The organism is Neobacillus terrae, assembly GCF_011393025.1.
GTDB classification, from domain to species: Bacteria; Bacillota; Bacilli; order Bacillales; family Cytobacillaceae; genus Neobacillus_A; species Neobacillus_A terrae.
In genome coordinates this window covers 1-45205 of the sequence record NZ_JAAOEO010000027.1, presented here as the reverse complement: position 1 = coordinate 45205, position 45205 = coordinate 1, and the positions used below count along the sequence as shown (strand labels likewise).

The window sequence follows — 45205 nt, the reverse complement described above, 5'->3', positions numbered from 1 at the left end:
GGGCGCTGGAGCTGGATTACAATAACCTTGTTCGGAGTTTTCCACAAGGTGAAAATCTATAATTTCCTAACCGACAAAAAAGAGCATCCTTTGGATGCTCTTTTTGTAAAGGTTTCAATTATACATTTCGATTTGGATCAGAATCATCAGCATTTAGGATGTCCGACGGGCGGTTCTCACCTATTGCCTGAGGACCTTCATCATCTTTTTTTGTTGTGATATTTACCTTCACATCATCTGACTTTTTTAATCCAAGGGATTTTTTATAGTCAGGGGATGTTCTGTCAGGCAAAACACCGTTTTCCACAAGATAATTAATTTGTTCAGCATCAAGTGTTTCAACATCAAGAAGTGTATTCGCAATTAAATCAAGTTTCTCGCGATTTTCATTAAGGATCTTCTTGGCTCTTTCGTAAGATTCCTTAATAATACGCTGAATTTCAAGGTCAATTTCATAAGCAATGGCATCAGAGTAATTCTGCTCATTATTAATATCCCTGCCAAGGAAAACCTGACCCTGGGCTTGCCCGAATTGAAGCGGTCCAAGCTTATCACTCATACCGTATTCAGTTACCATTTTTCTTGCAATGCCTGTTGCGCGCTGGAAGTCATTATGTGCACCGGTACTTACTTCACCAAACACAATTTCTTCCGAAACACGACCACCAAGAAGGCCGACAATTTTATCAAGTAATTCAGGCTTTGTCATGAAATAGCGGTCTTCCCTAGGAAGCATAACAGCATAGCCGCCTGCCTGGCCACGAGGAACAATGGTTACTTTATGAACCATATCAGCTTCATTAAGTATTAAACCAATTACTGTATGACCAGCTTCATGGAATGCCACAATATTACGTTCTTTTTTGGAGATAACGCGGCTCTTTTTAGCCGGACCTGCTATAACGCGGTCAGTTGCCTCATCCAAATCTTCAATTTCAATCTTTTTCTTATTTTGCCTTGCTGCTACTAGTGCTGCTTCGTTCAGAAGATTTTCAAGATCTGCACCAGAAAAGCCTGGAGTACGCATTGCAATGCTTTTTAAATCAACTGATTCATCAAGCGGTTTGTTGCGTGCATGAACTTTTAATACAGCTTCACGGCCAGTTACATCCGGACGATCTACTGTAATTTGTCTGTCAAAACGTCCCGGACGCAATAATGCGGGATCAAGGATATCTGGGCGGTTTGTTGCCGCGACAATAATAATTCCTTCATTAGCCCCAAATCCATCCATTTCTACAAGCAGCTGGTTCAAAGTCTGTTCACGCTCATCATGTCCGCCGCCGAGGCCTGCGCCACGCTGACGTCCTACTGCGTCAATTTCATCGATAAAAATGATACAAGGAGCATTCTTTTTTGCTGTTTCAAAAAGGTCACGGACACGGGAAGCACCGACACCGACAAACATTTCAACAAAATCAGAACCACTTATCGAGAAGAACGGTACACCAGCTTCTCCTGCAACCGCACGAGCCAGCAATGTTTTACCCGTTCCTGGAGGTCCTACTAGAAGAACCCCTTTAGGAATTCTTGCTCCGAGCTCGGCGAATTTCCGTGGATCTTTCAGGAATTCTACAACCTCTACCAATTCCTGTTTTTCTTCATCCGCACCCGCTACATCTCTGAAGCGAACTTTTTTCTTATCTTCGTTATAAAGCTTTGCTTTGCTTTTGCCAAAGTTCATAACACGGCTGCCGCCGCCCTGCGCCTGATTTAATAGGAAGAAGAAAAGAATAAAAATAATCACGAATGGAATGATTGATGTAAAGAAGGTTACCCAGCCGCTTGTTTCTTTTGCCGGCAAGACATCAACTTTTGTATCTGGAACTGCTTTTTCAATTCGATTAAGCATTGTTTCGTTATTGGGCATATAAGTCAGAAAATACTTATCCTTCGGATAGCCCTCGAGCTGGCCTCTTACCTCGTAAACACCACGCTCTGGCTGAAGGGAAACCGATGAAACATCCCCTTTTTCAATATGCTGCACAAACTTGCTATAGGATATATTATCGGTAGGCTGATTATTTCCATTAAAGAAACTAACCACGCCAATTATGACTAAGAATATCAATAAATAAAAGATGGTATTACGGAAAATCCGATTCATCCCTTACCTCCTCCCACGGTCAACAAACTATATTAAATAGTATCATAGTAAATCATTCCAATTCAAGAAATTGGCTCTTATTTAACTGAGGCGCTTTAATTATCCCAATTAAGTATTAGTACAACAGCTTAGTCATTATTATTCGAGTACACTTCCGGCTTTAAAACACCAATATATGGAAGGTTTCGGTATTTTTCAATATAATCAAGTCCATAGCCGACAACGAATTCATTCGGCACAATAAACCCGACATAATCTGCTTCAATATTGCTTTTTCGGCCGGTTGGCTTGTCAAGCAGAGTAACAATTTTAATTGACTTAGCTTTACGGTATTTAAACAAATCAACAAGATAACTTAATGTTAAGCCACTGTCAATTATATCTTCAATAATAAGCAGGTCTCTTCCTTCAACAGAAGTATCGAGATCCTTTAGAATTTTAACCTCACCAGATGATACGGTCGAATGTCCATAGCTGGAAACATCCATAAAATCCATTTCAAGATAACAGTCCATTCGTTTTAACAAATCACCCATAAAAGGCATCGCACCTTTTAATACTCCGACAGCAAGCGGGAAACGGTCCTTATATTCTTCTGTTAACTGCGCAGCCAGATCTTTGATTTTTGCCTGAAGCTCCTCCTCACTAAACAGAACTTCTTTAATATCATCTTTCATCATTCCATGTGCCCCCTAGAAGATAGTTGCTTTTAAAAGTAAGCAGTACATAGTGCTCAGCTGCCTGGCTTATGCCCTCAAGCGCTGATTTTTTCAAACCTGGGAGCCAAAGGATTTCTCCCTTGCCATTGGTAATTACCGGCCATATATCCCTTAAAGAAATGGGGACTTTACTGTTAATAAAGATATCCTTTACTTTCTTTGAACCGGACATCCCTTTTAACGACATCTTGTCTCCATTTTCCCTGTTTCGGATAACAATTGGCCATTCCAGGTTCTTTATGTTAAAAAAAGCACCACATTCAGTTAAAAATGGTGACATATGATCGACAATTTCTAATGTTATGCTGCTGCCATCAGGCAGATAAACAGAACCAGGTTCAGTTAGTTCCAGCCTGTATTTATCATGGCTTTGCAAATCAAATTGAAAAAGGCAATCGCTGTAGGACCGAACAACTTTTAATCCGCCAGGAAGATCGAGTTTCCCTGAAGGATTGGAGCTATAAATCAGGGAGTAAATCTGATCAATATGTATAGCGGAAAGCGACTCGGGCCTTCTTTTGTAAAGATATTTTAATATTAGTTGAATACCTCTTCTTTGTAAAGGCATTGGCATATCCCGGAATACATTAGTATCAATGGAAACTTGGCTATTAACTCTTTTAATGATTACTCTATTCATTTTCTCCGCCGTTAATTCCTGAAGGTAGTTTTCATCCGTCTGTAAATCTTCACTTAGACGCTGAAAATGTTCATGAACCTGTCTGTTTTCCGACTTCAGAAATGGAAGGACATGCTTGCGGAATCGATTGCGGCTGTAAACCTCTTTCAAATTGCTGGGGTCTAGTCTCGGCTCGAGATCATTTATCCTGCAATACTCCTCTATCTCCTTTTTAGTCATACTCAAAAAGGGGCGGAAAATACACCCTTTATGAAAAGGTCTTAAAAAAGGGATACCTGCTCGGGCTTTACCGGAACTTCCTCGTGTAAACCGCATCAGCATAGTTTCTATTTGATCGTCCCCATGATGGGCAAGCGCCAATAATTTAAAACCATACCTTTCCATTACTTCATTAAAGAAATCATACCTGGCCTCTCTGGCAGCGACCTGAGAGCTTTTGCCCGTTCTTTCCATCATTTCCGGAATGTTAATCCGTGCCATCTCAAAAGGTATTTCATTTTCTTCACAAAAACTCTTTACAAACATGGCATCCTCGAATGATTCTTCTCCGCGAAACATATGATCCACATGTGCAGCTACAATAGTAATGTTCTGCTTCTCCTTTTGCCTCAACAAGTAATGGAGCAGCGCAAGGGAATCTGGACCTCCGGAAACTCCGACTACTATTTTTTTATCTTCGAGGGAAAAGGAATGGTGACTCAAAAAGGCTTCAACTTTTGTTTCTAACATCTTCACTCTTCCTTTTGGAATACCTCTTTACCCGTAATAACAGATAAATACACGTACTTTGTTTTTAAATAGCTTACCACTTTTAAAAGGAGAGCTTCAAAGGCTGAGCTTAGATTTTGGATGTTGAATTAAACTTTCGCTACTTTCATACGAATTGGAGCAAAAAAAGTTTCAAATAACTTTAAATAATATGTAGAAAAAATATAAAAAGGAAACAGCAAGGAAAATAAAGAAGGTTTCCATCCATACCCTGCGTTTCTTCTGTTTTTTCGGTTTTGCCTGTCTTACAGAGCTTTGCCTTTGTTGTTTTAGGGCTGTGCGTGACATTCCAGCCGGCGATCCGGAAGGAGTAGTGTTTCTTCCTTCAGGCTGTGGCTGGGTAGCCTTCCTCTGTCCAGCAGAAGCTGTGTCTATACCTGAAATCTTTTGGAGAAGCTCACTTCGCATCTCATTAGCGGAAGTAAACTTCCCTGTCAGTGCCTTTAATAGAACATCCTCTATCTGTGTTAACTCCGTTTTTTTCCTTATTGCATCCCTGAGCTGGCCAATTTCGCCTATTGTTTTGGAAAACCTTTCTGGATAAGCTGTATTAATTAATACCATAGCTACAGCAAACAAATCATAAGTGGGCTCAGCCTTCCTGGTACCAAGTCCCCAGTAACCACGATCAAAAAACTCTGTAAACTCTTTTATAGCTCTTCCTATTTGAGTGGTTCCGCCAACATCGATACATCTAATCCGGGCAGGAGGACCCTTAACAATTAAATTATCAGGCTTCAAGTCTCCAAAAACCCATCCCTTTTCGTGCAATATGGCTAAATCATTTAAAAGCTGGAGAATAAGTACCATTGTCCATACGCGGCCTTTTTGCTTAATATATGAAAGTAAATCAGGTCCTTCTATGTATTCCATCGCATAAAATGAAAAAAGCCCCTTACTGCTTTCCCAGTCATCCACATCGAGCAAAGAAGGCCCGAGGGCGGACCCTTGGACCTTTGCGAAGGATTTTAAGACATTTGCCTCAGAAGTAACCGACAATCCATCTTGACTCATTTTCAAAGCAATCTGCATATTTCCATGCTGTGCCAGATAAACGGTTCCGTTCGCACCGGATCCCAATTCCTTTATCACTTTAAACTGCTTCCTATGCCATTTCCCTGTTATCACAGTGCCGGGAATGATATTAAACGGATTCTTCAAAGGATGATTCATCATCACCGGACAAAAGGCTCCTTAATGATCTTTTTTGTTTAAATGATGCCAAAGCTACCTTAATAGCCGGACCGGTAGGCGTAACCCCGCCAGTGCTCAGCTGAGGGAAGATAGAACTTAAAGCCTGCAGCTTAGGCGACCAATCCATTAATTTTTCAACATCTCCATTTTTCCCGGGAAATACACAAACAGAATATAGGTTAGCTCCTGATCGTGCACCCATACTTAAGGATAGATCAATCAGGGCTTCTTTTACTGTTGGCAGTTTACTTTTCATGCTTGCACTAGTATCAACAAGAATCATTACTTCAAGATTTACAGTCTCCCCCAGCTCATCTACCACTTCCATTACTTCTCCCCTTTTTTCAGGCGGAAGATCTTCAAGTGATTGTGATCGGCCAAGGATTTGCTTTAACTCTCGATTAACAACTCCCTGAAGGGTTTGAGTCATTGCTTTTCTTGTTACCATTTGTACTGTTTGGGAAAGCTGCCGAGCATACACAATTTGGTGAACTCCGCCGCCTGATAAAGCAATACCCTCAATTTCTTTCATTCCTTGTTCGTCTATCCGATCCTCGTTAATGACTCCTATTACATTTACGGTAATTCCCTGCTCCTTAGCCAGCGCCGCCATTGCAATCGGGTCTTCCCCCTGGTTCGAACAGCCATCCGTAATTAATAAGATTTGCCGAATTTTACCTGCGTACATTCCCATTCCCCTCCGTTAACTGAATTGTTACCATTTTCGACGTCAACTGGAGGATTTATACATACATCTAATTAAGTCTTTAAACCTCTCTAAGCCTGTTTTTTTAATTTATACATTGGAATGGATGCCCACTTCGGGGTATTATGTTTAATTTTCGCAACTGTAACAGTCATATCATCTTCAATAGAACCTGAGCCTGAGCGGATAACCTCCTCCATAATTAAATCTGCCATCTCCTGTGGTTCGTCAGTTTGAATCTCCTGTATTTTTCTTTTCATCCATAAATCATAATTTTCAACATGGCGCGGCCCTTCAAAGACTCCATCACTCATCATGATTAACAAATCTCCAGCCTTAAGCTGCTCGCTGACTACATCAACATCAAACTCCTGTATGATACCCATAGGAAGGTTGCTGGCCTGTATTTTAAATACCTTGCCTCCTCTTTTTATAAAACTTGGGGTTGAACCAATTTTTAAAAATTTAGCTGCTGCATTTTGCAAATCAATTACAGCAAGGTCAAGAGTAGAAAATATTTCATCTGTTGTTCTTAGTGCGAGGACAGAGTTAACAGATTTTATTGCCACTCTTTCTTCAATGCCCGATTGGAGAATCTGCTGAAGGAGCTGGAGGGTCTCCTTGCTTTCATAATGAGCTCTTTCCCCATTGCCCATGCCGTCACTAATCGCAATGGCGAACTTCCCGCAGCCTAGCTCAATTGTAGAATAGCTGTCCCCGGAAACAAGACCTCCATCTTTTGCTGCATGGGCTACCCCTGTTTCAACCGTAAAGGTTTTAGAAGATCGGAAGGTTACCTGGCTGAAGCCGCGTGGGTATTCTGATTTCTCTTCCGAAATGACTACAATGGTTTCCCCTAATATATCTGAAAGCATTGGAGCGATTAATTTTTCACATTCACCATGTCCATTAGGATAAGGAATGGTCATATCTATATCAACGTTGCCCTGTTCCAGGCTGTATATTTCAACATACTCTATTAAAACCCCGAACTCCTGAATTGCCTCCATTATTTGCTCTTCCTGTTTCGAATGATTTTCCCTTTCCCTTTGGATTTCCTTGGCAAAGTCACCCATTACTTCCGAAACTCCCAAAAGCTGATCTGCAACAAGTCTTCTGCTTTCCAAAACCTGCTTCTTTAATTTTTGATTAGCCTGGAAAAACGTGAGCTCCTGCTGGATAGCATCAATAACTTTCTTTGAACGGGAACAATATTTGTCCCATTCCCTTTCCAGCCTTTGAGGGACTGTGCCATCATTTTGGTCTAATTGATGCATAATATCTTCCATGTACTCATATGTTGTATTAAAATTCCTTGTCCAGCATTGATCCTTTTTAAAACATGTCTGGCAGGTCTTTTCTGTAACATTGCTCATAAAATAATCCAGTTCTCTAAAACTGTCATCCTCTGATAATGGAGTGCTGGCATTCGAAAAGCTTTTGGATAAAGCCTCAAACACATCTGAAAACTGAGCCACCCGGCGTGCCGTAACATCCCTCATTTTCCGCATGTACTTTTGCTGCTCGGCAGTATACTCCGGAGTGCCAGGTATATATTTGGCCAGCCTTCCCGATAATGCAGCAGGGGTAAGCAAAAATAAAGCAATAGATGCAGCGGTTTCAAGAAGAGTAACTGGTAGCGTGCCGCCTCCCTCACCATACATGCCGATCAGAAGGGTTGAAATAAACAGACCAATTGATACACCAATTTTTTTACCTTCCTTAAGCAGACCGCCCAGAACCCCTGAAAAGGCAAGTAAACTCATATGATAAAAGCTCGATACGTTCGCAAGACTGAAAATCAATCCGGTTACTACTCCAACGGTAGAACCAACTGCGGCACCTGCTACATAGGAAAACAAAAGGACCAGATACCTTGACATGATATGTTCTAAAGAAAGGCCGTAAACCTTCCACCCAATTGTTCCTGTCATTATAGAAGCTAGTAAAATAATCAGGCACACAATTTCTTCTGTTTTTAAGGACTGTCTTCGTTTATTAAATGTTATTAAAGGGATGCTTTGCATAAAGATCAGTACTAAAATAAAACCAAGGCTCGCCTGAACTCCTGCCATCATTCCATCGTAAACCGATAATTCCTTATGGACAATAAATGCTTCCGCTAACTTACTAATGAGTAGGACTCCGCTAACAAAAAAGGGAAGGGCACGTATTTCATTATTCAGCCACTTTTTAGAAATTCTAAACACCAGCAGGAAAAAGAATGCCGATCCAAATGTAACAACAGAATTTTGAAGCCCTATTGTTGCTGCGCCTGCAACTAGTCCAGCCAGTGCGATAGGGGCACGGTCCTTTTTAATAATGTAGACAGCAGCAAAAAATGGCAGGCAAAACGGTGTAAGCTTTGATAGTATTAATGCTCTGCCCAATAAAAATCCAAGAATCAGTAACAGGTATCCTTTTTTAAGGAAGAAGGATTCCAGTTGAGTCTTCAATTTCTTCATTCCCGATCGAAAATTCCGCCTTGTTGGCTCAAAGTTAACTTCCCCCACAGGTTTCAGTAAGCCCTGTTCTGCCTTTTCCATCCATTAACACTCCCCCATCGAGCTCTATTGCAAATTATTATATAGGGACAAGCCTTCAAAGATTGTCAAAATAGCGTACAAGCCTTAATAATTTATTCGACTGTTTTTTTTGAAAAGAACACAAAGAAACAAAATCCCAAGGAATGAAACAACCACTTATCAGATTTCATAGACTTAAGTGGTTTATTCCCGAATGAGGGAGGTTTTTTAGGAAAACTTGGCATTCGCCAATTCCTTTTTGGCGGATGCCTTAGTTTTGCTTATGCGTTCAGAATTTATGGATATAAATTCTGATTAGCAAAAAAATAGATTGACATACTTTTTTAATCTTAGTATTATATAACTTGTTCGTTAATACCTTGGCGGTGTAGCTCAGCTGGCTAGAGCGTACGGTTCATACCCGTAAGGTCGGGGGTTCGATCCCCTCCGCCGCTATTAAACTGCAGGAAAAACTCCAGTATCTAAAAAGATGCTGGAGTTTTTTTGTTATGATGAATCTGTAAACTTTTCTGAAAACCTTCGTATATTCCCCTGTAGATTTCCGCCTCAGGCACTCGCCTTTCACCTGACTAGAACTGCCTCGGGAAAAGCGGGTACTCTTCCTTCGTTTGATTCTATTGCTGACCAAGCCTGCCTTATCCTGTCAGTCGTGCGTTCAGAATTAATGGATATAAAAAATCAGCTAAAAATAAACAGGCACGCCCTGACGGACCTGCCTGTTCCACGTATATAAAAACGGAGTACTGCTAACCTTCCAATTAAAATAAGCAGCAAGTTAGCCTCGTCTGGCTCCTCTTCCCCCACGTTTCGATTCTGTATTGCGCTTTAAGGAAGTCAAACGATCTTCGCTATCTTTCAAGAACTTTGCCATTTTAGACTCGAAATTTTCAGGTCTGGCATTTCTGTCATTCGTTCTTCCCTGACGAGGACGTTGTGAATGTGAATGGGCTTTCGGCTGTTCCGGACGGTCCTTTGCCTTTTTAATGGACAAACCAATCTTGCCATCCTTCTCCACATTAATGACTTTTACTTCTACCTGGTCGCCTACTTTTAAATGATCATTGATGTCCTTAACATAGTTATCTGCGACCTCACTGATATGGACAAGTCCAGTCGATCCATCCGGCAACTCCACAAACGCTCCGAAATTAGTAATCCCTGTTACTTTCCCTTGTAACTTGCTGCCTACTTCGATTGACATAAAAAGATTTTTCCTCCTTAAAAATATAAAAAATCATGCATACTACATATTATACAGAATGGAAAAAATAAGTGTCAATAAGACTACCTGTTGGTTGATTTTTCCTCGGTATCTTTTGGAAGATTAAAGATGATTTCATTCTTGTCAGATAGAAAGTATTCCTTCCTGGCAAGCTTGGCAATATAATTATCATCATTTAATTTTACAATATCCTCTTTCAGAATGGCCTGCTGTTTCTTCATGCCCGCCAATTCCTTTTTGAGCTGTTCCCTTTGGGCCAATTTACCATCAAGATCGGTTGATTGAATCAGAATTTGAGAGATCATAAAATATCCAACAAATACGGCAAAGACAAAGAACAGCCCCAGCCTTCTCATCAGGAACTTTCTATTCCGGGTAGTTGCTAAATCAGCGTTTTCCCGTTCCTTAACATAAGGTGATTCTATCTTTGCGATCTTTCGCCTGTTGCGTATTGCACTCATTCCCCGCAAACCTCCCGATTCCATTCATTTCTTACTTTTCCACCTGTTCAACCATCTATAAACATAATTCTTGATTTTTAAAATAATTCCTGCCACACCATTATATAACTTCTCGACGGGTTTTTTAATATATTTCGGCAAAAGCCTCCAAAAAAATAACAGAATTTTTCCAAAGGGCTTTAAAACGACCTTAAAGATTAATAATATAGCCTTAAATAGTATCTTTACAAGGGCAAAAAGCCCCCGAGCCGCTAGCAAAATTGCAGCGATCAGCAGCTGTATTAATCCGACAATCGGCTTATAGACCAAAAGGCGAATAGCGTTTTTGAAAAACCGGTAGATCGCCATCGCCGCAGAAATAACTATTTCCAGCAGTTTTCGATAAAAGGAACCTAATAAACTTTGATAGGCCGCAAATCCACAAAGCAGAGCCACAAATATATAAAATCGAAGCTCTCCTTTATTAGAAAGGAAGAGAACATAAAAAACGATTAATGCCTGAACGGCCCAAAACAGCAGATCATTCAAAAAAACAATCCATACTTTCCGTTTGGGGCGCTTTAGAAACCGCTGGTATGTATCCAGCATTGCCCCAAAAAGCGCTCCCATGCCAATCATGGAAATCATGGTAATAAACTGTGTCGAAAGGCTCATCGGAATAACTTGCTAAAGAACCCTTTAGCCTTCTCCCCATGCTGCTCGTCCAGATAGACAAGATCAAAAATCTTTCCTTTAATAGAAACAATCCCTTTATCAACATCAAGGTTTTTCATTTGAAGATTTTGTCCCCTGATAGCGAGAAAGCCCATAACTGTCTCCAGCAGGAATTCCTCATTATCAAAGCTTTCGACCTGTTTCACTCCGGTTATATCGAGCAGTTTTCTTCCCCGCATGACCACATCGTGGTCGGGAACCGTACTTTTTGTTGTGTTTGTTTCATAATACTGGCTCATTATCATCCCTCACAATCACTTTGTACAACCCTTTTGTACATTTGTATGTGATTTGTTAAGGAATTAGAACAAGCAGGTCCCGTCTCTCTATTCAAAAAAATCGGGATGAGTGTCTTTTAAAACTCTTCTCTTGGAGCCCTTTCTTCGCTTACGATCGTGTACATTTCTGCCGCTTCTTCCTTTCGGGAATTTTCCTGAAGGCGTTCAATTCTTGCGGTCACTGTCCGTTGTCCAAGGCGGATCGTCAGCTCATCCCCTACTTTAACAGTAGAACTGGCTTTTGCTTCTTTTCCGTTGATCTGAATTCTTCCCTGGTCCGACACTTCCTTCGCCAGGGTTCTTCTTTTAATTAATCGCGAAACTTTTAAAAATTTATCTAAGCGCATACTGTTTCCCCTCTTTTCTTATAATGTTTGTTCATAGGCCCTTCGCTTTTGCTTCATCCCAATATTTGTCAAGCTGTTCTAAAGAATACTCCTCAAACCCTTTGCCGCTTTGACTGACTTTTTCCTCAATAAACTTGAAACGGCGGACAAACTTTTCATTTGTTGCAAATAAGGCTTCTTCAGGCTGAATTTTTAAGAACCTGGCGATATTAACAAAAGCAAATAATAAGTCGCCATACTCTTGTCTTGCTAAAGAAATAAAGCTTTCACCTTTCACGAGTTCCTCTTCAAATTCCTGAAGCTCTTCCTTCACCTTCTCCAATGCCGGGCCGATTTCCTTCCAGTCAAAACCTACTTTTGCTGCTTTTTTTTGCAGCTCATAAGCCCTCAATAAATTAGGAAGCGCAAAAGAAACCCCGTCAAGCAGAGATTTTTCTGGTTTCGTTTCTCCCTTTTCCTGGTTTTTGATTTCCTGCCAATTGGCCAGGACCTCATCTGAGTTTTCCACTTTTACAGTGCCAAAAACATGCGGATGGCGGCGGATCATTTTCTCCGATAAAACCTTTATGACATCATCAATGGAAAAGTATCCCTCATCTTCTCCAATTTGTGCATTTAGCAATACCTGAAGGAGAACATCGCCCAGCTCTTCAACAAGATGATCAAGATCACCGCTGTTTACTGCATCTATTACTTCATAGCTTTCCTCTATTAAATACTTATTCAGTGACTCATGGGTTTGTTCTTTATCCCAAGGACAGCCATTCGGGCCTCTAAGCTGAGCAATAATCTCACGAAGCTTCGTAAATTCCTGTAAACGAATTTGTTCATCCTTTACAGGGGGTACATAAATCGATGTCAGATTGTTCAATGACACTTTATGATCAAGCTCATAAAGCGGCACAGCTGTAATTTCTTCTTCTGAACTTCCCGCTGCTGTAACAATGTAGACAGTATAATCATCGGGCAGTCGTTCCATAAGCGTCAGCTTTACCTCTGATGCGACAAACTGGTCATAAACCTGGCTGATAAAAATATGCTGAGTAATTTGCAAATTTGATGGCTGAAGATCCGTTCCGTCCAAAAGCTGAAAGCCGTCAACAGGATCAATTTTTAAAGCTTGAAAAATAGCATCTAAAAAGCTTTGCCCCCCGCCAACCAAAATCTCTACATCTTTTTCAGGCCCATAGTTTAAAAGAAGCTGTACTGTTCTTTCAGCCACAAGTGGATGGCCGGGAACAGCATAAATAACTTTTTCGGTATCCGCCTTTTCAAGGAGAACCGAAGCAATCTCCTCGTAAACTGCCTCAAATTGGTCATGCTTTTCATAGATGGAGTCAAATGAGGTATATTGGAGACCCTCCTTTTCTAAGTCAGCAATAACCGGATGCTCCTTTGTCCTTAAATACAGATGGCCCGAGTTTTTTAGTTTTTTATAAACGCCCAATGGGAGCTGGTCGAGATCGCCCGCACCTAAACCCAAAATTTCAATCGTTTTTTCCATATTTTTGACTCCTGTCGCCCTTTGGCAATAATAAAATTAATTTACTTCCAAATGGAAATAAAGCAAGATCTTCTTCACGAAAAACTGACGAACGAATGACAACGAATAAAAATAAAAATCCTCCGAGCATTGCAGCACTTAATGCTTGAATGGCGGCTGCAAGCCGTTCCGTTCCAATTACGTCATATAGAAAATTCGTTGCTGCTAAATATCCCTTCAAGATCAAAATCATAATCAGGGATCCTCCAGCAAGGGCAGCAATAAACCTGGTTGAGATTAACCTGATGGACATAACCTTGCGAAGATTTGCACTGAGCAATAAGGTAATGAGCGCCATTGAAATAATGGTTGCCCAGGCTGCCCCCAGTGTCCCAAATAAGGGAACCAGTATAGCATTAAGAAGATACTTAATGGGGAAGGATGCTAATATGACAACAGATGGAAATACCATCTTCCCCAATCCCTGCAGGATAGCTGTCAAGGTTGAGATGACAGAAGTGAATAAAATGACCATGGACAAAACTCCAAGAACTTCAGAACCGCTGCTATTTTCAAATAGCATTATATTGGTTGGCTTAATAATAGCCCAAAGACCAGCTGTTGCACCAACACCTATAACTAGGCTGATCTGCAAAGCAAGCCTGATTTTTTCACTTAAAAAATGGATATTTGCCTTCAATCGTTCACTGGTGATAATAGGAACCAGTGATAACGACATAGAAGTAGATAAAACCGTTCCAAGCTGAATCAAAGGCTGCCCCCTGTCAAAGATACCTTTTAAGGCCTTTGCTGTCTCAGCTTCGATTCCGCTGGAGGTTAAAAGGGAATATAAATTTAAGGAATCAGCCATTTGCACAAAGATCATCAGCATGCCACTGATACATATAGCCATTCCCTGGAATAACAGAGCTTTCATAATCCATCCGGTTCCTCTGAAAATACCTCTTTGTCCAGCTCCTTTTAAAGAAAAAACATGACCTTCCTTCCTCAGCCATAAAAACATAAATAAAAGTAAGGCCGAAACCAGGCTGCCTGTAACGGAGCCAAACATAGCCCCTCCACCAACAAGATACAGGGAAGCTCCTCTATGCATGAATAAGTATGCCAATATTAAGATGGTTGCAACCCTAATTGCCTGTTCCGCCACCTGTGAGACTGCTGTTGGAAACATGTCTCCATTTCCCTGGAAAAGCCCTCTTAACAAAGCAACAACTGGGAAAGTAAGGAAAACAATTGATACTACTTTTAATAAAATAACCAGCTGCGGGTCATCCATCCAACGGGCAATCTTATCAGAGCCGGCATAAAGAATTAAAAAACATATAAGGCCGAATAATTGTAAATAAACATATGTAATAAATAAAAAATGGCGTGCTCCAGCCAGGTCATTCTTTTCCCTCAATTCAGCATACAGCTTTGATATGACGACAGGAAAACCGGTTGTTGCCAAAACGATCGCTATCCCATAAAAGGGGTATACCTGCTGATAAATATAAAAGCCTACATCTCCGGCTATATTTTGAAATGGTATTCGATATACTGCACTTAATACTTTTGTAATTAAAGCTGCTGCCATTAAAATGAAGGCGCCCTTTAATAGATCCTTCGAGTGACTTGCGGGGTTCATAGCCCATCCCCTTCCTACAATAAGTTCCACCGTATTATAGCACAATGCCCGCCTGTTTCTCGGTAAAATGCAGGCACACATAAAAAACTATGCCCTCTCTTTAAGCTATGCTTTTTACATGAATGCTTAAAAAAAGCATCTATGGATAGGGGCAGTCATAGTGGAAACATTACTGTAGTTCAACTTTCGTTATCACTTTTCTACTTTGATTTCATGGAGATGGCTCCCGGCACGTAGTGAATCCTCTCGTTACCGTTTTTTCTCCAAGGGGGAAATTCGAGCATGAAAGGTCCTCCATGATTTTTCAGTGTAAAAAAAAAGGCAGCCTAAGCTGCCCTGTCCTCCAAGGAGGTATTACTATGATTCCATCTGTCTCGCTAAGAAGCCAGCTGCTGTTTCAACCGCTTTTTGTTCCACTTCACCAAGATTACCTTCTTTGGCAAAGATTATAACAGCACCAATCGGGTCACCATTTGCGATAATTGGCCCAATTGTATAGGCAGAAATTGGCTCTTCACTGCCTTCCACAAGTGCCAGATCACCCTGCTGGTTCATTAATACTGAATTGCGGTCTTCCATTGTTTTTTCTACCAGTTCACTGATGCTTTTGTTTAGATAATCCTTTTTAGAGCTTCCAGCTACAGCAATATAAGTGTCTCTGTCACAAATTAATATAGGATTGCCAAGGCTGTCATATAACGCTTCTGCGTATTCTTTTGCAAAATCACTTAATTCACTGATTGGAGAGTACTTTTTAAGGATTACTTCTCCATCCCTGTCTACGAAAATTTCTAGTGGATCCCCTTCGCGGATACGTAATGTTCTGCGTATTTCTTTAGGGATTACTACACGACCCAAATCATCGATTCGACGAACAATACCAGTTGCTTTCATCCAATGTTGCCTCACTTTCATCTGATGATTTTATTTTTGGCAATGACAAACTTTATTAGAAATCACCACCAACTTTGAACTTAGTATCTTTTCTAGTTGAAAGTTCTATACACCAATAGAGTATTTTTTTCTTTTCCTGTTAAATGTTCCAAAACCGGATAAACATTCCAGTTGAAACGGGCAGCTATATTGGAAATATTACCCCTGGGTATTGCCGATGAAACTTTTGGGACGTTACAAAAGCATTACATTTTTTATTTTAATGTCTTTTCTTTTTTTGCATAGGAAAGGCCCTTAACCATTTCAAAGGTTAATTGAAGCCACTGGGAGATTTCCATGCCTTTAATGTGCAGGCCTAACTTGAATCTTCTTCCGTCCATTCCAGGCCCAACTGTTCTGCCATAAGGACGGATTAACTTATGGATTTCCTGAATATCTACCTGATTGCTTTCCGATTCTTTTACCAAAATGGCAAGATCGTTCTTAGTTTGTTTAATGGACTCCACTCCCGCAAGAGCAGCATAAACCTTCATTTCCGCAATTGTAAACAGATAGGACACTTCATCGGGATATTCCCCAAAGCGGTCCAGCATTTCTTCCTGCAGCTCCTGAACATCATCAAGAGATTGAACACCTCGGAAGCGTTTGTACATTTCAATTTTTTGATGGCCGTCTTTTATATAGGAATCTGGTATATAAGCATCAATTTCAAGGTCAATTTCTATTGCTGCTTTTATATCCTCTTTTAAATCACCTTTTCTCTCTTCAACAGCTTCCTTCAGCATTTGTGAATACAGGTCAAAACCGACAGAATCAATAAAGCCATGCTGCTGTGCTCCCAGCAAATTTCCCGCCCCGCGGATTGATAGGTCCCGCATAGCGATTTTAAATCCTGAGCCAAGCTCTGTAAATTCTTTTATGGCCTGGAGCCTCTTGTCCGCAACCTCTGTAAGGACCTTGTCCTTCCGATAAGTGAAGTAGGCATAAGCTACACGATTTGAACGGCCTACACGCCCTCTTAATTGATAAAGCTGTGAAAGTCCCATTCGATCAGCATCGTAAACGATAAGAGTGTTTACATTTGGGATATCCACTCCGGTTTCGATAATGGTCGTACTAACTAGGACATCAAATTCCCCTGATAAAAAAGAAAGCATTACTGATTCGAGTTCATTCTCTGTCATTTGCCCATGAGCATAGGTTACACGCGCGTCGGGAACAAGCATGGAAATTTCCTCTGCTTTTCGCTCAATATCCTCAACTCTGTTATATAAAAAGTACACCTGGCCATCCCTGGCCAATTCCCTTTCAATGGCTTCACGGACCAAACCGCCGTTATATTCCATTACATACGTCTGGACAGGGAAGCGATTTTCCGGCGGTGTTTCAATAACAGAAAGGTCCCTTACTCCAAGCATGGACATATGAAGTGTCCTTGGTATCGGGGTAGCCGTTAAGGTGAGTACATCAACATTCGTCTTAAGGTGTTTTATCTTTTCCTTATGTGTAACTCCAAAGCGCTGCTCTTCGTCGATAATCAGCAAACCTAAATCTCTATAGATAACATCCTTGGATAAAAGACGATGTGTTCCTATGACAATATCAACTGTCCCTGCCTTTAATCCTTTTAGTGTTTCAGTCTGCTGTTTTTTCGATCTAAATCGGCTCAATAATCCTATATTAATCGGATAGTCCTGGAATCTTTCTCTTATAGTTTCATAATGCTGCTGAGCAAGGATAGTTGTCGGCACAAGGAGGGCAACCTGCTTTCCATCTGCAATTGCTTTAAACGCAGCACGGATTGCCACTTCAGTTTTTCCGTAACCAACATCTCCGCATAGCAGACGGTCCATTGGCCTTGCTCTTTCCATATCCTTTTTAATTTCATAAATTGAGCGGATTTGGTCCTCCGTTTCCTGATAAGGAAATGAGGTTTCAAATTCCCTTTGCATATCTCCATCAGGTGAAAACTGGTAGCCAACTGCGGCTTCACGCTGGGCATAAAGTTTAATGAGATCATCGGCAATATCCTGGACAGATTTCTGCACTTTCGTCTTTACTTTCTTCCAATCACTGCCGCCCAGTTTATAAATTTTGGGCTCTTTGCCTTCCGAACCAACATATTTTTGAACCAGATCAATTTGTTCTACCGGGACATAAAGCTTATCTGTCCCCTGATAGCGTATATGAAGATAATCTTTATGAATACCGTTTATAAGCAATGTTTCAATGCCAAGATATTTACCGATACCGTGATTAACATGAACAACGTAATCGCCAATTTTAAGTTCGGAATAGCTTTTAATTCTTTCTGCATTTGATAGTTTTTGCCGGCGTGCAGATGGCTTTTTCGTTTTTTTATTAAAAAGCTCCTCTTCCGTGATAACAGCAATTTTTTGAATGGTCATTTCAAATCCTGTTTGAAGGCTTCCCTGCATAATCTGCGATATTCCAGGACGTATTTGGCTGTCATTTTTTATTATAGATGCCTCGATTTCATAATCCTCCAGCACCCGTTGCAGTTTCTTTACCCGCTCTTCGTCCTGCCCTAAAAAAACAACAGAGTAATTTCCTTTTTTCCATCGCTCTGTTTCCGCCTTAAGCAAATGCATTTGGCCGTGGAAACTTTGCATTGGCCTGCAAGATAAATTAATAATATTTTGAGGATTAGTATTCGATACATGTCTTAGAAATAAAGAAAGATAAAGCATTGGATGTTTTTTTCTTTGCAATAGTTCCGGCAGCGTATGGGAAATGGAAAGATCATGGATGATATGACCCTCAGCCAGCAATGATGTATACCATTCTGCTTCTTCTTTTTCCAGTGAAACATCCATTTCTTGAACTCTGCTTATCTCATCCATAAAAACAAGCCCATTCTCAGGCAGATAATCTAGCAAACTATTTGGGTTTTCATAGGCCAATGATAAATATTTAAAAATCTGGTCAGGCTTTATGCCATTTTTCAGCTGTTCAATTTCATAACCTATATTTTGCGAGAGAAGGATTTTTGCTTTATCATCCCTTACTCTTTTCAGGCTTTTGGAAAGTCCTTCTTCCAATTTGCCAATCAGCCTTGCAAAGTCACTATCTTCAAGCGGCGCCTCTGTAGCTGGGCCAATCAATATCTCTTTCTTTTTATCCTTGGAGCGCTGATCCTCTATCGAAAATGAACGAATGGAATCAATTTCGGTATCAAATAGTTCGATTCTAATAGGAGAGGTTTCCGTTAACGGATAAATGTCTATTATTCCGCCCCGCACACTAAACTCCCCTGGAGTGGCTACCATATCTGACCTGTTATAACCCATTTTAACTAGCTGTTTGAGCAGTCGATCTATATTAATATCTTCACCCAGCTTTAGAGACAGCTGGTATTGGCTCCATAAGTTTTTAGGCGGCAGAATTTTTCTAAGGCCGGCCATTGGTACAATAACCACACCATTTTTATGCTTTCCCCAATGGTTTAAAGCTTCAATTCTTTGACCCTTTAACTCAGGACTAGCAATACTCATTTCTGCAGCAATAAGTTCATTTGCCGGATATAAAAATACTTCCTGCTCGGTTAATAGATTCACAAGGTCATCAAAAACCTTTTGAGCCTGTAAAAGATTGTGGGTAACCAGCAGGACTGGCCTTTTGAGTTCTTTATAAACCGAGGCAACAAGCAGTGTTCTCGCCGACCCGGATAATCCCGCAATTAACTGTTCCTTTAATCCTTCTTCTATACCGCCAATAATAGAACGAGTATCTTCCTGCTGAAGAAATAATGTTTTTAGACCCTCCAAATGCTGTCCTCCTCTCTCGAAAAGCTTTATCATCTGTTAATCAATGATAAAGCTGGAAATCAAATCAAAAATATAAACAGAAAAATGCTTTGGACTTTTTCCAAAGCGTTTAATGTATTAAATAATCATATTGATGATAGTCCGGGTTCCGTTCTAATGTCTCCTGGCAATCCTCGCAAATGGATGTTACGTGTATATCCCCTGCATGATCGTAAGACACCATATCCTGTCTCTCATTGACAGTTAATTTATCTAAACCAAGACTTTCACTATGAATGGAAACCCGGTCAATGGAACCAATCTTTGTTCCGCAATGACGGCAATGGTAATGAATGGCCATGCCTGTCCCTCCCTGTAATCCTACTTTTTATATATTATTTACAGATAGTAGGGAAGTTATTCAGACAGTTTATATTATGACATAAAGCCTTTCATCATTACTGATTAAAATCATTCATAACCTGCAAAAATGGTTTAGCAAGCCAAGTTTCACAGGCCTCGGCACTCTGTTTCACGGCTTCTAGCATTACAGGCTGTTCCTGTTTGGTAAAGGTTCCAAGGACATAATCGGGTACAAAAACACCTGGTTCAGGCCGGTCAATTCCGATCCTAATCCGATTGAATTGCTGTGTCCCTAAGTGAGCTACAGTAGATTTTATTCCATTGTGACCGCCTGGACTTCCTTTTTGCCGGAGACGGATTTTTCCCGCCGGCAGGTCAAGATCATCATAGATAACAACAAGGTCCTCTGTCTCTATTTGATAATAATCCATCACTGCACGAATAGACTCTCCGGATAAATTCATATATGTAAGGGGTTTTAGCAAAAGAACTTTCTCTCCCTTATATAAACCCATCCCATATATCCCCTTATGCTTAGACTGATCTAGAGGGATATTAAAACGGCTTGAAAGTTCATCTATTACCTCAAACCCTATATTATGGCGAGTTTTTGCATATTGTTTGCCCGGATTTCCAAGCCCAACGATTAATTTCACCTGTTTCACCCCATCGGCTTACAAAAAAGCGTTTTCTTTAAAACTGAAGATACTGGGCAATTTCATGCTTTCATATCTTCTTTTATTATATAAGATAATTGCAAAAGACGTAACCTTTTCAGGCTACGTCTTTTTTTCTATTCACCACTTGGCTGCGTCTCTCTTCCTTCTTCATTCTCAGGAGGATCTGATTCCTGCTGTTCACCTGAGTTGATTTCCTCTTCTTGCTTAGGAGGGAGTATCGAAGCGATAACTTCTTCCCCTTCATTGTTAATTGTATATTCCCCGTTAACCGGAATATCAGCGACTGTAACTGTCTCTCCCACTTGGAGGCTTGTTACATCTACTTCAATATTAGATGGAATCTGATCTGGAGTTGTTGTTACAGAAACCTGGTGAACCGGCTGCTGCAATACCCCGCCATCCTTGACACCTGCTGCTTCCCCCGTTAATACGATGGTTACGTCTACTGTCAATTTGGAGGACTTATCTACAGCCAGGAAATCAGCGTGCACGATTTCATTTTTAATATGGTCCTGCTGGTAATCAGTAAGAATAACGTCTTGTCTGCTGCCTTCTACATCAAGAGAAATGACACCATTCCGTCCGACTTCCCTAATTGTTTTTAGAAGATCAGCTGAGTTAATGGAAACTGGTTTACTCTCGACCTTTGACCCGTAAAGAACTGCTGGAATGCTGCCACCCTGTCTTAATTTTTTTAGTGCTGATCCTCGAAGCTCTTTTCGTTCCTTTGCTTGTAGAACAGTAGTCATATGTTTGTCCCCTTCCTGTTTCTGAACTAAAGTGCTAGGTTGGTTCCGCTGTCACCTTTAGGTTTGGCAGTACCAAATTATTATAAATAATGCCTCTTTAAAAAAATGCCCCAAAACAGAGTTGTCTAAACGTAAATTTTAAACTCTTACTTCAAGCTGTTTAATAAATAGGCTTTATTGATCTTACCTGTTGATTTCCGTTCCCAGGCACTCGCTTTCTGCGGGGCGGGCGGTGAGCCTCCTCAGCGCACACGCCTGTGGGGTCTCACCTGACCCGCTAATCCCGCAGGACATTGAATAGCTCCCTTGAAATTGCCCAAGCACGAAGGAAATGCGATAGCGTTTCCGAGGAGTCTCGTGCCCTCCACTCCAATCACTGGGCTTAGAAGTTGGTGTGGCAATAGAACCAAGCCAATTTTAAAATAGATAGATATATATAACGCTTGAGGGGATTGAAAGTGCTTTAGAAAAACAGTTCCATTCAAAAGGATCAGCTTGAAATGGTTACATTAGACCAGCTTGTTCCTCAGGACTATTTGGTCCGTAAGATAGATTCGGCCCTTGATTTCCCTTTCATTTATGACTTAGTCAAGGATGTGTTTTCGGAAGTAGGGCGCCGCCCAAGTATTGATCCGGTACCTCATTAAACTTACCTTTATTCAATATACTTTTGACATGTGTTGGACAACTTGAGGGGAATTAAAAATATCGATGAAGGCGATCTTACTTTCGCTGCGCTGAATTAAAAAAGATGGCCAATTGGAAATGCCGCGGTCAAGTAACGGTCTGGAATCCGTGAATAGGGATGATTAATCCAATAGGGGATTTCAATAAAATCTAAAAGGGGTTCGGAATAAAGCATTCCGAACCCCTTTTGTCACCAACTGAGGCTGTTTATTTAAACAGCCCTTTTGACATTATATTTCTTATTTATCAATCAAAAAGAGTACTTACGGATTGCTCTTCGTGGACACGGATAATTGCTTCGCCGATAAGAGGAGCAACAGAAAGATTAACAATCTTTCTGGTTATTTTCTCTTCAGGAAGTGCAATTGAATTCGTAACAACTAATTCTTTAATTTTAGAGTTTTCAATCCGGTCGATTGCTGGACCCGACAGTACAGGATGGGTACAGCATGCATATACTTCAGCAGCCCCATTTTCAACAAGAGCATTAGCAGCAAGAGTAATGGTTCCTGCAGTATCAATAATATCATCTATTAAGATGGCCACTTTGCCTTCAATATTACCAACAATATTCATTACTTCAGCGACATTCGGTCTTGGACGGCGTTTATCGATAATAGCGATTGGTGCTTTTAAGCGTTCTGCCATTTTTCTTGCTCTGGTTACTCCGCCATGGTCAGGAGAAACGATAACAATGTCTCCGTCTAACTCTCTGTTTTTAAAGTACTCGGATAGAATAGGCACACCCATTAAATGGTCAATTGGGATATCAAAGAATCCCTGAATTTGAGGAGCATGTAAATCAAGACAGATTACGCGGGTTGCTCCAGCTGTTTCAAGCAGATTTGCCACCAATTTTGCAGTGATCGGTTCCCTGGCACGTGCTTTACGGTCCTGGCGGGCATATCCATAATACGGCATAACAATATTAATTGTTTTTGCAGATGCACGCTTTAAGGCATCAATCATGATCAATAATTCCATAATGTTTTCATTTACCGGAGCACTGGTAGATTGAATAACATATACGTCACAGCCACGGATACTTTCTTCTATGTTGATCTGAATCTCACCATCACTGAAACGGGTAACAGAGCATTTTCCAAGTTCCACTCCGATTACCTTTGCGATTTCTTCTGCCAGTGGATAATTTGAGTTCAGGCTGAATACCTTTAAGTTAGGATCTAAATATTGATTTGACATGACGGCCTCCATTATTCTTCTCTTATTTCTTCAGGTTAAGCTTTTCAACATAATTTTCTTTATTCACCTGGCGTGCACGTGCTATTGACAATGCTTCACCCGGCACATTATTTGTAATGGTAGAGCCTGCTGCAACATATGCACCCTTACCAATAGTAACAGGAGCGACAAGATTGGAATTGCAGCCAATAAACACTCCATCTTCTATTTTAGTCAGGAATTTATTTTTTCCATCATAATTAACTGTAATAGATCCGCAGCCAATATTAACATCTGCTCCTACCTCAGCATCACCAATATAACTTAAGTGAGATGCTTTACTTGCTTTACCTATGACAGCCTTCTTAATCTCCACGAAATTACCGATCTTAACTTCATCCTGAATTGAAGAATCTGGGCGTATATGTGCAAATGGCCCGATATTTACTTCAGAGCCTATTGAACTTTTAAACGCAGCAGACTGGCGAATAACCGTGTTGTCCCCAACTTCACAGTCTTCTATTTCAGAAAAAGGTCCTATCATGCACTCGGATCCTATTGTGGTATTTCCTTTTAAAATAGTTCCCGGAAGGAGAACGGTATCCTGTCCAATAACTACATCTGGTCCAATATATGTATTGGATGGATCAACAATTGAAACTCCATTTCGCATATGCTGCTCATTTATTCTGTTTTTCATAATTCTCTCAGCTTCAGCTAGCGCTACCCGATCATTCACACCAAGAGTTTCTTCAAATTCATCCGTCTGGAAGGCTGTTACAGTATCGCCCTGTTTTTTTAGTATTTCAATAACATCCGGTAAATAGTATTCACCTTGGACATTATCGTTTGAAACATTTGAAAGAGCCTTAAATAAGGCTTGATTATCAAAACAGTAAGTACCGGTATTTATTTCATTAATTTTCCGCTCTGCCTCTGTAGCATCCTTGTGTTCCACAATTTTTTCAACATGCCCATTCTCATCGCGGATAATCCTTCCATAACCAGTTGGATTCTCGATGCTGGCAGTCAAAATTGTTGCTTTAGCAGATTGTTCCTCATGATGTTTGAAAAGAGATTCCATAGTCTCCGCTTTAATTAAAGGGGTGTCACCACATACAACAAGAGTGATTCCTTCTTTCCCTTCAAGCAGATCCTTTGCCTGGACAACAGCATGCGCCGTACCCAGCTGCTGTTCCTGGAACACATAATGGCTTTGCTCGCCAAGCTGGGATTTAACCAAATCCGCCCCATGGCCTATAACAGTAATAATTTCCTCTATGTGAAGCTTTGTAATTTGATCAACCACATGCTGAACCATTGGCTTACCGCATACCGGATGTAGAACCTTGTAAAGCTTTGATTTCATCCGTGTACCCTGGCCAGCGGCTAAAATAACAGCAAAACGTTTAGACATGAACAGGCCTCCAATTTACCTTTTTATCCATTAAAAATATTATCGTAAATAGCCCGGCATTTCAAGGAATGAACGCAAGTCCCTTAATTTGTCAGAGGGATTTTTGAAAAAGATGATTAGGATAGAGTATAACGGGGTATAAAATAAGCGAAGATTTACTGATAAGAGTTTTGTATGTTATCTAGACTTTTTAGAAGAGAATATTAAAATCCAGGTCTTTTCAAAATAAAAAGGCCTTACTTATGAGGTAGGCCCTTGTTGCAGGTACTTAGGAAGCTCCGGCTTCTTCAAATTCAACTTCTAGTTCTCCTAAACGATGATATTCCGCCAAGACTGATTCCTGAATTTTTCCGCGGGTTCCGGAATTAATTGGATGGGCAATATCACGAAATTCTCCGTCTGGAGTGCGTTTACTTGGCATAGCGACAAATAAACCATTGTTTCCGTCAATTACACGGATATCATGAACTACGAATTCATTATCCAAAGTAATTGATGCAATCGCTCTCATGCGTCCATCTGTATTAACGCGGCGTAATCTAACGTCAGTTACTTCCACTCTGTCCACACCCTTTTTTTTAGATGAAATTCTAAATTAATTAATTCAACAAATTTTTTTAGATTCCTTCTAATATTTTAAAATTTTTTAGAAAAATTAGGGCAAATTGGTGAACAACTGTAAAAATGACCTTTTTAATACATATAATGGTATCTCATTTGCGTCTATTTATTCAAAAATCCCGTTCATCGGGAACGGGATTTTAAATTTCTATTATTTTGCCAGAGCTATAACTTCAATCTCTACAAGTGCATCCTTTGGCAAACGTGCCACCTCAACACAGGATCTGGCCGGTTTATGGTCTGTAAAGTATTCTCCATACACTTCATTTAAAGCTGCAAAGTCATTCATATCCTTGATAAACACTGTTGTTTTTACCACTGTATTCAAAGATGCTCCAGCAGCTGCCAAAACAGCCTGCAAATTTTTAAATACCTGATGTGCCTGTTCGCGGATGTCCCCTTCAACCATGGTCCCTTCCGCTGTTAACGGAATTTGGCCGGAGCTGTAAAACAAATTATTGACGATAATCCCCTGTGAATATGGCCCAATGGCGGCAGGTGCCAGATCAGTTTGTACAGTTTTCATTGATTTTTCCTCCTAATTTGTCCTTTTAAAAAAATTGCCCTCTTTTACATTGATTTTTTTATCACGAACATCTACACCCGAGAGCTGAACAAGTGATAAATATTCATCAACAAGCCGTTCTTCTATCTTTTCTGCTTCAACCAATACAGCAATGCCAGCTACAAAAGCTTTGAATTCTTCTAGAAGGCTTTTCATTCCAATAACCGTCCCGCCGGCTTTCATGAAGTCATCTACGATTAACACACGAGAGCCCTCCGCAAGACTTCGTTTTGAAAGAACCATCGTCTGAATTCTCTTTGCCGATCCAGATACATAATTAATACTAACTGTGGGACCTTCTGTAACTTTGCTGTCTCTTCTAACTATCACTACCGGTACATTTAATTGGCTGGCAACAGCATAAGCGAGCGGTATTCCTTTTGTAGCAACAGTCATAACAACATCAATTGGCGTATTGGAGTAAGCAGAGGCAATGATTTTCCCTGCTTTCTGCACGATAGATGGATTCCCAAGAATATCAGTTAAATATAAATAGCCTCCAGGAAGAAGTCTGTCGGGATTGGCAATCAAGTCACATAATTCCTTTATAAAAGGTCTTACCTTGTCCTCGCTTACCTTCACAAAAAATTTCACACCGCCGGCTGCTCCTGGAACTGTTTGCAGCGTGCCGATGCCCCTTTGTTCAAAGGTTTCTTTAATAATTCCCAGGTCTTCACTGATGGAGGACTTAGCTGAATCGTAACGTTCAGCAAAATATGTAAGGGGAATCAACTGGCGAGGATGCTCCAGCAAGTAGTTTACCATGTCAATCAGTCGTTCACTGCGGCGAAATTTCATAAAAACCCTCCAAAGCCGTATATTATAACCTTATTATAATGATATTGTACGGACTTAATCAAGAGTATGCCGTTCGCCAAGGAGTCTGACCGCAAAAACCTGGTCACAAAATCCTCTTAATCCGTTATAAATCCGGTGCATTCTTGAATCATGCTGCACCAATCCAAATACTGTCGGACCGCTGCCGCTCATCAGTACGGAATCTGCGCCAAAGCGTTTCATTTGATCTTTAATCTGAGCAACATCATGATGCAGATTCAGCGTAACTTCCTCTAGAACATTACCCATATTCCTGCAGACCTCCTGATAATCATTTTCTGCAATTCCCTGGATCATGGATTTTGTATCAGGATGCTGCAAGTTGGCTACATCAAGCCGTCTGTAAATATCCGCCGTAGAAACTCCAATAAAGGGTTTCGCCAGGATCACCCAGCAGGTTGGAGGAGCAGGGAGTTCCTGGATTTTTTCTCCTCTGCCGCTTGCGAGTGCCGTTCCTCCATAGACACAAAATGAAACATCGGAACCGATTTCAGACCCAAGAGCCGCAAGCTCATCCATTGAGAGGCCTAAATCCCAGAGCTTATTTAACCCTCTTAGAGCCGCAGCTGCATCACTGCTGCCTCCTGCAAGCCCTGCAGCAACGGGTATATTTTTCTCTATAGCAATCGTAACACCCTTTTTAACCCCAAACCTCTCTTTTAATAGCTGGGCTGCCTGATAGGCCAGATTCCGCTGATCATCCGGAACAAAGCGGTTATGTGAAAGTATTTTAATTTGGTCTGATTCCAGAAGGGTAAGTTCAACCCTGTCTGCCAGATCAATAGTTGTCATAACCATCTCAACTTCATGATAACCGTCTGGACGTTTATGCAAAACATCTAATGTTAAATTTATTTTCGCCGGTGCTTTTATTAAAAGCTTCACTGCGTCCACCTACTTTTGTAAAATTCCACGTTCCTCATATTTTGTCCTATTTTACCACAAAAAGAAAGCTGTAAGACGTCTAATCCGAATAGCTTCCAGAATAATTATTCTAACATCACTGGCGAAAGAAAAAAACGTCCAGTCAATTTTGGATTTTCTTATTTTGTACAGGTACCGGAAAGGCTCCCAGAAGAGGGCTTTTCGTTATCTTTATTCCCCCTCTGCCTTTGATTCCGGTCGGGCAGAGCATTCTCACCTAGAAAAAAGAAGCCAGGGCTGCCCCTGACTTCTGCCGATGTGAAATGCTTTTTAAAAGCTTTCCTGTTGAAACAGGAAGGTAGTAGTTATTATCGCTTATTGAGTAACTGCTGCTCAGCAAGTTCAATAGCCCGTTTCACCATATTCCCTGCGTCTCTTGCACGGATCCCGCCCCAGCCTTCCTGTTGAACGACATCGTAAAAACCAAGGTCTTTTGCTAGCTCCTCTTTAAAACGATCAGACATGACGCCTCTTCTTCTGGCCATCTGAAAACAACCCCTTTCATCACTGTCGGCATTTATAGTATGGAAAGGAATCTATTTTTTAATGAATCCTAAAAATGTAAAAAGCAGCAAACCAGATGGTTTCCTGCCCGCTTGAAGCGTTATATTTAGCTTAAAGCCACTTGTCCTGCTGCATCTTCGTAGAAGGTAATTTGAACCGTTTCAGTTAAAACATCTGCATAGCTGTAGGAAACGCGCTCAAAAGCGTTCTCTTCCTGATCTAATTCAATAACAAATACAGAGGGATAAGTTTCAGCAAGTACACCAGACCGTTCAATGGTCTTTCTGCGTCCGCCGTTTGCTTTTAGCAATAATCGTTTCCCTAAGTTTGAGTCTAGAGCCTTTTTAATATCGGCTAATGTTTTTGGCATTCGGTCCCACCTCACTATGTAAAGTATAACACGCTGACACACTTATGTCAAACAAAAACATAAAATTATATCAGTCAAACAAAAAGATTGTCAATAACTTTTCTTATTCATTTTCTGCTATTTTTCAACATTTTTAGCGTGTCCATTTATAAAGTGTTATATGTATTGGTTTTTAACCACATTTACAATTCCCTTTTTTCACAAAGATAATCTAGTAAGATAAGCATAAAAATTTTAGAACCCATAAAACAAAAAACCTTTCTCCGCAAAGAAAGGCAGGAATTATTCTTCTTCTTGTACTGGTTTGTATGGCATCCCTGTCCTTAAGACGCCTTTTGTTTCAATGCCTCCTAGCCCTTTTTCACCTGAAAGGGTATTGCGGAGGACATCCCATACGTTAATTCTCTCCATAAAGGGTGTAAAGCTTATTTTTGCAACAATGTAAACCGGATCTAATGCATGAATATTAATTCTTGATGGAGAACTGGCAAAATTGGCACCTGCCTGGATTAGAGATTCAAAATGTGACTGGCAGGCACCTGCAAAAATAACAAGCTGGTCTAGGTGAGGAGATTTCTTCCGTGCCTCCAATACAGTTTGGACAAAATGCTTGGAATGGCGGTATGCATTAATATCCCCCATTTTTCCTTTTGCTTTGGAATATGCATCATGACCCGTTATAACCAGGATATCAGGCCTGTAATAGTCTATAAGCTGGCCAACCTTAGCCGGCATTTCTTTTTCATTACAGTGAACACCAAAAACAGGAACACCTATTTTCTCATATACCGTCATGCACTTCTTTAAATAGGCTGAATCCCCATCCATATGAAGGACTTTTCCGGGCATTTGGAAATATGCAGCTGTTTTTGAATAACCATCCGTTGTTTCATATTCCTGTCTTTGCCGCAGTAAATCTACATCCTGTCTAAAAAGCCGGAAGGATTGTTCCTCCAATGTCTTGGATTCCTCTATAAGCTGTCTCCGAGTGTTTTGGTCAATAACCACCACATCATCATATGGAGCGTCAGCAACGATACGGAAATCCTCACCATAAAGAATGGCATATTTTTTTCCGTTTACTTCAGTTATATCTATAACCCGGAATAGAATATCGCAATTGTATGAATGCCTTCCGACAATATCATTCTTCTTAACTTCCATTGCCGTCACTCCAATAAGACCAGGAATTTATAGGCCTTTATATTTCTCTCATAAGCTATGCAATGGCCTTGCCTGTTGTGAATTGGAAAATTAATCAAGAAAACTCATGCCCCAGGTGTATTAAGACCGACATTTAAAATGGCTCCGTTAAATTTTCCTATTGATTTCCGCTTTAGGGACTCGATTACCAAGGGCGGTTTCTGGAGCCTGTCAAACTTCAGCGCGTAGCTCTCAAGGTCTTTCTCCTCGCTGTTTGTGCGTCGTCTGCTGGGTCTCCCTTGCGGTTATTCCCACAGGACATTGAAATGGCATCCTCAATTAAACACCACACGAAGAAAATACAAAAGCATTTATGAGGAGTAGCCCATCCCCCGTTCCAATCAACATTGTGCCAAATCAAAAAATATGCTTTGAAAAAGCATAAAAAAAAGACCCTTGATTAAAGGGCCTAATTAAAAAGTGGGTACAATTCATCGCTTAAGCGGGCAAATTCCGTGAGCGAAAGAGTTTCTCCTCTTCTCCCTGCTTCAATTCCGCTGGCAGCCAAAGCAGTTAATATCTCCTCTTTCCTCTGTTTACCATCCGGAAGCTGGCTTGTTAGGTTATTGAGGATCGTTTTTCTCCTTTGGGCAAAGCTTGCTTTTGTTACCTGAAAAAAGAAGCTTTCACTTTTAACTTCCACTGGGGGTCTTTCACGTCTAGTTAGTCTAATTACAGCAGAGTCCACATTAGGCTGCGGAACAAAGACTGTTTTAGGTACAACCATCACAATTTCAGCCTTAGTGTAGTATTGAATGGCAATGGATAAAGATCCATACTCCTTCGAACCTGGGCTGGCAGAAATCCTTTCTGCTACTTCCTTTTGGAGCATAACGACTATCCCTCTGATAGGGAGCTGAGCCTCCAAAAGCTTCATAATGATTGGTGTTGTCACATAATAAGGGAGGTTGGCTACGACCATGACATCCTGATTGGCGTTAAACTCTTCCTCCATCATTCCTTTAACATCGGCTTTAAGAACATCCTGGTGGATTACTTTTACGTTTGGGTAGGGTGAAAGTGTATCCTTTAGAATAGGGAGGAGACGCTGGTCAATTTCAAATGCTGCAACCTTTGCAGCACTTCTGGCAAGCTGCTCAGTAAGGGCTCCAATTCCCGGGCCAATTTCAATTACGGCTGAATCTTCTTTAAGCTGAGCCGCTTCGACAATCTTCTTTAGTATGTTTGTATCAATTAAAAAATTTTGTCCGAGACTTTTTTTGAATGAAAATCCGTATTTTTCAAGAATCTCCCTCGTTCTGATGGGAGTTGCAATGTCTTTATTCATTTTCTTCCTCCTGAAGTATTGCAGCAAGGGCTTTTGAAAATTCCAGCCTGCTGATCTGAAACATCATCAAGCGTTTATGAAGCTGTTTTCCATTGGCATAGCCTATTTTAAGGAGCTTTCCAAGCTTTATTCGCCTTTCTTTGGCTCCCTCGCCACCTATAAGGCCGGCATCAATCAAATCGCCTTGGGTTATAAGCTCCTCTATTTCCTCCTGCATTAAAAGTGCATTCTTTAAAGCTTCGCGTATTACTTCCGGAGTTGCATGCTCCACGCCAAGTCCCCTATTATTTTTAGCAATGGCTTTTTCTTTTTCTAAAAATGCATGCTTGCAGCCTGGGACTTTCTCGGTTATTGTTTTTCTTATTTTTTCTCCTGGAAAATCAGGATCAGTGAAAATAATAACTCCCCTTGTCTGCTGGGCAAGTTTCACCTTTTCAATTGTTTCACTATTAACCGCTGACCCATTTGTTTCAATCGTATCAGCCTCAACTGCTCTTTTTATTGCTGTTGTATCGTCTTTTCCCTCTACTACTATGATTTCTTTTATTTTCATTTTTCCTCCAAAAAAAGGCTTTTCCCAAGCCGTTAATACATATAGAAATAAATTAACACAGTTTTTTTCTATATTTTTAATTATTTTTCTTAAACTACCTTGACGGTTTAAAAAAATTTATATATATTTGAAAAAAAACTGAAACATTTCTGTAATATAATTCGTCTATATAATAGGTAAAACACATAAATTAATATTAAATGTTTTACTGTTAGTATAAAGAAATCCTGAAAAAAAGCAAAATGCAGAGGACCCCCATCCCCTGCATCAGCATAACTATTTAAGTATTTTAATTTTCACTTTGTGTGCACCCCACCGGTAAGCTTCAGAATTAGAGGGGAAAAAGACGTCGATCTTGTACCCTCTGATTGCACCACCGGTATCTGCCGCTACTGCGTATCCATAACCTTCTACATAAACCTTCGTTCCAAGCGGAATTACACTCGGATCCACAGCAATTACCTTTGCCCCAGGGTTAGCTAGAAGATTGATTCCTGTAGCTGTATGCCCTGAGCATCCATTGCAGCTCGCTGTATAAGCTGTACTGCTTACGTAGAATTCTTTGCTTGCGCTTACCTCGCCCCGTGAAACCTGTGCGACTAATTCTTTTGTTCCCATTGTTACTACTTTGTCCTGCTTATCTCTTACCTTTTTCTCGCTAATCAGTTTTCTGGATTTTTCTTTGCCGTTTTCAAGGATTACTTCAAAGTTTTTAGAGATCAAACCCTGCTGTCCCTCTGTTACCACTTTCTGTTTTCCTTTTTCCAATTGAGTATCCTTCTTGGTTACTACAGCAAATTGAACTGGTTCTTCCACCACATCGGTGACTTTTTCTACTCGAATAACGTTGATAACGGCATTTTCCATGACTGTTTCAGTCAATGACGGTTCAACCCGGTCTAAGTTATTTAGCTTGATTCCCTGCTGTTTTAAAAAGTCAGCGACCGTAGCCGAAGTGGACCAAACCTGTTTCTGATGTCCGCCGTCCACTAGTGTAAGCGGCATTGCTTTTTTGATAGCAACATCCATCCTACCTTTAATCGTTTCTTGCGTTCCTGGAGAAATTTGGTCATGTGCGTTCAAAACAATGTTTTGTTGTTTGAGGAGCTCAGCAACTGTTTCTGCTGTTGTCCAGACCGTTTTTTTCTCGTTGTCTTTCACAATTTGAACCTGTTTAGCCGGTTTCCAGACAATCGCCAGGTTATTTTTCACCTTGGTGTTTGTCGTGGGAAACACGTAATCTTCTGAGCGTAGGGATATTTTAAGTTCGTCAAAGATGTCCTGGATCGTATCTGCGTGTGTTTTGATGACTGTTTCCTTGCCATTTAATGTTAATGCTACCGTTTTCTTTGATCCCTCATAAAAAAGAACTCCGAGGGTAGCTGCAAAAACTAGGAAACTAGCAACAAGAATCATCACTTTCTTTCCGCTCAAAGACTTAGAAAACAGGTTTTTCATGTCTTTGATTACGATGAAAAACGCCTCCTTTTCTTTGGAGTGATTATAAAGAACTATGGTGCCGACTGTCAACCAATACACTTTGCTGGAACGTATTTTTAATTATGCATAAAGTAGGACAAAATGCAAAGGAAAACTTCTCGACACAAACTATCCTATGATGAAAAGGAGACATGTAGAACATTATATGATCAGAAAAATTAGGACAAAATCCCCCCGCTCTCGACAGATTGTCCTATCGATTTATGCCGAAAATTTCTCTGGCATTCCTGGTTGTCACATTTGCCACCTCTTCAAGAGAGATGCCTTTAATGTCAGCAATTTGCTCAGCTACCAATCTTACATAACCGGGTTCATTTCTTTTTCCTCTGTACGGATGAGGAGCTAAATAAGGGCAGTCCGTTTCAATCAGCAGTTTTTCCAAAGGAACCTCATCAGCTACCTCTTTTGGCTTTTTCGCATTCTTAAAAGTCACAGGCCCTCCAAGGGAAATATAAAAATTCATTTCAACACATTCTTTGGCCGTTTCTACACTTCCACTGAAACAGTGCATAATGCCCCCTACTTCCTCTGCCCCTTCTTCTTTCAGAATTTCAACAATATCTGCTGTAGCTTCACGGTTATGAATAACAATTGGCAGCTTCACTTTTTTAGCCAGCCTGATTTGTTTACGAAAAACTTCTTTTTGAATGTCTTTAGGCGACTTGTCCCAATGATAATCAAGGCCCATTTCCCCAATAGCTACCACCTTGGGGTGCGAAGTCAGCTCCTCGATCCACTTCAGGTCTTCCTCTGTCATGTCAATAGCATCAACCGGGTGCCAGCCGACACATGCGTAAATAAACTCATATTTTTCCGCTAGCTCCATCGCCTTTTTAATTGTTGGCCGGTCAAAGCCCACAACTGTCATCTCCGAAACACCCATTTCCTGTGCACGCGCAATGACTTCTTCTAAATCCTCTTTATACTGCTCATCATTAAGATGGACATGGGTATCAAATAACATCGTTTATCTCCTCTTTAGAAAATTTTAAGAGCATAGAGTTATATCCTTTTCGCCAATAAATTCACACTTGGTCATTCCTTATTTTACACAGTTCGACGGATTTTAAAAAAGAATTTACCCTTTTGAAAAACAAAAAGGAATGCTCCTTACGCTGTTACACGTGGAACATTCCCCGGTTAATTACTTCACTTTTGCCCCGTTTGGCAGGCTTTCATCCACTGAAGCAACCGACAGTTTTCCTTCGACAGAACCTGCCAAAATCATACCCTCAGACAACTCGCCGCGAAGTTTTACTGGTTTTAAATTTGTTACGCAAATAACCTTTCGGCCAACTAATTCTTCAGGCTTATAATATTGTGCAATACCTGAAACTACCTGACGTTTTTCATAACCAAGATCCAACTGAAGCTTTAACAGCTTATCTGCTTTTTTCACCGGCTCAACATGTAGTACTGTTGCCACCCGCAAGTCAATTTTCATAAAATCATCAATCGAAATTTCTTCAGTATCAGACTTTTCAACCTCAACCTTTGGCTCTTCCTTCACAGGCTCTGTTCCCTGCATTTGAGTTTTAATGAATTCAACCTCTTCTGCAATTTCAAGACGAGGGAAAATTGGGTTTCCTTTTTGAACTTTGGTTCCTGCCGGAATCTTTGAGAACTCAGCAAGGCTATCCCATGCCTTTAATTCTTCTGACTCCAGTCCAAGCTGTCCAAAAATTTCAGTAGGAGTTTTTGTTAAAAATGGTTTGAGTAATACAGCCACCCTGCGCAGAGATTCTGCCAAGTGAACCATTACACTTTCAAGTTCAGGTTTAGCTTCTTCATTTTTCGCGAGATTCCATGGCTGCGTTTCATCAATGTACTTATTTGTCCTGCTGATTAGCTGCCAAATGGCTGAAAGCGCTACTGAGAACTCCATATTTTCCAGAGCTTCTTCATATTTCTCGACTGTTTCTTTATTCATCTCCTGAAGAGAAGAATCGAACTTGCCAACAGTTCCTTTATACTCAGGGATAACGCCGTCAAAGTAGCGGTCAATCATGGCTACAGTTCTGTTCAGCAGGTTTCCAAGATCATTTGCCAAATCAAAATTGATTCTTTCGACAAAGCCTTCTGGTGTAAATACACCATCTGCGCCAAAAGGAACTTCACGAAGCAAATAATAGCGGAGAGCGTCCAGTCCATATCTGTCAATCAAGGTGACCGGATCCACTACGTTTCCTTTAGATTTAGACATCTTTCCGTCCTTCATCAAAAGCCAGCCATGGGCAAATACCTTTTTAGGAAGAGGAATATCTAAAGCCATTAACATAATTGGCCAGTAAATAGTGTGGAAACGGACAATTTCCTTACCTACCAGATGAACATCAGCTGGCCAGTATTTTAAATACTTGGAATCATTATCTGTTCCATAGCCAAGAGCCGTAATATAGTTAGATAAAGCATCTATCCATACATAAATAACATGTTTAGGATCACCAGGAACTTTTATTCCCCATTCAAATGAAGTTCTTGAAACGGCAAGATCCTCCAGACCCGGATTAATAAAGTTATTGATCATTTCATTCTTCCGCGATTCAGGCTGGATAAAGTCTGGATTTTCCTCGTAGAATTTTAAAAGACGGTCAGCATATTTACTCATTCTGAAAAAATAGGATTCTTCCTTAACCTTTTCAACAGGCCTTCCGCAGTCAGGGCATTTTCCGTCGACCAATTGGCGGTCCGTAAAAAACGCTTCATCCGGGGTACAGTACCATCCTTCATACTGATCCAGATAAATGTCTCCCTGTTCCAGAAGCTTGGCAAATAGTGTTTCCACAATTTCTTTATGTCGGTCCTGAGTAGTCCGAATAAAATCATCATATGAGATATCAAGCTTTTTCCATAAATCCTGAATTCCGCTCACGATCTCATCTACATATTGCTGAGGAGTAATACCCTTTTCTTCAGCCTTCCGCTGAATTTTTTGACCATGTTCATCTGTTCCTGTCAGATACATAACATCATAACCACGCATCCTCTTATAGCGTGCCATTGCATCGCCTGCCACTGTGGTGTAGGCATGCCCAATATGTAAATTTCCGCTTGGATAGTAAATTGGTGTTGTCAGATAAAATGTCTTTAATTTTTCATTCATGAAAGTCCCTCCTTATCTTTCTATAAAAAGTGAATAATATATTCATTATTGCCTCTTTCCTTGCTATTATATCAACAAAATATACCGAAAATCTGCTGTTTGTGCAATAAACCTGACAATAAAATCCTCTTATTGTGTAAAATAACCTTTTTAACTATCCCTATAAAAAGCTTAGTGGTAACGAATCATATGACGGGACATTTTAAATTACTGTTGAAATATGTCGAAAAAGTGAACAATCATCATTTTATCAAAATTATTCAATTTTTGCCTTTTCTATATAAAATTTAATTACTTTTATATACAAAACATTGATTAAATAGTGTTTTATTGTTATTCCAAAAGTTTCTATTATTTTTCGGGTGAAAGTAATTGACGTTTTTTGGAATGGCTGGTATTATTAAGGTGTTAAAAATTTTGTCGAATAATGACGAATAAAAACATATAGAGAAAATGTTTATAAGCGAGAGGAGAAAATTTAAATGAAATCTACTGGTATCGTTCGTAAAGTTGATGAGTTAGGCCGTGTGGTTATTCCAATCGAATTAAGACGTACACTTGGTATTGCTGAAAAGGATGCTCTTGAAATCTATGTAGATGACGAGCGCATTATTTTGAAAAAATACAAGCCAAATATGACTTGCCAAATCACTGGTGAAGTTTCTGATGACAATATCACCCTTGCAGGCGGAAAATTAATTCTTAGCCGCGAAGGTGCAGAGCAGCTAATCAAAGAAATCCAAAACACTTTTGAAACTGTAAAGTAAGATCATAACTTGATTAAACGATAAAAAAGCTTCTCCTTCCAGCTGGAGAAGCTTTTTTATTATTCTCGGGATTCAAGTGCCATTCTGTCCTTAATCAATATGAAAGGCCTGATAAACATCCCTTTTATTCATTCCCCTGTCTTTAGCGGCCTGTTTAATTGCCTCTTTGGAATTCATTTGTCCGGATTCTATGTAATGATTTACATGATCCTCGATAGAAATGTTTGCCCACCATAAATCTTCCTCTTGTGGAACCTCATCCGTACCTTCTATTATCAGGCAAAATTCTCCCCTTGGATCATTCTCATCAGCCCAGCTGACTATTTCGCTTATAGTTCCTCTTATAAATTCCTCGTATTTCTTTGTAATCTCTCTGCATACTGCAATCCTTCGGTCGCCTAATACCTCAAGAAGCAGAGCAAGGGTGTCTTTTAAACGATGGGGCGATTCATAAAAAATCAGCGAGGCTTGTTGTTTCTTTAATTCTTCAAGCTCTTTCCGCTTTTCTTTCTTTTGCCGATTTAAAAAGCCATAGAAATAAAAAGGCTGGCTTAATAGCCCAGAAGCAATTAAGGCTGTAACAGCAGCATTTGCCCCAGGGAGTGGAACTACAGTTAGCTTTTCTTTAATCGCACTTTCAATAAGTTCAAATCCCGGGTCTGAGATTGCTGGTGTACCTGCATCAGTCACAACGGCAATTTTGGCACCCTCCCGCAGTTTTTCAATCAGCTTGCCTCCGATTGCTTCCTTATTATGCTCATGATAGCTGATTAGCGGGGTTGTGATCTCAAAATGATTGCATAGTTTTTTTGTATTACGGGTATCTTCTGCAGCAATAAGATCTGCTTCCTTTAAAATTCGGACGGCCCGGAAGGTCATATCTTCAAGATTGCCAATTGGTGTTGGAACTAGGTAGAGGATCCCTTTAGTATTTTCATTTTCAAAGCTTTTCTGCTGCCACATTTATATCACTCGTTTCTCTATTTAAAAATTGCTCTTTTTTCAGCCGGGTTAATTGCTTAAACCTATATTCTGCTTTCATTGCTTCCTCTTTTGTATCAAATTCTTTGGCAAATGTAAGACTGACAGGACCGCGCCCTCTTGTGTACTTGGCTCCTTTCCCTTCATTATGAAGCTTCAGGCGCCTTTCAAGATTATTGGTATATCCGCCATAATAACTGCCATCCCTGCATGTTAGTACATAAAAATAATGTCCCTTATTCTCCATATAAAATCTCTCTTATCTCCGGAGTATATTCATTTTCCTCATTATAAACAAACAGAGGAGGTAAAATCTTTAAATCAGGATTTCCATTCTTAGCTCCTTCAACAAGCAGGATATTGGATTCCTTGCCTTCCTTCGGATAAACAAACTGAATCCTTTTTGGCTCAAGCCGATATTTTCTCATCAATGTAATAATATCTATTAGTCTTCCCGGACGGTGGACAAACGCTGCCTTGCCTCCCGACCTCAATAATTGGCTTGATACCCGAACCGTATCTTCCAGTGTACAGAAAATTTCATGGCGTGCAATGGCTAAATGTTCATTAGGGTTCATTTCATTCTTAGAAGGCGTTGTAAAATATGGAGGATTGCAAGTGACAATATCATATTTACCATGACCCAGCTTTTCCGGCATTTCTTTAATATCTCCGTGAATCATATGAAGCCTGTCCTGAAGTCCATTATAATCAATACTTCTTACAGCCATATCATAAAGGCGCTCCTGAATTTCCACGCCAGTAATAGTACCTTTTGTCCTAGCACTAAGAAAAAGCGGAATAACCCCATTTCCACTGCATAAATCAATTAAATTCCCTTTTTGAATCGGGACATATGCAAACCTTGCAAGAAGAACGGCATCCAGGGAAAAAGCGAAGACAGAGGGACTTTGAATAATCCGCAAATCCTCAGCAAGTAAATAATCCAGCCGTTCATCATCTTTTAACATAACCATTAATAATCCCCCGTTAAAATATTCCTTATAAGAACAAAAGGCGCAAGCGCCCTAGTCAGATGATGAAAGGCTAAAATCGCCACATCCTGTGGCAACGCCTTCCTGACCCACATCCTGTGGGCCTCCGACAGGCATAAGACGAATCACGTAAGAAATCCTGATTTCTGAAGTGATTTGGCTTATGACCCCGAGGGGCTGGGCGCTGGAGCTGGATTACAATAACCTAGTTCAAGTTATCCACAAGGTTAAAATCCTATAATTTCCTAAATGAACCAGAAAAATAGCCTTCCAAATGGAAGGCTGTCTACTTTTTATTGAGAAATGATAAACAGAATAGGCAGTCTCCCTCTTTTCGCAAGCTTCCAAAATGCAGATTGCAGATATGGAATCCTTCCTGGTAAAGACGGGCAAGATTGTCGTATCCCTCGCCAATATCAATGGCTTTTTCACCGGTACTAACAGTCGGGCCTGTCTTTTTCCGTTTATCCCCTTTTGCTTTTACTTCTGTAGCAGTTAAATCAAGACGGCGTCTCAAAAGTTCATTCTCAATTTTTAACCCGTGATTTTCTTCTAGTATTTCCGCCAAATGCTTCTTTAACTCCCCAAGTCTCTGGTAAAGCTCGCCAATTTGGCTTTCCATATTCGTCACTGATTCAAAAATCTCTTTCTTATCCACGCTTCCACCTCATTAATCTGTGGATTGTACAGAAAAGGCACCTTCTTTAATAATTTCCTCCAGCGTGTACTCCAGAACTCTTTCCTGTTCTTTAAACTCTATCTGAAGAACTCGCTCCAAAATATTTAAACCTACAACCTTCCCTTTGCCCATTGGAGTTTCAATAACTTCTCCCAAGTCCGGAAGCTGCTCTTTTGCAGATTCATATTCATCATTTTCGTACTTTAAGCAGCACATTAAACGTCCGCATAAGCCGGAAATTTTTGTAGGATTTAAAGAAAGATTTTGATCCTTGGCCATTTTAATTGAAACCGGATCGAAGTCACCTAAAAAAGTTGAACAGCAAAGCATACGTCCGCATGGCCCGATACCACCCAGCATTTTGGCTTCATCTCTTACTCCAATCTGGCGAAGTTCGATTCGGGTTCGGAAAATTGCTGCCAGATCTTTTACCAGCTCACGAAAATCAACTCTTCCATCAGCGGTAAAATAAAAGATTACTTTATTGCGGTCAAATGTATATTCTACATCTACCAGCTTCATATCGAGATTATGCTCATTTACTTTATCACAGCACACATCGTATGCTTCCCGTGCGGCCTGCCTGTTTTCTTCCACCAGCATCCGATCCTTTTGATCTGCAATTCTGACAACCTTTTTCAATGGAAGCACTACATCATGCTCGTCCACTTGTTTGCGTGGAACTACTGCTTTTCCATATTCCACACCGCGGACAGTTTCCACGATGACAAAGTCGTCTTTTTGAATTGAGAGATCTCCGGGATCAAAATAATATATTTTCCCCGCTTTTTTGAAGCGTACTCCTACAACATCATACAAGTATAGATCCCTCCTGCAATTTTAAAACAAGCTGCTCCATCATTAATTGAGGATTCATATTCGCCTGCAGCTTTCTTTTGGCATCCAGAATGGCAGTCATTTGCCCAGTGATGCTTTTTCCTGAAGTATGCAGAGCAAATTGCCTTAACCGCTCACTTTCCTTTTTAAAGACAATTTGATCCTGCTTGTCTAGCTGTATATATAATAAATCCTTAAAAATAAGCAATAAAAGATCTAAACCACGATTTACCTGCTCTTTATCTTTAAAGTGTGGAAACCAATCCCCCTGAAGGGTGACCATTGCTTCAAGCGGATTCTTTTTCAACACTTCATATAATTTTACCACTATTTTTTGGGCTTGTGCAAACCAATCATCGACATTTAGTGCTATGGCCTCATCCAAATTATTCGTGATATGTGCAAGCAAAGGGGCATTTTGTAAATCAATGCCGTTTTCAGTCAGTTGTTTAACCATTGCAGAAGTGGGTAAAGGTTTAAAAGATAAAATTTGGCATCTGGATATAATGGTTGGAAGTATCTGCTGAACCTGCTCTGTAACCAGCAGGGCCGTTGTCTGTGAGTTTGGTTCTTCCAAAAATTTAAGAAGGCTGTTAGCAGCTCCTGCAGACATTTTGTCGGCATCGATTATCATATAAATCTTTCTGGATGACTCAACAGCTTTTTTTGAAAATTCTTCTTGCAATTCTTTAATCTGTTGTTTTTTTATTGATAAGCCATCTGGCTCCAAAAGATGTATATCCGGATGATTTCCACTCTGAATTCTTTTGCAGTTATTGCAGTTTTCGCAGGGTTTATATCCTTCAACTGGTGATTCGCAAAACAAGGAACGGGCAAGCAGTAAACTGATTTCCCTTTTTCCGGTCCCCCTCATGCCTTCCAGTATATAGGCATGGGCTACGCGGTTCTTTACTATGCTGTTTTTCATCATTTTCAGCACTGTAGGCTGCATTTCTTCCAATTGTCCCCATGTTTTAGCCAACCCTATCACTCTCTTACGTATATAAATTAATCAACAGACCCTTGATTTCCCCTATTTTCCCTAGAACATCTATTGATTTTTCTTCTTTTTGCGTTAATTCCTCGGTTAATTCCATCAGCTTCTGATCTATTGTTTCCACAGTCTTTAACGATCTTCCCTGGCCAAACCGGTTCCAGCTATGGGACTGCTTAAGCCCCATGCCAAAGTCCACTGTTTCTTTAACAAATTTCTTTACCAGTGTCTTAAACTTTGCTAAGTCCTTAAAGTTTCGGGAACGGGCAAGCCTGTCCCCAGCATTTCCAATATCATCGAGCAGCTGCCTCAGACCATCAACATGAAGTTTTTGTTCCTGTTTTTGGACATAGTCATTAAACCTTGAACTATTTAAAGGCTGCTGCTTTTGGTCTGCCTTCAGCTGATCTATATTCAAGCGTAAATCCTGATTAATTTTCATCTTTTTTTCCTCGGACTTTTCTTTTAAAATTGCATAAAGTTTTCAACTGGTAATACAAATACTGTAGCTCCGCCTACTTGTACTTCAACGGGATATGGGACATAAGAATCTGCGTTTCCTCCCATTGGAGATACAGGAGCGACCAGCTGGTCTCTTGACTTGCAGCTATCCTTAATAACCTGAAGGGCTTTATCTACACGGATGTCATCAGTACCAATCATAAAGGTTGTATTTCCAGCCCTTAAAAAGCCACCTGTTGAAGCAAGCTTTGTAGAACGGAAATTGTTCTCCATCAAAGCCTGTGATAAACGATTGCTATCCTGATCCTGTACAACAGCTAAAATTAATTTCATATAAATCTCCCCTTCAATTTATTCCCGACATATTCTCTTTTTATTATAACAGGTATTAATGTTCCATACATGGTAATCAAAATGGAAATTATCAGGAATTCCTATTATACTCTTAATCTTTACCCTTTTTTTATTGAATTTAAGCCAGCAGGCAAAACGGCAAGAATTCCTATATAAAAAAGCCTTCTCAGAAGGCTCATTCTCTTATTTTTGCAATGCGTTCTTTAAGACTTTCAAATGCAAATGTAAACACATCTTCCACAGAAGCTGAAGCATCAATTGATATAAACCTCTCCGGGAAGCGTTCTTTTAAAATTAAATAGCCTTCCCTTACCTTTTTGTGGAAATCGAGAGCTTCGAGATCAAGCCGGTTGATTTCCCTTCCCTTATGACTGTTTATCCGCTTTAATCCCTCTTCAGGATCAATATCAAAATAAAGAGTCGTATCAGGCATCATATTTTCAATAGCAAACTGATTAATCGTAAATACTTCTTCCATTCCCAAACCTCGGGCATAGCCCTGGTAAGCAAGCGAACTATCAACAAATCTGTCACAAAGTACTATACTTCCTTTTTCTAGAGCGGGTTTCACCTTCTCTGTAAGGTGCTGCCTTCTGGCCGCAGCATATAGCAGGGCTTCCGTCCTCGGATCCATTGCGGTATTATCAGGATTCAGAATCACCTTCCTAATTTGCTCCGCAATTTCAATTCCACCTGGTTCCCTTGTCAGCAGGACAGGATATCCTTCTTCTTCAAGCCGTTGTGCGAGCATGACTATCACAGTCGATTTACCTGCTCCCTCTGGCCCTTCAATCGTAATAAATACTCCGTTTTCCATAAAAATTATACCCTCCAAAAACCGGTCCTATGTAATGCCATTAAGGCCGTAATACTTTCAGCATATTTTTTTCTGTAATTGAGCCTCCCTGGAACCTGGCTCCGCTTTTTCTTAATTCCAGCAGGTTTTTCAACATTTCTATTGTAATCCTTTCGCCTGCCAGGATTAAAGGTATTCCTGGTGGATAGGGGATAATGGATTCAGCTGCAATTGTTCCCACTGCCTCATGCAAGGGTATCTCTGCTGCCTCATAGCTGGGCATTTCATCAAAAGGGATAGTAAGCTCAGAGATGGCATTTCCTTTATAACTAGTGTAACTTGGCTGAACGGCCATTTTTAAATCTTTTAAAGAGTGTCTTATCTTTTCTAACGTTTCATTCACAGGGTATGCCATTCCATCTTTCAGCAGAGGGAAAACAAACAACACGTTAAAAGGGTCCGCCAGCTCCGTATATATACTATTAGCCTCCAAAAGACTTTGAATTTCAAAACCACTTAAACTGCAGGCTGATTGTATCGTTATTTTTAAAGGATCACCTTGGCCATTTGGATATTCCAAAAGTTTAATTTGGGGTATTTCCTTCAAAAGCTGCCTGAATAAATGAATTTGTTTAAGTACATGCTTCTTATCCGCTTCTCCATAAGTACCAAGATAACCCCTGGCTAAATCCAAAGAGGCCATTATTGGGTAAGATGGGCTGCTGGATTGGAAAATATGCAAATATTCTTCAACAGTCTCAAGCTTTATTCTCTGGCTATTAAAATGCAAATATGAACCCATCGTCATCGCTGGCAGTGTTTTATGCGCAGATTGAACAACAATATCTGCTCCAATCTCCACTGCAGATGACGGAAATGAACCGCCCAGTTTAAAGTGCGCCCCATGGGCCTCATCAACCAGAACAGGAATATTCTTTTCATGTGCTAAAGAGATAATGCTTTCCATATCCGCGGCTATCCCATAATAATTCGGATATGTAAGGATCAACGCCTTTGCCTGAGGATAGACTTCAAGTGCTTTTTCAACTGTCTCCCTGCTTATTCCGGCTGCTATTTTCCAGTCATCCAAATAGTCAGGACCTAGAAAAACCGGCTGGGCCTTTGCAAGCTTTAAAGCATTCATAATGGACTTATGGCAATTTCTTTGTACTAGAACGACATCATTTACATTACATGCTGCCATTACCATAGCTAAATTGCCAGAGGTAGAGCCATTTACAAGAAAAAAACTTTGATGCGCTCCATATAAATTGGCAAGCAATGTCTGTGCTTCACGGATGGGACCTTCAGGAGAATGCAAATCATCGAGCCCGGTAATTTCCGTAGCATCCAATTTAAGAATTCCCCTAAAGTTATCTCCTTCTTCAGTTGGAAAAACCTTTCCGTATTTATGCCCCGGTACATGAAATGAAATAGGCTTTTTGCTGCTATGTTCGATAAGCGCTGTATATAAAGGTGTCTTTTTTTGATCCATTATCTTTACTTCCTTTTAAGTGTCTAGTTCATTTTATCAAAAAGCAGTGTCGGGTACATCTTTTCATTAGAAAAACTTGGCATCCGCCAAATACTTTTGAGGATGCCCCAGTTTTGCTTATGCGTTCAGAATTTATGGATTAAATTATGATTAGCTAAAAAAAAGCCCTTAACAGGACTCTTATGAAAAAATTTCTGGTGTGGTTATCTTTTTTAACTGTTTTAAAAAATACTTATATTTTGGATGATTCGTTTCTGTATGAATCAGTTCCTTTTCGCATTCAGTGCAGATAAAGACAGTGTATAGATGAATACCTTTTTCTTTGAATTCCTCACAAATAACGCAACTTTCCCCAGGCTGGCTATGCGCAAATAACGAACTCATTCCTCCACCTCCATACACCTATTCTGCCCTGGCCCTTTCAATTGTATACAATTTTTCGAATTATATTTTTGCTATAGTACTTGAATACTATTTTATGAGGCTCTTTGGGTTTACGTGTATGTCTATCTTGGATTTCTTAAAAAGGACGGGAAGTATTTTATCTTTTAGATCATTTTTTAATACTTGCCTGTTGATTTTTGCTTCCACGAGCTCGTTTTCCGCAGACGGTCAAGCTACTGTCTGTTTGCAGCCGTGGTCGAGACTTCCCTCGAGGCACTGGTTCAAGGACTATTCTTTGCTCCTGTGGTTATGTTTTGTCCCTGAAACTCTGTTCATGACCAAATAAAAAAGACAACCCATACAGGTTGTCTTTCGTTTGCCTGGCAACGTCCTACTCTCACAGGGACGCATGTCCCAACTA

General features: G+C 40.3%; 44 protein-coding genes, 1 tRNA gene and 1 pseudogene. 3 read left to right on the top strand and 43 right to left on the bottom strand.

Annotated elements, in window-relative coordinates; translation table 11 throughout:
- Positions 1 to 118: 118 nt before the first annotated feature.
- The 6 genes from ftsH to spoIIE form a co-directional block, all read right to left on the bottom strand.
- A complete protein-coding gene (gene ftsH, locus G8761_RS23470) occupies positions 119 to 2107 on the bottom strand; it encodes an ATP-dependent zinc metalloprotease FtsH (RefSeq protein WP_166030372.1) in 1989 nt (662 codons plus the stop codon).
- Positions 2108 to 2235: 128 nt separating this feature from the next.
- The gene (hpt, locus tag G8761_RS23465; RefSeq protein ID WP_420800280.1) at positions 2236 to 2784 is read right to left on the bottom strand and encodes a hypoxanthine phosphoribosyltransferase; all 549 of its coding nucleotides are present in this window, start codon (positions 2782 to 2784) and stop codon (positions 2236 to 2238) included.
- Complete coding sequence (gene tilS / locus G8761_RS23460) at positions 2774 to 4195, bottom strand: tRNA lysidine(34) synthetase TilS (protein ID WP_166030370.1); 1422 nt, start codon at positions 4193 to 4195, stop codon at positions 2774 to 2776. Before tilS ends, hpt begins: the two co-directional genes overlap by 11 nt.
- 171 nt (positions 4196 to 4366) lie before the next feature.
- Positions 4367 to 5410 carry a serine/threonine protein kinase gene (locus G8761_RS23455; protein WP_166030374.1) on the bottom strand — a complete coding sequence of 348 codons (1044 nt, stop codon included), beginning with the start codon at positions 5408 to 5410 and terminating at the stop codon, positions 4367 to 4369.
- A complete protein-coding gene (locus tag G8761_RS23450; protein ID WP_166030369.1) occupies positions 5379 to 6116 on the bottom strand; it encodes a VWA domain-containing protein in 738 nt (245 codons plus the stop codon). The genes G8761_RS23455 and G8761_RS23450 overlap by 32 nt, the downstream gene beginning before the upstream one ends.
- Positions 6117 to 6205: 89 nt before the next feature.
- Entirely contained in the window at positions 6206 to 8680 is a 2475-nt protein-coding gene (gene spoIIE, locus G8761_RS23445; RefSeq protein ID WP_166030368.1) for a stage II sporulation protein E, read from the bottom strand.
- 361 nt (positions 8681 to 9041) lie between these two features.
- On the opposite strand from spoIIE, the gene G8761_RS23440 reads away from it, so the two are divergent.
- Positions 9042 to 9115: transfer RNA gene (locus G8761_RS23440), tRNA-Met, on the top strand.
- A 340-nt stretch (positions 9116 to 9455) separates the two neighbouring features.
- Here G8761_RS23440 and G8761_RS23435 read toward each other — a convergent pair.
- The 12 genes from G8761_RS23435 to G8761_RS23380 form a co-directional block, all read right to left on the bottom strand.
- Positions 9456 to 9881, bottom strand: coding sequence for a S1 domain-containing RNA-binding protein (locus tag G8761_RS23435; RefSeq protein ID WP_166030367.1), 426 nt, complete (start codon positions 9879 to 9881; stop codon positions 9456 to 9458).
- Positions 9882 to 9964: 83 nt separating this feature from the next.
- Positions 9965 to 10363 (bottom strand): FtsB family cell division protein, encoded by a 399-nt coding sequence (locus G8761_RS23430; RefSeq protein WP_166030366.1) that lies wholly within the window; start codon positions 10361 to 10363, stop codon positions 9965 to 9967.
- A 24-nt stretch (positions 10364 to 10387) separates the two neighbouring features.
- Positions 10388 to 11017 (bottom strand): spore cortex biosynthesis protein YabQ, encoded by a 630-nt coding sequence (gene yabQ / locus G8761_RS23425; protein ID WP_166030365.1) that lies wholly within the window; start codon positions 11015 to 11017, stop codon positions 10388 to 10390.
- On the bottom strand, positions 11014 to 11316 hold the full coding sequence (gene yabP, locus G8761_RS23420; RefSeq protein ID WP_166030364.1) for a sporulation protein YabP: 303 nt from the start codon (positions 11314 to 11316) through the stop codon (positions 11014 to 11016). The genes yabQ and yabP overlap by 4 nt, the downstream gene beginning before the upstream one ends.
- 116 nt (positions 11317 to 11432) lie before the next feature.
- Complete coding sequence (locus G8761_RS23415; RefSeq protein WP_166030363.1) at positions 11433 to 11702, bottom strand: RNA-binding S4 domain-containing protein; 270 nt, start codon at positions 11700 to 11702, stop codon at positions 11433 to 11435.
- A gap of 31 nt (positions 11703 to 11733) precedes the next feature.
- Positions 11734 to 13206 carry a bifunctional methyltransferase/pyrophosphohydrolase YabN gene (gene yabN, locus G8761_RS23410; protein WP_166030362.1) on the bottom strand — a complete coding sequence of 491 codons (1473 nt, stop codon included), beginning with the start codon at positions 13204 to 13206 and terminating at the stop codon, positions 11734 to 11736.
- On the bottom strand, positions 13190 to 14833 hold the full coding sequence (locus G8761_RS23405) for a putative polysaccharide biosynthesis protein (RefSeq protein ID WP_166030361.1): 1644 nt from the start codon (positions 14831 to 14833) through the stop codon (positions 13190 to 13192). Before G8761_RS23405 ends, yabN begins: the two co-directional genes overlap by 17 nt.
- Before the next feature lie 357 nt (positions 14834 to 15190).
- A complete protein-coding gene (gene spoVT, locus G8761_RS23400; RefSeq protein ID WP_166030360.1) occupies positions 15191 to 15727 on the bottom strand; it encodes a stage V sporulation protein T in 537 nt (178 codons plus the stop codon).
- A gap of 254 nt (positions 15728 to 15981) precedes the next feature.
- Positions 15982 to 19515, bottom strand: coding sequence for a transcription-repair coupling factor (mfd, locus tag G8761_RS23395; protein ID WP_166030359.1), 3534 nt, complete (start codon positions 19513 to 19515; stop codon positions 15982 to 15984).
- A gap of 109 nt (positions 19516 to 19624) precedes the next feature.
- Positions 19625 to 19855, bottom strand: a complete 231-nt coding sequence (locus tag G8761_RS23390) for an anti-sigma-F factor Fin (protein ID WP_166030358.1) — start codon at positions 19853 to 19855, stop codon at positions 19625 to 19627.
- 97 nt (positions 19856 to 19952) lie between these two features.
- Positions 19953 to 20513, bottom strand: coding sequence for an aminoacyl-tRNA hydrolase (gene pth, locus G8761_RS23385; RefSeq protein ID WP_166030357.1), 561 nt, complete (start codon positions 20511 to 20513; stop codon positions 19953 to 19955).
- A gap of 137 nt (positions 20514 to 20650) precedes the next feature.
- Positions 20651 to 21286, bottom strand: coding sequence for a 50S ribosomal protein L25/general stress protein Ctc (locus tag G8761_RS23380; protein WP_166030356.1), 636 nt, complete (start codon positions 21284 to 21286; stop codon positions 20651 to 20653).
- 500 nt (positions 21287 to 21786) lie between these two features.
- Here G8761_RS23380 and G8761_RS23375 point away from each other — a divergent pair.
- Positions 21787 to 21958: pseudogene (locus G8761_RS23375) on the top strand (transposase); the annotation flags it as partial.
- A gap of 261 nt (positions 21959 to 22219) precedes the next feature.
- Here the strand turns inward: G8761_RS23375 and G8761_RS23370 are convergent.
- From G8761_RS23370 to metG, 14 genes are all read right to left on the bottom strand, one after another.
- Entirely contained in the window at positions 22220 to 23176 is a 957-nt protein-coding gene (locus G8761_RS23370) for a ribose-phosphate diphosphokinase (protein ID WP_166030355.1), read from the bottom strand.
- A gap of 22 nt (positions 23177 to 23198) precedes the next feature.
- Positions 23199 to 24572, bottom strand: coding sequence for a bifunctional UDP-N-acetylglucosamine diphosphorylase/glucosamine-1-phosphate N-acetyltransferase GlmU (glmU, locus tag G8761_RS23365; RefSeq protein ID WP_166030354.1), 1374 nt, complete (start codon positions 24570 to 24572; stop codon positions 23199 to 23201).
- A 268-nt stretch (positions 24573 to 24840) separates the two neighbouring features.
- Complete coding sequence (spoVG, locus tag G8761_RS23360; protein ID WP_166030353.1) at positions 24841 to 25131, bottom strand: septation regulator SpoVG; 291 nt, start codon at positions 25129 to 25131, stop codon at positions 24841 to 24843.
- A gap of 213 nt (positions 25132 to 25344) precedes the next feature.
- Positions 25345 to 25719, bottom strand: coding sequence for a RidA family protein (locus G8761_RS23355; RefSeq protein ID WP_166030352.1), 375 nt, complete (start codon positions 25717 to 25719; stop codon positions 25345 to 25347).
- A gap of 12 nt (positions 25720 to 25731) precedes the next feature.
- Positions 25732 to 26556 (bottom strand): pur operon repressor, encoded by an 825-nt coding sequence (gene purR / locus G8761_RS23350; protein ID WP_166030351.1) that lies wholly within the window; start codon positions 26554 to 26556, stop codon positions 25732 to 25734.
- 54 nt (positions 26557 to 26610) lie between these two features.
- Positions 26611 to 27480 carry a 4-(cytidine 5'-diphospho)-2-C-methyl-D-erythritol kinase gene (gene ispE / locus G8761_RS23345; RefSeq protein ID WP_166030350.1) on the bottom strand — a complete coding sequence of 290 codons (870 nt, stop codon included), beginning with the start codon at positions 27478 to 27480 and terminating at the stop codon, positions 26611 to 26613.
- Between the two features lie 347 nt (positions 27481 to 27827).
- Complete coding sequence (locus G8761_RS23340; RefSeq protein ID WP_027322577.1) at positions 27828 to 28004, bottom strand: small, acid-soluble spore protein, alpha/beta type; 177 nt, start codon at positions 28002 to 28004, stop codon at positions 27828 to 27830.
- A 125-nt stretch (positions 28005 to 28129) separates the two neighbouring features.
- Positions 28130 to 28393, bottom strand: a complete 264-nt coding sequence (gene veg / locus G8761_RS23335) for a biofilm formation stimulator Veg (RefSeq protein ID WP_027322578.1) — start codon at positions 28391 to 28393, stop codon at positions 28130 to 28132.
- Between the two features lie 282 nt (positions 28394 to 28675).
- Positions 28676 to 29557 (bottom strand): sporulation peptidase YabG, encoded by an 882-nt coding sequence (gene yabG / locus G8761_RS23330; RefSeq protein WP_166030349.1) that lies wholly within the window; start codon positions 29555 to 29557, stop codon positions 28676 to 28678.
- Positions 29558 to 30005: 448 nt separating this feature from the next.
- Positions 30006 to 30884: a 16S rRNA (adenine(1518)-N(6)/adenine(1519)-N(6))-dimethyltransferase RsmA gene (rsmA, locus tag G8761_RS23325; RefSeq protein WP_166030348.1), complete on the bottom strand. Its 879-nt coding sequence runs from the start codon at positions 30882 to 30884 to the stop codon at positions 30006 to 30008.
- On the bottom strand, positions 30877 to 31437 hold the full coding sequence (gene rnmV, locus G8761_RS23320) for a ribonuclease M5 (protein WP_166030347.1): 561 nt from the start codon (positions 31435 to 31437) through the stop codon (positions 30877 to 30879). The genes rsmA and rnmV overlap by 8 nt, the downstream gene beginning before the upstream one ends.
- 276 nt (positions 31438 to 31713) lie before the next feature.
- A complete protein-coding gene (locus G8761_RS23315; protein ID WP_207789324.1) occupies positions 31714 to 32895 on the bottom strand; it encodes a G5 and 3D domain-containing protein in 1182 nt (393 codons plus the stop codon).
- Between the two features lie 235 nt (positions 32896 to 33130).
- A complete protein-coding gene (locus G8761_RS23310; RefSeq protein WP_166030346.1) occupies positions 33131 to 33901 on the bottom strand; it encodes a TatD family hydrolase in 771 nt (256 codons plus the stop codon).
- A 180-nt stretch (positions 33902 to 34081) separates the two neighbouring features.
- Entirely contained in the window at positions 34082 to 36040 is a 1959-nt protein-coding gene (metG, locus tag G8761_RS23305; protein ID WP_166030345.1) for a methionine--tRNA ligase, read from the bottom strand.
- A gap of 482 nt (positions 36041 to 36522) precedes the next feature.
- Between metG and G8761_RS23300 the strand changes: the two genes are divergently transcribed.
- Positions 36523 to 36807, top strand: coding sequence for an AbrB/MazE/SpoVT family DNA-binding domain-containing protein (locus G8761_RS23300; RefSeq protein WP_027322585.1), 285 nt, complete (start codon positions 36523 to 36525; stop codon positions 36805 to 36807).
- A gap of 90 nt (positions 36808 to 36897) precedes the next feature.
- Here the strand turns inward: G8761_RS23300 and rsmI are convergent, their stop codons facing one another.
- From rsmI to G8761_RS23245, 11 genes are all read right to left on the bottom strand, one after another.
- Positions 36898 to 37770, bottom strand: a complete 873-nt coding sequence (gene rsmI / locus G8761_RS23295; protein WP_166030344.1) for a 16S rRNA (cytidine(1402)-2'-O)-methyltransferase — start codon at positions 37768 to 37770, stop codon at positions 36898 to 36900.
- The gene (locus G8761_RS23290; RefSeq protein ID WP_166030343.1) at positions 37748 to 38035 is read right to left on the bottom strand and encodes a GIY-YIG nuclease family protein; all 288 of its coding nucleotides are present in this window, start codon (positions 38033 to 38035) and stop codon (positions 37748 to 37750) included. Before G8761_RS23290 ends, rsmI begins: the two co-directional genes overlap by 23 nt.
- Positions 38025 to 38765, bottom strand: a complete 741-nt coding sequence (locus G8761_RS23285; protein WP_166030342.1) for a tRNA1(Val) (adenine(37)-N6)-methyltransferase — start codon at positions 38763 to 38765, stop codon at positions 38025 to 38027. Before G8761_RS23285 ends, G8761_RS23290 begins: the two co-directional genes overlap by 11 nt.
- A gap of 304 nt (positions 38766 to 39069) precedes the next feature.
- Positions 39070 to 39441 carry a DNA replication initiation control protein YabA gene (yabA, locus tag G8761_RS23280; RefSeq protein WP_166030341.1) on the bottom strand — a complete coding sequence of 124 codons (372 nt, stop codon included), beginning with the start codon at positions 39439 to 39441 and terminating at the stop codon, positions 39070 to 39072.
- A 12-nt stretch (positions 39442 to 39453) separates the two neighbouring features.
- On the bottom strand, positions 39454 to 40281 hold the full coding sequence (locus tag G8761_RS23275) for a PSP1 domain-containing protein (protein WP_166030340.1): 828 nt from the start codon (positions 40279 to 40281) through the stop codon (positions 39454 to 39456).
- Positions 40274 to 41281: a DNA polymerase III subunit delta' gene (gene holB / locus G8761_RS23270; RefSeq protein ID WP_166030339.1), complete on the bottom strand. Its 1008-nt coding sequence runs from the start codon at positions 41279 to 41281 to the stop codon at positions 40274 to 40276. The genes G8761_RS23275 and holB overlap by 8 nt, the downstream gene beginning before the upstream one ends.
- A gap of 13 nt (positions 41282 to 41294) precedes the next feature.
- Positions 41295 to 41735, bottom strand: a complete 441-nt coding sequence (locus G8761_RS23265) for a YaaR family protein (RefSeq protein WP_166030338.1) — start codon at positions 41733 to 41735, stop codon at positions 41295 to 41297.
- A gap of 23 nt (positions 41736 to 41758) precedes the next feature.
- Positions 41759 to 42088, bottom strand: a complete 330-nt coding sequence (locus tag G8761_RS23260; RefSeq protein ID WP_166030337.1) for a cyclic-di-AMP receptor — start codon at positions 42086 to 42088, stop codon at positions 41759 to 41761.
- Positions 42089 to 42284: 196 nt separating this feature from the next.
- Positions 42285 to 42926, bottom strand: a complete 642-nt coding sequence (tmk, locus tag G8761_RS23255; RefSeq protein ID WP_166030336.1) for a dTMP kinase — start codon at positions 42924 to 42926, stop codon at positions 42285 to 42287.
- 40 nt (positions 42927 to 42966) lie between these two features.
- Positions 42967 to 44400, bottom strand: coding sequence for an aminotransferase class I/II-fold pyridoxal phosphate-dependent enzyme (locus G8761_RS23250; RefSeq protein ID WP_166030335.1), 1434 nt, complete (start codon positions 44398 to 44400; stop codon positions 42967 to 42969).
- Positions 44401 to 44580: 180 nt separating this feature from the next.
- Positions 44581 to 44784, bottom strand: coding sequence for a sigma factor G inhibitor Gin (locus G8761_RS23245; RefSeq protein WP_166030334.1), 204 nt, complete (start codon positions 44782 to 44784; stop codon positions 44581 to 44583).
- Positions 44785 to 45205: the final 421 nt, after the last annotated feature.

What these genes read in the sequence shown, in the direction of transcription:
- G8761_RS23250 (WP_166030335.1), bottom strand. Translation starts at nt 44,400, where the DNA reads ATGGATCAAAAAAAGACACCTTTATATACAGCGCTTATCGAACATAGC.
- G8761_RS23245 (WP_166030334.1), bottom strand. Translation starts at nt 44,784, where the DNA reads ATGAGTTCGTTATTTGCGCATAGCCAGCCTGGGGAAAGTTGCGTTATT.
- tmk (WP_166030336.1), bottom strand. Translation starts at nt 42,926, where the DNA reads ATGGAAAACGGAGTATTTATTACGATTGAAGGGCCAGAGGGAGCAGGT.
- yabG (WP_166030349.1), bottom strand. Translation starts at nt 29,557, where the DNA reads ATGGAAGTTAAGAAGAATGATATTGTCGGAAGGCATTCATACAATTGC.
- yabN (WP_166030362.1), bottom strand. Translation starts at nt 13,206, where the DNA reads ATGGAAAAAACGATTGAAATTTTGGGTTTAGGTGCGGGCGATCTCGAC.
- G8761_RS23315 (WP_207789324.1), bottom strand. Translation starts at nt 32,895, where the DNA reads ATGAAAAACCTGTTTTCTAAGTCTTTGAGCGGAAAGAAAGTGATGATT.
- G8761_RS23290 (WP_166030343.1), bottom strand. Translation starts at nt 38,035, where the DNA reads ATGGAGAATAAGGGACATTATTTTTATGTACTAACATGCAGGGATGGC.
- G8761_RS23380 (WP_166030356.1), bottom strand. Translation starts at nt 21,286, where the DNA reads ATGACTACTGTTCTACAAGCAAAGGAACGAAAAGAGCTTCGAGGATCA.
- metG (WP_166030345.1), bottom strand. Translation starts at nt 36,040, where the DNA reads ATGAATGAAAAATTAAAGACATTTTATCTGACAACACCAATTTACTAT.
- G8761_RS23415 (WP_166030363.1), bottom strand. Translation starts at nt 11,702, where the DNA reads ATGCGCTTAGATAAATTTTTAAAAGTTTCGCGATTAATTAAAAGAAGA.
- yabQ (WP_166030365.1), bottom strand. Translation starts at nt 11,017, where the DNA reads ATGAGCCTTTCGACACAGTTTATTACCATGATTTCCATGATTGGCATG.
- G8761_RS23430 (WP_166030366.1), bottom strand. Translation starts at nt 10,363, where the DNA reads ATGAGTGCAATACGCAACAGGCGAAAGATCGCAAAGATAGAATCACCT.
- G8761_RS23310 (WP_166030346.1), bottom strand. Translation starts at nt 33,901, where the DNA reads ATGTTATTTGATACCCATGTCCATCTTAATGATGAGCAGTATAAAGAG.
- G8761_RS23435 (WP_166030367.1), bottom strand. Translation starts at nt 9,881, where the DNA reads ATGTCAATCGAAGTAGGCAGCAAGTTACAAGGGAAAGTAACAGGGATT.
- purR (WP_166030351.1), bottom strand. Translation starts at nt 26,556, where the DNA reads ATGAAATTTCGCCGCAGTGAACGACTGATTGACATGGTAAACTACTTG.
- ftsH (WP_166030372.1), bottom strand. Translation starts at nt 2,107, where the DNA reads ATGAATCGGATTTTCCGTAATACCATCTTTTATTTATTGATATTCTTA.
- G8761_RS23405 (WP_166030361.1), bottom strand. Translation starts at nt 14,833, where the DNA reads ATGAACCCCGCAAGTCACTCGAAGGATCTATTAAAGGGCGCCTTCATT.
- glmU (WP_166030354.1), bottom strand. Translation starts at nt 24,572, where the DNA reads ATGTCTAAACGTTTTGCTGTTATTTTAGCCGCTGGCCAGGGTACACGG.
- G8761_RS23285 (WP_166030342.1), bottom strand. Translation starts at nt 38,765, where the DNA reads ATGGTTATGTTAAAAGATGATGAACGGCTGGATTATTTACTTGCTGAG.
- spoIIE (WP_166030368.1), bottom strand. Translation starts at nt 8,680, where the DNA reads ATGGAAAAGGCAGAACAGGGCTTACTGAAACCTGTGGGGGAAGTTAAC.
- rsmI (WP_166030344.1), bottom strand. Translation starts at nt 37,770, where the DNA reads ATGTGGCAGCAGAAAAGCTTTGAAAATGAAAATACTAAAGGGATCCTC.
- G8761_RS23450 (WP_166030369.1), bottom strand. Translation starts at nt 6,116, where the DNA reads ATGTACGCAGGTAAAATTCGGCAAATCTTATTAATTACGGATGGCTGT.
- G8761_RS23300 (WP_027322585.1), top strand. Translation starts at nt 36,523, where the DNA reads ATGAAATCTACTGGTATCGTTCGTAAAGTTGATGAGTTAGGCCGTGTG.
- G8761_RS23455 (WP_166030374.1), bottom strand. Translation starts at nt 5,410, where the DNA reads ATGATGAATCATCCTTTGAAGAATCCGTTTAATATCATTCCCGGCACT.
- veg (WP_027322578.1), bottom strand. Translation starts at nt 28,393, where the DNA reads ATGCCAAAAACATTAGCCGATATTAAAAAGGCTCTAGACTCAAACTTA.
- rnmV (WP_166030347.1), bottom strand. Translation starts at nt 31,437, where the DNA reads ATGAAAATAAAAGAAATCATAGTAGTAGAGGGAAAAGACGATACAACA.
- G8761_RS23370 (WP_166030355.1), bottom strand. Translation starts at nt 23,176, where the DNA reads ATGTCAAATCAATATTTAGATCCTAACTTAAAGGTATTCAGCCTGAAC.
- G8761_RS23340 (WP_027322577.1), bottom strand. Translation starts at nt 28,004, where the DNA reads ATGGCCAGAAGAAGAGGCGTCATGTCTGATCGTTTTAAAGAGGAGCTA.
- G8761_RS23355 (WP_166030352.1), bottom strand. Translation starts at nt 25,719, where the DNA reads ATGAAAACTGTACAAACTGATCTGGCACCTGCCGCCATTGGGCCATAT.
- G8761_RS23265 (WP_166030338.1), bottom strand. Translation starts at nt 41,735, where the DNA reads ATGAAAATTAATCAGGATTTACGCTTGAATATAGATCAGCTGAAGGCA.
- tilS (WP_166030370.1), bottom strand. Translation starts at nt 4,195, where the DNA reads ATGTTAGAAACAAAAGTTGAAGCCTTTTTGAGTCACCATTCCTTTTCC.
- hpt (WP_420800280.1), bottom strand. Translation starts at nt 2,784, where the DNA reads ATGAAAGATGATATTAAAGAAGTTCTGTTTAGTGAGGAGGAGCTTCAG.
- spoVT (WP_166030360.1), bottom strand. Translation starts at nt 15,727, where the DNA reads ATGAAAGCAACTGGTATTGTTCGTCGAATCGATGATTTGGGTCGTGTA.
- yabP (WP_166030364.1), bottom strand. Translation starts at nt 11,316, where the DNA reads ATGAGCCAGTATTATGAAACAAACACAACAAAAAGTACGGTTCCCGAC.
- G8761_RS23390 (WP_166030358.1), bottom strand. Translation starts at nt 19,855, where the DNA reads ATGGCCATTCATTACCATTGCCGTCATTGCGGAACAAAGATTGGTTCC.
- rsmA (WP_166030348.1), bottom strand. Translation starts at nt 30,884, where the DNA reads ATGAATAAAGACATTGCAACTCCCATCAGAACGAGGGAGATTCTTGAA.
- G8761_RS23260 (WP_166030337.1), bottom strand. Translation starts at nt 42,088, where the DNA reads ATGAAATTAATTTTAGCTGTTGTACAGGATCAGGATAGCAATCGTTTA.